At 37.3% G+C, this 57671-nt stretch carries 49 protein-coding genes (2 of these 49 cut by a window edge); 36 read left to right on the top strand and 13 right to left on the bottom strand.

Annotation, left to right across the window (positions count from 1 at the left end):
• Positions 1 to 1633, top strand: the 3' portion of a protein-coding gene (locus tag JOC48_RS10640; RefSeq protein ID WP_204499509.1) for a DEAD/DEAH box helicase. Its footprint begins 1523 nt before the window's first position; only the last 1633 of its 3156 coding nucleotides appear in the window; its start codon lies beyond the left edge, outside the window; the stop codon is at positions 1631 to 1633.
• Between the two features lie 29 nt (positions 1634 to 1662).
• Positions 1663 to 2436, top strand: a complete 774-nt coding sequence (locus JOC48_RS10635) for an APH(3') family aminoglycoside O-phosphotransferase (RefSeq protein WP_204499508.1) — start codon at positions 1663 to 1665, stop codon at positions 2434 to 2436.
• Positions 2437 to 2550: 114 nt separating this feature from the next.
• Here JOC48_RS10635 and JOC48_RS10630 read toward each other — a convergent pair whose 3' ends face one another.
• Positions 2551 to 3477, bottom strand: coding sequence for a DMT family transporter (locus JOC48_RS10630; protein ID WP_204499506.1), 927 nt, complete (start codon positions 3475 to 3477; stop codon positions 2551 to 2553).
• Positions 3478 to 3803: 326 nt separating this feature from the next.
• Between JOC48_RS10630 and JOC48_RS10625 the strand changes: the two genes are divergently transcribed.
• Both JOC48_RS10625 and JOC48_RS10620 read left to right on the top strand, forming a co-directional pair.
• Positions 3804 to 4373 (top strand): hypothetical protein, encoded by a 570-nt coding sequence (locus JOC48_RS10625; protein ID WP_204499505.1) that lies wholly within the window; start codon positions 3804 to 3806, stop codon positions 4371 to 4373.
• Positions 4374 to 4492: 119 nt separating this feature from the next.
• On the top strand, positions 4493 to 4789 hold the full coding sequence (locus JOC48_RS10620) for a hypothetical protein (RefSeq protein WP_204499503.1): 297 nt from the start codon (positions 4493 to 4495) through the stop codon (positions 4787 to 4789).
• A 155-nt stretch (positions 4790 to 4944) separates the two neighbouring features.
• Here the strand turns inward: JOC48_RS10620 and JOC48_RS10615 are convergent, their stop codons facing one another.
• A complete protein-coding gene (locus JOC48_RS10615; RefSeq protein WP_204499502.1) occupies positions 4945 to 5142 on the bottom strand; it encodes a hypothetical protein in 198 nt (65 codons plus the stop codon).
• Positions 5143 to 5434: 292 nt separating this feature from the next.
• Between JOC48_RS10615 and JOC48_RS10610 the strand changes: the two genes are divergently transcribed.
• A complete protein-coding gene (locus tag JOC48_RS10610) occupies positions 5435 to 5881 on the top strand; it encodes a hypothetical protein (RefSeq protein WP_204499501.1) in 447 nt (148 codons plus the stop codon).
• Between the two features lie 217 nt (positions 5882 to 6098).
• Here JOC48_RS10610 and JOC48_RS21265 read toward each other — a convergent pair whose 3' ends face one another.
• Positions 6099 to 6206, bottom strand: a complete 108-nt coding sequence (locus tag JOC48_RS21265) for a putative holin-like toxin (protein ID WP_239584302.1) — start codon at positions 6204 to 6206, stop codon at positions 6099 to 6101.
• Positions 6207 to 6565: 359 nt separating this feature from the next.
• Between JOC48_RS21265 and JOC48_RS10605 the strand changes: the two genes are divergently transcribed.
• The 6 genes from JOC48_RS10605 to JOC48_RS10580 all read left to right on the top strand — a co-directional run bounded on the left by JOC48_RS10605 (position 6566) and on the right by JOC48_RS10580 (position 14397).
• Complete coding sequence (locus tag JOC48_RS10605) at positions 6566 to 7762, top strand: MFS transporter (protein WP_239584301.1); 1197 nt, start codon at positions 6566 to 6568, stop codon at positions 7760 to 7762.
• Positions 7763 to 8021: 259 nt separating this feature from the next.
• Entirely contained in the window at positions 8022 to 9767 is a 1746-nt protein-coding gene (locus tag JOC48_RS10600) for a glycosyl hydrolase family 18 protein (RefSeq protein ID WP_204499500.1), read from the top strand.
• Between the two features lie 232 nt (positions 9768 to 9999).
• Positions 10000 to 11412: an FAD-binding oxidoreductase gene (locus tag JOC48_RS10595; protein ID WP_204499499.1), complete on the top strand. Its 1413-nt coding sequence runs from the start codon at positions 10000 to 10002 to the stop codon at positions 11410 to 11412.
• The gene (locus JOC48_RS10590) at positions 11405 to 12688 is read left to right on the top strand and encodes a (Fe-S)-binding protein (protein ID WP_204499496.1); all 1284 of its coding nucleotides are present in this window, start codon (positions 11405 to 11407) and stop codon (positions 12686 to 12688) included. The genes JOC48_RS10595 and JOC48_RS10590 overlap by 8 nt, the downstream gene beginning before the upstream one ends.
• Positions 12689 to 12829: 141 nt before the next feature.
• Complete coding sequence (locus tag JOC48_RS10585) at positions 12830 to 13291, top strand: SRPBCC family protein (protein WP_338024277.1); 462 nt, start codon at positions 12830 to 12832, stop codon at positions 13289 to 13291.
• A 143-nt stretch (positions 13292 to 13434) separates the two neighbouring features.
• Positions 13435 to 14397 (top strand): ROK family glucokinase, encoded by a 963-nt coding sequence (locus JOC48_RS10580; RefSeq protein ID WP_204499494.1) that lies wholly within the window; start codon positions 13435 to 13437, stop codon positions 14395 to 14397.
• Between the two features lie 392 nt (positions 14398 to 14789).
• On the opposite strand, the gene JOC48_RS10575 is transcribed toward JOC48_RS10580, so the two are convergent.
• Positions 14790 to 15089, bottom strand: a complete 300-nt coding sequence (locus JOC48_RS10575) for a hypothetical protein (RefSeq protein ID WP_204499490.1) — start codon at positions 15087 to 15089, stop codon at positions 14790 to 14792.
• A gap of 548 nt (positions 15090 to 15637) precedes the next feature.
• Between JOC48_RS10575 and JOC48_RS10570 the strand changes: the two genes are divergently transcribed.
• The 3 genes from JOC48_RS10570 (at position 15638) to JOC48_RS10560 (ending at position 21067) form a co-directional block, all read left to right on the top strand.
• On the top strand, positions 15638 to 16900 hold the full coding sequence (locus JOC48_RS10570; RefSeq protein WP_204499488.1) for a metallophosphoesterase family protein: 1263 nt from the start codon (positions 15638 to 15640) through the stop codon (positions 16898 to 16900).
• Positions 16901 to 16904: 4 nt separating this feature from the next.
• Positions 16905 to 20435: a YhaN family protein gene (locus JOC48_RS10565; RefSeq protein WP_204499486.1), complete on the top strand. Its 3531-nt coding sequence runs from the start codon at positions 16905 to 16907 to the stop codon at positions 20433 to 20435.
• A 305-nt stretch (positions 20436 to 20740) separates the two neighbouring features.
• Entirely contained in the window at positions 20741 to 21067 is a 327-nt protein-coding gene (locus tag JOC48_RS10560) for a hypothetical protein (RefSeq protein WP_204499483.1), read from the top strand.
• Positions 21068 to 21368: 301 nt separating this feature from the next.
• Here JOC48_RS10560 and JOC48_RS10555 read toward each other — a convergent pair whose 3' ends face one another.
• The gene (locus JOC48_RS10555; protein WP_204499480.1) at positions 21369 to 21731 is read right to left on the bottom strand and encodes a hypothetical protein; all 363 of its coding nucleotides are present in this window, start codon (positions 21729 to 21731) and stop codon (positions 21369 to 21371) included.
• Between the two features lie 291 nt (positions 21732 to 22022).
• On the opposite strand from JOC48_RS10555, the gene JOC48_RS10550 reads away from it, so the two are divergent.
• Positions 22023 to 23252 carry a multidrug effflux MFS transporter gene (locus JOC48_RS10550; protein ID WP_204499478.1) on the top strand — a complete coding sequence of 410 codons (1230 nt, stop codon included), beginning with the start codon at positions 22023 to 22025 and terminating at the stop codon, positions 23250 to 23252.
• Positions 23253 to 23356: 104 nt separating this feature from the next.
• Here the strand turns inward: JOC48_RS10550 and JOC48_RS10545 are convergent, their stop codons facing one another.
• Both JOC48_RS10545 and JOC48_RS10540 read right to left on the bottom strand, forming a co-directional pair.
• Positions 23357 to 23770: a hypothetical protein gene (locus tag JOC48_RS10545; protein ID WP_204499476.1), complete on the bottom strand. Its 414-nt coding sequence runs from the start codon at positions 23768 to 23770 to the stop codon at positions 23357 to 23359.
• A 287-nt stretch (positions 23771 to 24057) separates the two neighbouring features.
• Positions 24058 to 25293, bottom strand: coding sequence for an endo-1,4-beta-xylanase (locus JOC48_RS10540; RefSeq protein WP_204499474.1), 1236 nt, complete (start codon positions 25291 to 25293; stop codon positions 24058 to 24060).
• A gap of 438 nt (positions 25294 to 25731) precedes the next feature.
• Here JOC48_RS10540 and JOC48_RS10535 point away from each other — a divergent pair, with 438 nt between their 5' ends.
• Both JOC48_RS10535 and JOC48_RS10530 read left to right on the top strand, forming a co-directional pair.
• A complete protein-coding gene (locus tag JOC48_RS10535) occupies positions 25732 to 26658 on the top strand; it encodes a nucleoside hydrolase (protein WP_204499472.1) in 927 nt (308 codons plus the stop codon).
• A gap of 173 nt (positions 26659 to 26831) precedes the next feature.
• On the top strand, positions 26832 to 27935 hold the full coding sequence (locus tag JOC48_RS10530; protein WP_204499470.1) for a Gfo/Idh/MocA family protein: 1104 nt from the start codon (positions 26832 to 26834) through the stop codon (positions 27933 to 27935).
• Between the two features lie 227 nt (positions 27936 to 28162).
• Here the strand turns inward: JOC48_RS10530 and JOC48_RS10525 are convergent, their stop codons facing one another.
• Complete coding sequence (locus JOC48_RS10525) at positions 28163 to 28876, bottom strand: DUF2161 domain-containing phosphodiesterase (RefSeq protein ID WP_204499565.1); 714 nt, start codon at positions 28874 to 28876, stop codon at positions 28163 to 28165.
• Between the two features lie 196 nt (positions 28877 to 29072).
• On the opposite strand from JOC48_RS10525, the gene JOC48_RS10520 reads away from it, so the two are divergent.
• From JOC48_RS10520 to JOC48_RS21525, 9 genes are all read left to right on the top strand, one after another.
• Positions 29073 to 29174 carry a putative holin-like toxin gene (locus JOC48_RS10520; RefSeq protein WP_204499468.1) on the top strand — a complete coding sequence of 34 codons (102 nt, stop codon included), beginning with the start codon at positions 29073 to 29075 and terminating at the stop codon, positions 29172 to 29174.
• A gap of 470 nt (positions 29175 to 29644) precedes the next feature.
• Positions 29645 to 30913, top strand: coding sequence for an ammonium transporter (locus tag JOC48_RS10515; RefSeq protein ID WP_204499466.1), 1269 nt, complete (start codon positions 29645 to 29647; stop codon positions 30911 to 30913).
• A 349-nt stretch (positions 30914 to 31262) separates the two neighbouring features.
• Positions 31263 to 31508: a MerR family transcriptional regulator gene (locus JOC48_RS10510; protein ID WP_204499464.1), complete on the top strand. Its 246-nt coding sequence runs from the start codon at positions 31263 to 31265 to the stop codon at positions 31506 to 31508.
• A 156-nt stretch (positions 31509 to 31664) separates the two neighbouring features.
• Positions 31665 to 32783, top strand: a complete 1119-nt coding sequence (locus JOC48_RS10505) for a CdaR family transcriptional regulator (RefSeq protein ID WP_204499463.1) — start codon at positions 31665 to 31667, stop codon at positions 32781 to 32783.
• Between the two features lie 136 nt (positions 32784 to 32919).
• Positions 32920 to 34047, top strand: coding sequence for a glycerate kinase (locus JOC48_RS10500; RefSeq protein ID WP_204499462.1), 1128 nt, complete (start codon positions 32920 to 32922; stop codon positions 34045 to 34047).
• Between the two features lie 18 nt (positions 34048 to 34065).
• Complete coding sequence (locus JOC48_RS10495) at positions 34066 to 35421, top strand: GntP family permease (RefSeq protein ID WP_204499461.1); 1356 nt, start codon at positions 34066 to 34068, stop codon at positions 35419 to 35421.
• Between the two features lie 334 nt (positions 35422 to 35755).
• Entirely contained in the window at positions 35756 to 36616 is an 861-nt protein-coding gene (locus JOC48_RS10490; protein ID WP_204499460.1) for an ROK family protein, read from the top strand.
• A 536-nt stretch (positions 36617 to 37152) separates the two neighbouring features.
• Positions 37153 to 39012 carry a 5'-nucleotidase C-terminal domain-containing protein gene (locus JOC48_RS10485; RefSeq protein WP_338024276.1) on the top strand — a complete coding sequence of 620 codons (1860 nt, stop codon included), beginning with the start codon at positions 37153 to 37155 and terminating at the stop codon, positions 39010 to 39012.
• A gap of 245 nt (positions 39013 to 39257) precedes the next feature.
• Positions 39258 to 40556 (top strand): GDSL-type esterase/lipase family protein, encoded by a 1299-nt coding sequence (locus tag JOC48_RS21525; protein WP_204499458.1) that lies wholly within the window; start codon positions 39258 to 39260, stop codon positions 40554 to 40556.
• 181 nt (positions 40557 to 40737) lie between these two features.
• On the opposite strand, the gene JOC48_RS10475 is transcribed toward JOC48_RS21525, so the two are convergent.
• On the bottom strand, positions 40738 to 40944 hold the full coding sequence (locus tag JOC48_RS10475) for a hypothetical protein (protein WP_204499456.1): 207 nt from the start codon (positions 40942 to 40944) through the stop codon (positions 40738 to 40740).
• A 258-nt stretch (positions 40945 to 41202) separates the two neighbouring features.
• On the opposite strand from JOC48_RS10475, the gene JOC48_RS10470 reads away from it, so the two are divergent.
• From JOC48_RS10470 to putP, 4 genes are all read left to right on the top strand, one after another.
• The gene (locus JOC48_RS10470; RefSeq protein ID WP_204499454.1) at positions 41203 to 41514 is read left to right on the top strand and encodes a DUF1806 family protein; all 312 of its coding nucleotides are present in this window, start codon (positions 41203 to 41205) and stop codon (positions 41512 to 41514) included.
• A 26-nt stretch (positions 41515 to 41540) separates the two neighbouring features.
• The gene (locus tag JOC48_RS10465) at positions 41541 to 42248 is read left to right on the top strand and encodes a PIG-L family deacetylase (RefSeq protein WP_204499452.1); all 708 of its coding nucleotides are present in this window, start codon (positions 41541 to 41543) and stop codon (positions 42246 to 42248) included.
• Positions 42249 to 42310: 62 nt separating this feature from the next.
• Positions 42311 to 43165 (top strand): chemotaxis protein, encoded by an 855-nt coding sequence (locus JOC48_RS10460; protein WP_204499450.1) that lies wholly within the window; start codon positions 42311 to 42313, stop codon positions 43163 to 43165.
• Positions 43166 to 43386: 221 nt separating this feature from the next.
• A complete protein-coding gene (gene putP / locus JOC48_RS10455; RefSeq protein WP_204499448.1) occupies positions 43387 to 44847 on the top strand; it encodes a sodium/proline symporter PutP in 1461 nt (486 codons plus the stop codon).
• Between the two features lie 96 nt (positions 44848 to 44943).
• Here the strand turns inward: putP and JOC48_RS10450 are convergent, their stop codons facing one another.
• Positions 44944 to 45471 (bottom strand): DUF6944 family repetitive protein, encoded by a 528-nt coding sequence (locus JOC48_RS10450; RefSeq protein ID WP_204499446.1) that lies wholly within the window; start codon positions 45469 to 45471, stop codon positions 44944 to 44946.
• Positions 45472 to 45796: 325 nt separating this feature from the next.
• Between JOC48_RS10450 and JOC48_RS10445 the strand changes: the two genes are divergently transcribed.
• The 4 genes from JOC48_RS10445 (at position 45797) to JOC48_RS10430 (ending at position 51603) form a co-directional block, all read left to right on the top strand.
• A complete protein-coding gene (locus tag JOC48_RS10445) occupies positions 45797 to 46795 on the top strand; it encodes a sugar-binding protein (RefSeq protein WP_204499445.1) in 999 nt (332 codons plus the stop codon).
• A complete protein-coding gene (locus JOC48_RS10440) occupies positions 46792 to 48204 on the top strand; it encodes a sensor histidine kinase (RefSeq protein ID WP_204499444.1) in 1413 nt (470 codons plus the stop codon). Before JOC48_RS10445 ends, JOC48_RS10440 begins: the two co-directional genes overlap by 4 nt.
• Before the next feature lie 29 nt (positions 48205 to 48233).
• Positions 48234 to 49799 (top strand): response regulator, encoded by a 1566-nt coding sequence (locus tag JOC48_RS10435; RefSeq protein ID WP_204499443.1) that lies wholly within the window; start codon positions 48234 to 48236, stop codon positions 49797 to 49799.
• Positions 49800 to 50196: 397 nt separating this feature from the next.
• A complete protein-coding gene (locus JOC48_RS10430; protein ID WP_204499442.1) occupies positions 50197 to 51603 on the top strand; it encodes a sugar porter family MFS transporter in 1407 nt (468 codons plus the stop codon).
• Between the two features lie 36 nt (positions 51604 to 51639).
• Here JOC48_RS10430 and glnA read toward each other — a convergent pair whose 3' ends face one another.
• Together glnA and JOC48_RS10420 are read right to left on the bottom strand one after the other, a co-directional pair.
• Positions 51640 to 52947, bottom strand: a complete 1308-nt coding sequence (glnA, locus tag JOC48_RS10425) for a type I glutamate--ammonia ligase (RefSeq protein ID WP_204499441.1) — start codon at positions 52945 to 52947, stop codon at positions 51640 to 51642.
• Positions 52948 to 53330: 383 nt separating this feature from the next.
• Complete coding sequence (locus JOC48_RS10420; protein WP_204499440.1) at positions 53331 to 54965, bottom strand: P-loop NTPase family protein; 1635 nt, start codon at positions 54963 to 54965, stop codon at positions 53331 to 53333.
• A 429-nt stretch (positions 54966 to 55394) separates the two neighbouring features.
• Between JOC48_RS10420 and zupT the strand changes: the two genes are divergently transcribed.
• Positions 55395 to 56204, top strand: coding sequence for a zinc transporter ZupT (gene zupT / locus JOC48_RS10415; RefSeq protein ID WP_204499438.1), 810 nt, complete (start codon positions 55395 to 55397; stop codon positions 56202 to 56204).
• A gap of 231 nt (positions 56205 to 56435) precedes the next feature.
• Positions 56436 to 56693 (top strand): hypothetical protein, encoded by a 258-nt coding sequence (locus JOC48_RS10410; RefSeq protein ID WP_204499436.1) that lies wholly within the window; start codon positions 56436 to 56438, stop codon positions 56691 to 56693.
• A 146-nt stretch (positions 56694 to 56839) separates the two neighbouring features.
• Here the strand turns inward: JOC48_RS10410 and hpaB are convergent, their stop codons facing one another.
• Positions 56840 to 57671: the 3' portion of a 4-hydroxyphenylacetate 3-monooxygenase, oxygenase component gene (gene hpaB, locus JOC48_RS10405; RefSeq protein WP_204499434.1), read on the bottom strand. It continues 611 nt past the right edge of the window; only the last 832 of its 1443 coding nucleotides appear in the window; its start codon lies beyond the right edge, outside the window — the gene reads right to left on this strand; its stop codon occupies positions 56840 to 56842.

The following is a 57671-nucleotide window of genomic DNA, read 5'->3' as shown; positions in this document are numbered from 1 at the left end:
AAGTCCGTTCCAGTACTTTTGTGTGAGTGATACTGTGGATCTTTCCAGGCTAAAATGGAGAGGAAATGGATACGACATTCGTGAGCTTGAAAATGTTTATACCGCAGATCGACGCAGATCGCAACAAATTGTGAAAAGTATTTATGCGTATGTGACGGATATCGATGAGGTAAAAGGGCTCGGATTTTGTGCCGGGGTAGAGCATGCGAAGTATATGGCACATTATTTTAATCAAGTGGGAATTGCTTCGATTGCGTTGAATGGAGGTTCCGATCCTGAAACAAGAAAGTCAGCACAACATCAATTGTCGAATGGGGAAATTACCTTCATTTTTGTTGCGGACTTATACAATGAAGGGGTAGATATTGCAGATGTAAACACGATCCTGTTTTTACGGCCTACCGAAAGTTTGACTGTCTTTTTACAGCAGTTAGGAAGAGGGTTGCGTCTCGCAGATGGGAAAGAGTGCTTGACCGTTTTGGATTTCATTGGACAAGCACATAAGAATTATAGCTTTGAAGAAAAGTTCCGGGCCTTAATTGGCAGGACAAAGCACTCGGTTCGGCATTATGTCGAGGAAGGCTTTTCGAATTTGCCAAAAGGTAGTTTTATTCAACTGGAAAAGCAGGCAAAGGAATACGTTTTGCGAAATATAAAAGCAGCTACCAATTCCTATAAAAATTTAATGAATAAAATGAAATACTTCCAACAGGAAACAGGTCTTGAACTGAATCTTTCCAATTTTTTAAAGCATCACCACCTAACTGTTTATGATTTTTATGGAAAGTACGGAAAGTATTCTTTTCAGCGAATGAAGGTAGATGCAGGTCTGGCACCGGATTTTACATGTGAGAACGAGGAACTTATTGCTAAGAGACTACCAAAGCTGTTTCATCTGAATTCGAGAAAGCTTTTGAAATTTTTTATTGACTATATTAATCGTGAAGTGCTGATTGATAATGAAGAAAAGCGTTTAATGCGGAACATGCTGTATTATACCTTTTATCGGAGAGAACCGGAGAAAGAAGGGTTCAATTCTGTTGAAGAAGGATTAGAGCGGATTTTTGCAACCGAGCAAATGAAAACGGAAATCCTAGAGTTGTTGCACTTCAATTTTAATGCGATTAAAACATTAGAATTAGCACATGACTTTGATTTTGAAACGCCACTAACGGTGCATGCGACTTATTCAAGGGAGCAGATTATGGCAGCATTGGATTACTTTAATGAGGAAAAATGTCCTGCTTTCCGGGAAGGGGTTAAGCACTTTAAGGAAAAGAACCTTGATGTATTTTTTACGACATTAAATAAATCAGAAAAAGATTTTTCACCGTCTACGTTATATGAGGATTATGCGATTAACGACAGGCTATTCCACTGGCAAACACAGAGTACGATATCGGAATCGAGTCCAACTGCACAAAGATACATTAATCATCGTACCAATGGACATAAGATTGCGTTGTTTGTTAGGGAGTACAAGCAAGAGCATGGACATACCGCACCATTTACATTTTTAGGAACGTGTGAATATGTGCGCCACTATGTGGAAAAGTCAATCAGTTTTGTATGGAGATTGAACGAAGAAATGCCAGCGTGGTTGGTGCCTAAGGCGAATAAGAGTATTATGTGAGGGCAAGTCTTTGAAAGGTGATGAAATAATTGAAGGGTATCCCACAGACTTTAGCAAAATTTACAAATGGATACAAGTGGAAGCAAATAACGATTGGTCAATCAGATGCGATGACATTCTTATTGAGAGGCACTACTTATAATCAATATCTTAAAATACAACCAAATAATTCTGTAGAAAGTCTGTATAAAGAGAAAGAAAGGTTAGAGTGGTTGCAGGGGAAGGTATCTGTACCAGAGGTTCTTTATTATGACAAGGATGAAGTAAACGAATACTTATTAATTACGGAAATAAAAGGTATCAATGCTTCAGATAAATCCTATGAAACAAATTTACCTTTTACAATGAAGCTATTGGCAATAGGACTTAAAACATTACATAGTTTAAGTATTGAAGGTTGCCCTTTTAATCAAAAATTGGATGTTAAAATGGAAGAGGCAAAAAATAGGGTTGAAAATGGACTGGTTGATGAGGAGGACTTTGATAACGAAAGGAAAGACTTGAAAGCAAGGGAACTCTTTGAAGAACTTATTTCAAAAAAGCCAATAAATGAAGAACTGGTCTTTACTCATGGTGACTATTGTTTACCAAATATTATTATTGATAAGGATAAAGTTAGTGGTTTTATAGATTTGGGGAGAGCAGGAATTTCTGACAGATATCAAGATTTAGCTTTAGCAGTTAGGAGTATTACTTATAATTTTGGTAAGGAACATGTTCCGCTTTTTCTTAAAGCGTATGGTATTGAAAAATTAGATGAATCAAAAATTTTTTACTATCAACTTCTAGATGAGTTTTTTTAATTTAGTTAAAGTTGAGGAGTTATTGGTAGGCTCTTTCACCTTGGCTGAAAACCCATCAAAGAGGAAGTTTAAATATTTATTCAAATAAGAAAAAAGGTATCATGATCAATAGATCTAGATACCTTTTTTAATGACATTCTTTCCACCTGTCCATCCCTTAACTTTCCTTTGTCTGTGAAATACAGTTATAAAGGCGGAGGTTATTACGAATATAATTCCAATAACTTGTAAAAAGTTCAATACATCGCCAAAGATGAGTACACCAACTAAAACTGCGACGATTGGTTCCATTGCTCCTAAGATAGCCGCTTTACTAGATTCAATGTAGGCCAGGCCAAAAGTATATAATGTATAGGCAAGTATAGTTGAAATGACAGCAACTCCGGATATATTAAGCCAAACATCCAAGGATCCAAAAGCATCTGTTTTTTTCCATAATCCACTTGTAGGGAAAATGAATAAACTACCCATTATCAATGAATAGACAGTAATGGTTAGAAAACTGTAATGCCAACTAATAAATTTACCTATAATACTATAAAGTGCACAGAAAAAAGCAGATAGTAATCCCAAGAAAATACTAATTGCTGGAATGGAGATATTACCTAGTGGGATGAGTTTAATAGCGAGTGAACATCCGACAATGGTGAGGATTAGTGATACGATTTTTTTCCGAGTAATTCGTTCTTTAAAAACTATTTTTGATAGAATTGCTACAAAAACAGGGGATGTATAAAGTAAGACTACTGCAATAGATAGTGAGGTCTGCTCCATAACTGTGAAATAACACCAATTAAATATGACGATACTCACAACCCCTAAACCAATAAAATGTGGGATGTGCCTTATTTGAATGCTCAGGTGCTTTCGCGAAAACAAGCTCATCAAAATGATTAGTATAAGGCTTGAACTAGTTAGTCGAATGGTGACAATTTCCCATGCTGTAAAACCGTGTTCATACAAAGATTCTACAAATAGTCCCGTTAACCCCCAAAAGCTCGCACCTATTATAGTTATGAGGTATGCGATATAATTCTTCATACTTTCACCTTCTTCTCTCTCTATTTTTAAAGGCTTCCGTACAATGACTTACATCTGAAGTCATGTTAACATATTATATTATTTGAAATGAATCAAAGCATAAAAAGTATAACACAACAAATTATATACTCAACCCTTTATCATGAATAGTTTTATTGGAAAAAATGTTGGTGCCTAAGGCGAATAAGAGTATTATGTAGGGAAGGGAAGTGAGACGGTTCTCTTAATTCTAGATTTTGAAATAAATGTAAATTTAATTCATTAGCCCCATGAGGTATGCTATAATAATCTTGAATTAGTAGGAACTGTAGGGGATTTGGTTTATTTTGAATAAAAACAAACTTAAGAGCTTTTATTCTATTGATGATCAAAATTTTAGCATAGATAAAGATAATATTCTTGACTTAAACCTAAAAACATCTTATCTAGAACAAATTGTCGAAAATGGTAGTGCTTTTAACTCCGAAAATATAATAAAATACGGGGTAGATTTTAAACTAGACATGTTAGATACGTCGAAAATATTATTAAAGATTGATAAGTTAAAAGCAGGGTGCTTAGGTCCGGAAGATTTCAAGTCTAAAAAGCGGTTCGATGTAAGGAAGCATGCTTATGTTGATAAAAGTGATAGTGAGATAAGAAAAAGAGGTTTCTCTCCACAGCAATCAAAACTTCTGAATCAACTAGCAGAGATAATATTTTATGCAGATAAATTAGAAAAAGCGAAAATACATTTTAATAATCAATATAGCTCTATCCCTAGTTTAAGTTTTACAATAAGAGCTAAACTGGGTCAAAAAATTGGTAGGATTGCAGTGTCATTTAATGAAATCTATTCAGTTGATGGATGTAAGGAAGAAATAATGGTTGTGACAATTTTAAGTTTACGTAAATAATTTTAGGGTGTAATAATTGTAATATATGGGAATACATATAATATATATCATTATGCCCTTGAAGATTATATGAAGGATGTATAAAATAAAGTTATCTATAGATGAATGGAGGGGCGAATATGGGAGCTGCTGATGTAATGTCTCAAGCGGAACAAATACAAGATCTTAAAAAAAAGTACGGTCAAGTAAAAAGATGTGTTTGTTGTGGCAATTGGGCTATTCCAAGTGATGATACACTTTATGAAAAAATGGAAAATGGTGTAACTGTAGAATTACGTAATTTTCCAGTCTTTCAATGTTTAAATTGTGAAGATATTACTTTTAGTCCTGCTGATTATTCGCAACTACTTGAAAAGGCCTTAGAATATAATAAGGGTGTAAATGTTATTTCGTTCAATTGTAAATCTCAATTGTAAACTTTAAGAAAATATAATGGTAACCGCTGTTTGTATTTATGAAACCATAGGTATGAACAGCTTTTTTAGTGAATAAGGGTACGGATTAATGTCTTAACTTGTATTTAATGGAAAAGTGGATTGAGCAGGAAGTAGAAGGAATGCTCCTGTGCTCCTCAGATATAGAATAGATAGGTAGGCGTCAAAAGGTCCACATCTTCAATTTGTTTAAAGCGGTCATTCATTTGTTTTTCCAACCTCTCGATACGAGTAGTCACTTTGACATCCATTTCATCAAACTTAGAGTTTACTTGTTCTCCATGAAGTTTTAATGCATCTAGGATTTGGTTTAATTCTGACTTTTCCATTTTCATTTGTAGCGAACAATGGTAAGTATATGGAAGAGTATCAAAAATTGGAGCGTCCGAGATAATTGGATAGAATGCTTAGTGCCTGTGAACACTCGTAAAAAGAAATATGTGCGATCGAAAAATCACAACTAAGGGTTGCGACAGGTATTATTTGTTCACGGTGAATTTATTTTATATGGGATAAGCATAGGATTATAAACCATCCCCTCTTCCATTTAGTGCATTTATGCGTATTAATCCTACACAGTGTTATAATAATAATAATTCTCATAAATACTTATTATCGGAGGAACACATGCTTACATTTGAAGAAAAACTAGAGATAATTGAATCCATTCCAGAGTTACAACGAAAAGACGTGTCACTTGGTCGTGTTAATTTCCATTATGAAGATAGTATCCAGGATAAAACGACAGTTGTGTATCATCTCCATCCGAACGGTAACGGGTTTGTATACGCGGAATTGATCGAAAATAAAAACTTTTTAACTGACCATAAAGGCATGGTTAATATACGGGATTTCACAGAACAACAGCTTCGAAGCATTATTAAAGAGTCAATTGAGTCCTTGTCTGAATCTACGTTTGAAGAGATTTGGATTAATAATGAGAAACAAGAGCTAAGAGTTGTACATGATTTTGACTTATGGAACATCTATGCAGAAGACATATTGGATGGAACATTTCCTACATATAATGGAGCTGTCAATTATTTAGAGCAAGAAGGGTTTTCGCGCAAGTAATAGGTAAACTCCATGAACATTATCTCCAAACTATATTACATGTGTGTTGATTCTCTAACTCGTTTGACTGTAAATATAAAAATACTTATAATAAAATTAAAGAAAATCGAGTGGCTGCAACCACCCGGTAATGTAACTACAGACCGCATCTAGAGCGGTTGACCAAATTTAGTTGTTTATCAAAAGAAGTAACCGTCGTCCATTGGTCTTGGGGCGGTTACTTCTTTTTGTTTAGGTATACAACAACGGTAACAATAAGTGTAAAAGTAGTTAATAAAGTCAAGCAATATTGTGCCACTAGGCTTAGTGCTTCGTATGTCGTCATCCTTACCACCTCCCTTCTGAAAGGAAGATGGCCAACCGCCCACCATGCTATGTAGTTACTATTTTATTATACTATCTTTCGTTTACAAAAGGAACAAACGTTCTTTTTGTTCTGCAATTCATCTCGTCATTATGGACATGCCCTTAGCTAAAAACTAGCGTGACTCAACAGGTGGTGCCTGACAGTAAATCAAACTAGGGTGAATTACCAAGGATAGGGTACCAGGTACTATTTATGGACAACTGTCCACAGATAGTGCCTGGTACCTTTTCACATATTAACTATGTCTGTATTAAAGTATGGTAAAATTAGAGAGTCGAAATATTTTCTTAATAGCTTGTTGAAAAGGAGAGGATTTTTTGAGGCAGCAGCCAGTTGAGTCTTTATGGACCAAATCCTTTATTTTGTTAATCGTAGGAAACTTATTTATTTTTATGTCTTTTCAAATGCTCCTTCCATCATTGCCACCTTATTTAAAATCAATCGGAGCGTCTGGCTTTGAAGTTGGTTTGGTTACTGCCCTTTTTTCAATTGGCGCTGTTTTAAGCCGTCCTTATACAGGCTACATACTACAATTTAAGGCTAGAAAATCACTAGTATTAATTGGGGCGATAGGCTTATTGGTTATCACCATTATATATCCAATCTCCCAAATAATAATCTTGTTATTGCTGTTTCGCTTCGTTCATGGTCTTGCATGGGGGTGGTCTACCACGGTAAATGGTACCGCAGCAGTAGATGTAGTTCCTGATTCAAGATTAGGTGAAGGAATGGGGTATTATGGGCTGTCCATAACGGTCGGGATGCTGGTGGCTCCAAGCTTAGGAATCTATTTATTTCAGGAAACAAGCTTTACCAATTTAATCTATGTATCTGGTTTTTTAGGAGTTATTGCGATTATTTTGCTGTTTATTGTAAACTATCCCACGCCTGAAGCTGTCAAGAGTACTAGGAAAGAAGACTTGAAATTCTCTTATTTTGGCTCTTTAGTAGAAAAAAAGGGCTTGTATCCTGCCTTGATTACAGTCATGGCTAGCTTTAGCTATGGTTCAATTATTACGTTTATTGTTATATTTGGAGAGGAACGCGGTATTGAACATATTTTTTTATATTATCTTCTAAATGCAGCATTTGCTACTCTTGTACGACCGTTTGCTGGAAGGTGGTTTGATCGAAGAGGACCAAAGGAACTGGTCATTTTCTGTTCGGCTGCTACATTTGTAGGAATGTGGGTCCTTTCTTTTGCATACTCAAATATCGTTCTAGCCATTGCCGGTATATTATTTGGAATTGGGTTTGGGACATTAATACCTACACTGCAATCCTGGACACTTTCCATAACTCCGGATAATCGCCGTGGGGTTGCAAACGGGATGCTTTTCTCGTCCATAGACCTTGGGATTGGACTCGGTGGAGTTGTGTTTGGTTTTCTTGCTTTATTCTTTGAAATTGGTACATTATTTCAATTAGCAAGTTTCTTTCTTATCGTAGCCATTATATTGACACTTTTAGAAGGTAGAGTAAAAGGTGCTGCTAAAAGGCAATTTGTCTCATAGAGGTACCTATATGAAATCGTGACAGTCCATATAGATTATAAATTTAAGGGTGTCAGGCGCTACATAAAGGACATTATAGTGCCTAAATGTATGACCTCTTAACGATGTTCTGTACACCACTTTTAATCTCAAGTCGTCGAAATTAGTTCAATCTACGGGTAAAGTAATGCAAATAAAAGGACCCCGCTTTTTACCAATTCCATAAAAAACATTCCCAAATCGACAAAATTCTTATACCATTAGTTATGAGGTGAGAAAAATGTCGAGAGTCGAAACACATGTACGTCCTAATCGGAATAAAACTCCTTATATTGTTGCTATCATGGCATTACTTTTTATTGCTTCCTCCATAACCTTTTGGCTTATTTATCCATTTCCTTCAGATGAGAAAGTAGCTTATTTTGAAGGGGACTTTCCGCTGATTTATAACAACACTGTTTTATATAATGAGGTTGAACAGATCGAGGGAGAACCGTACCTTTCCTTTTCTTTTATAAAAGAAAACATAGATGAATATATTACCTATGATGAGCAAACATCATCTGTTATTATTACAAATTCACAAGAAGTCTATCAGATGCCAACAAATCATCTGAATTATTATATGAATAATGAGGAATTTCCACTTTCCTTTCCTGCAATAACCAATTCAAATGGTGACCTTTTTGTTTCGACTTCCTGGCTTACCGATATTTATCCAATCTCGTTTGAGTTTGTTAGTGAAACAAATACGACTTATCTCTATAAACACAATCAAAGCTATCAAACGGCTGTCGTTCATGTAAACGATGATATCGACAAACAACGCATGAGAACGGAGCCTTCATTGACTGCTGCCTACGTAAAGGAGTTAAGTTTTGAAGACCAAGTGACGATTGAAGAAGACAATGGTACGTGGTATAAAATACGATCAGCTGATGGAATTAGTGGTTATATAGCGAAGGATGCTATTAAGTTAAGTGGAATAACTACAATTAACACAAAAACGAAGCCAGATGAACAAACTTTTTATTCTAGTAACCTATCATGGCCAATTCATGTCACTTGGGATGCTATTTATAGTGCTGAAGACACTCCTAAAACAGTACAGGAACTTAAAGGGGTTCAAGTACTATCGCCAACGTGGTTTCACCTTAATGAAGGAAGTGGCGAGCTCAGGAACTATGGCTCGAAAGACTATGTAAAGGATGCCCATGAAAAAGGGTATGTCGTTTGGGGCCTTTTTTCTAATGATTTTGATAAGGACCTAACAAAAGAGGCTTTGGCTACCTATGAAAATAGGCAAACGATGATAAGACAATTACTCCATTACTCACAAATCTATGATTTAGATGGGATTAACCTAGATTTTGAGAATGTCTATGAGGAAGATGGCGTACTGCTAACCCAATTTGTCCGAGAGTTGACGCCTTTAGCACATGAAGCAGGCCTTGTCATTTCCTTAGACACAACGTTCATCTCCAATAGTCCAACCTGGTCAAAGTTTTATGATCGAGAAGCATTAGCAGAGACTGTTGATTATATGATGGTAATGGCCTACGATGAGCATTGGGGGTCGTCGCCAGTTGCTGGTAGTGTTGCAAGTCTTCCGTGGGTAGAGGAAAACCTCGAGCACTACTTAGAAGAAGTCCCACACGACAAAGTGTTACTTGGTGTTCCATTCTACACAAGACTTTGGGAAGAGGTACACCAGGAAGATGGGGCAGTCGAAGTCAGTTCAAAAGCCTTATCCATGGAGCAGGCGATTAATTGGATGAATGAACGCGGCCTTGAACCTCAACTTGATCCAGAGACAAAACAACACTATGTTGAGTATAAGGATCCAAATGAACCCATCGTATATAAAATGTGGTTAGAAAACGAACATTCACTAAAGCAAAGAGTTGAACTTGTTCATAAGTATGATTTAGCCGGTATTGCTAGCTGGAGTAAGTATTTTGCAAATGAATCAGCATGGACTACACTTCATGATGAATTAAACTATAAAAAAGTTGTAAAAAAGTAACCTTAAAGAGAATGCTAACCAGCATTCTCTTTTTCTGAAAAATGATTCATTGTGTTTCGTATAAGCTTGGTTTCGGGGACTAGTTGTAGATGTTATCCAATCACAAGTATTACCTGGCACCAATACTAGCAGGTAAAATCCCAAGTATTTTTTTGATTTGAATGGTGCACATAGTAGGGAGAAGGAGAAAAATCATTTCCTGTTGAAATAAATATTAAAAGGGGGCTTATTTATGGATACGGAAAAATTAGTAGACTTACTGAAAGAGGTTATAGTCGATCATGAATGTATCTTAACTGATAATGCCGACTTACATAGTTATTCTTACGATGCATCATTTGGAGTGCATGTACCCGATGTTGTTATTATGGCAAAGTCAACCATAGAAGTTTCAAATATTATTAAACTAGCAAATGAACATGAAATTCCCGTTTATCCACGTGGACAAGGAACTAGTTTAAGTGGTGGACCACTGCCAGTTAAAGGTGGAATCGTCCTTGATTTATCCAAATGGAAGGACAAGTTGGTGATTGATCCGGGGGACATGGTAGCAGTCGTTTCACCAGGCGTATTAACTGCTCAAATTAATAATGCTGCATTAGAACATGGATTAATCTATCCTCCAGATCCGAGTAGTTCCCATGTGTCAACGATTGGTGGAAATCTAGCAGAAAACTCCGGGGGGCCAAGAGGATTAAAATATGGAGTGACGAAAGATTACGTGATTGGGCTTGAAGTAGTTACCCCCGAAGGCGAAATCATTCGTACAGGTGGTCGAACGGTTAAAAACGTAACGGGCTATGATTTAACTAAATTAATTGTCGGGTCGGAAGGTACCTTAGGAGTCATCACAGAAGCAACACTTCGCTTGTTTCCAAAACCACAAGCAACCCAAACATTAATGGTTTTATTTGAAGATGTTGTTGTCGCCGGTAAAGCAATTACGAACATATTAAGTTCAGGAATTTTACCATCAAAAATGGAAATTATGGATCAGGCATCGATTATTGCTGTAGAAGATTATCAACCAATGGGACTTCCGACAGATGTTGATGCGCTCGTTTTAATTGAGCTCGATGGTCATCTTGCAGCGATAAAAGATGAATTGAAACAAGTCATTGAAGTGTGTAAATCAGTTGGATCTAGAGAAATTAATGTTGCTCAAACAAAACAAGAAGAAGCGGAGTTATGGAAAGCACGTAAGCTCGTTTCACCAGCCATTGTTCGAGTAAAACCAACGAAAATTTCTGAGGATGCAACGGTACCTCGAAGTCAAATTCCCGAAATGTTTAAGCGATTACAACAAATTAAAGCTAAATATCAAGTTGATTTAGTCGTGTTTGGACATGTGGGCGATGGAAATTTGCATCCAAATATTATTGCAGATAAGCGAGATCACGAAGAAATGAGAAGCGTAGAAAAAGCCGTTGAAGAAATATTTAGAGCAGCAATTGAATTAGGTGGTACATTGTCAGGAGAACACGGAATCGGGACACTAAAAGCGCCATTTATGGAAATGGAATTAGGCGAAGTTGGGCTTGAGATGATGAAACGGATTAAAAGGAGCTGGGATCCTAATAACATTTTGAACCCTGGCAAAATTTTTCCTGAGCCTGGTCAAAGGTTGGTGTTAACGGATGACTAACGCAAAGCTTGCTTACGAAGAAACATTTGATTGTGTTCAATGTGGCTATTGTTTACCTGCTTGTCCAACCTATGTAACGATGAAAACAGAAACACATTCACCTCGAGGGCGGATTAATTTGGTTAAAGTGGCAGCGGAAGGGAAACTCTCTCTTTCTGAGTTGGAAGATCCAATAAATATGTGTTTAGGCTGCCGGGCATGTGAAGTTGTCTGCCCAACGAATGTTCAGTATGGAAAAATATTAGAATCTGCTAAAGCGGTTTTACTAGAAGAAAAGAAAAAGGGAATGTCCAAGCGAGCAAGGTTATTTCAAGCTTTCTTTTTTGACACGATGCTTCCAAATAAAAAAATGTTAAAAGCAGCTGGTGTGGGTGTTGCTGCTTACCAAAAATCTGGTCTTGAAACGATTGCAAGGAAAACAAAATTACTTAACACTTTACCAGAAAAATTACAATCATTTGAAAAAGTCCTACCTGATGCGGAAGGATTATCGAAGAGGAAAAAAAGAAAAACATATTATCCAGCTAAAAACGAACCTGTTTTTAACATCGGTTTTTTTACAGGCTGTGTGATGGACACGATGTTTTCTTCGATTAATACCAAAAGCATCGAATTGCTTCAACAAGCAGGCTGTGATGTCACTGTAATTAAAGAACAAACTTGTTGCGGAGCTCTGCAAAATCATAGTGGTGAACTAGACAAAACAAGGGAACTAGCTAAAAGAAATATCAAAGCTTTTGAACAATATGATTTTGATTTTGTGGTCAATAGTATTGGTGGATGCGGAGCGATGCTTGTCGAATATGATCATCTTTTCCATGGTGATTCTGAATGGGAAGAGAGGGCAAGAAGGTTTTCTAAAAAGAATGTAGATATCAGCGTGATTTTAAACCAGTTGTCTTTGCCATATAAAAAAGCGGTAAATGAAGTAGTTACGTATCAGCCATCTTGTCATATGAGTAATGTTCAAAAAACAGTCAGAGAACCAGTAAATCTAATCAAGTCCATACCAGGAATCCATTTGGTAGAATTGCCCCAAAAAGATATGTGTTGTGGTTCTGCTGGAATTTATAATGTCATTCATTATGAAAAATCAATGGAAATATTAGATGAAAAAATGAAGTCTGTTAAAAAAATCACGCCAAAAGTTATTGTAACTACGAATCCAGGGTGTCATTTGCAAATGAAATTAGGTGTAGAGCGTGAGGGACTAACAAATGAAATTCGTGTTGTTCATTTAGTTGAGCTCTTAGCAGAAGCATGTGGTATGGGTTGATGAATTTATGCTTTGCCATGTTTTGATTAATCGAGTTGATGAAGGGCCGGGATTGATCGTTCAAAGGCAATGATTCTAGTATGGAACAAAGTAAGCTAAGCTTAGCTGTGTGCTATACTTTAGGAAAATGTCGTGAAGGAGGTGGTTAATTTGAGTATTCGTTTTGAAGTAAAAACAACTTTCCAGGTGACAAAACAAAAGGCATACACTGCTTTGCTTGATCTGGACTCAGCTAAGCATTGGATGCAAGGATTTGTCGGAATCGAGCGGTTGGAGGATGGGCCAATACGCGTGGGGAGTCAGTGGAAGGAAACAAGAAAGATGTTTGGAAAAGAGGCCACTGAGCATTTTGAAGTTGTTGAACTGGATGAACCAAATAAAATTGTGCTTTGTTGTGATGGAACAAAAGGAACAACTGGCAAAGGAGTCTATTTATTTACATACATCATTTCATCGTCAGGTGATCATTCTGAGATTACTTTAGACGGTGAAATAAAGGGACTTACTGGCTTGACTAAATTGTTTGGGAAAATGATGGCTGGAACTTTTAGAAAAGCATGTGAAAAAGATTTGGAAGCGCTAAAAGCTTATTTAGAGAAATGATAATATTTTATAGTTACTCTATAAGTGAAGTCTATCTGTAAGGTGTAGGATAATTTCGTTCATTTTAATCATTTAAATGTAGTAAAATAGTAATGATACATAAAAAGAGAAGTTCCCTCTACTAAGTAAAAGAAGGATGGTGTATGAGAATGAAAAAATTAATAGGTATTGATTTAGGTGGTACAACCACTAAATTTGCTTTTTTAAAGGAAAATGGTGAGGTCGAAGAAAAGTGGAGCATTCCAACGGATTCTCAACAGGAAGGTAAGAACATTGTTCCTAATATCATAGAATCTATCAATCAAAATCTTAGCAAAAAAGGTCTATCGTCAAGTGATTTCTTAGGAATTGGAATGGGGTCTCCTGGTTCCGTTGACATTGAAAAGGGGACTGTTATTGGAGCCTATAATTTGAATTGGAAAACCTTGCAGCCCGTGAAGGAGCAAATTGAAAAGGGGACCAATATTCCTTTTTACATTGATAATGATGCCAATGTTGCAGCTTTGGGAGAGCAGTGGAAAGGCGCTGGTGAGGGAAGTTCCAATGTTGTTTTTATTACACTAGGTACTGGTGTCGGTGGCGGTGTAGTCGCTGAAGGTAATCTAGTTCACGGTGTCGGTACGGCCGGAGAGATCGGCCATATAAATGTAAATCCTAATGGTTATCAATGCACATGCGGCAACATTGGCTGTTTAGAGACAGTCGCTAGTGCAACTGGTGTTGTACGCTTAGCTCAAGATTTTGCTAAAGAATTTGATAGGAATTCCGTGTTAAAAGGGTTAATAAATGAGGGGCAGGAAGTAACGGCAAAAACAGTATTCGATCAAGCGAAACAAGGTGATCCATTAGCTGAACAGGTGGTTAATAAATTCTATTTTTACTTAGGGCTTGCTTGCAGTAATATTGCTAATGTTTTAAGTCCAGATGCCATTGTTATTGGTGGCGGCGTATCCGCTGCAGGAGAGATGTTGGTTCACGGGGTAAAAGAATACTTTGAAAAATATGCCTTTCCACAGGTAAGAACAAGTACAAAGATAAAACTAGCTCAGCTTGGGAATGATGCAGGAGTAATAGGAGCAGGATCATTAGTTAAGATGAATATGTAATTAGATGATGCATTTTCAATTTAACTAAACAAAAAGAAGTAACCGCCTCAAGTTCAACGCAACATACAGACAATTGGGCCTGACACCTTTATTACGCAAACAATAAGACTGTTTTTTTAGGAGCAAGGTTCGTGAGCAAAAACGCCATTGAGATATTTTTCAATGGTGTTTTTTATATTGCAAATGAGTTCTTGTAAAGGATGGCAATAAGGGATAATTGGTGTAGGTTAGCGACGTCCAGCTCCAGTGCCCAGCGACTAGTGAGACTTCCCTCACCTCCGTACGATAAGTCAACATCGGTTCACTCCGTTTACCGTGTTTCCTTTATCTCCTACGGTTCAGTCCAAATGTTTTCGGTGGGACGAGTAACCGCAGTCCCAGTCCATACGTCGCTACCAGGGCGCTTGCGCTTTTGTTCTTAAGTAATCAACTGTTTTTTGTGTATCTGACAAATCAACTCTTAACCCAGAAAGTTTATCATCGACACGGTCAAAGCGCTTGTCTACTTGCTCGAAGCGGTCGTCAATTTGTTCAAAGTGCTTGTCTACTTTTTCAAAGCGGTCATTCATTTGTTTTTCCAACTTATCGATACGAGTATTTACTTTGATTTCCATTTCATCAAACTTAGAGCTTACTTGCTCACCATGAAGTTTTAGTGCATCTAGAATTTGATTTAACTCTGTCTTTTCCATTTTTCATCCCTCCCTTAAAACTTATTATAGATTGTCTGTGGATTTATTCAAGTCCTCAATATTGGATTTTTGGTCGGAAAAAAGTGCTGAAAATTAATTGAATAGCTAGTTAATATTAAATCGATGGCAAACTAAAACAAAGCTAAAATTTGATTATGTATTATCTACCATAGTTAAATATACTAGCTTTATCAGCAAATCTATTATATATTAACAGTATATGGAATTAACTGAAAATAGTAATAAAGTGACAGGTTTTTTGTTAGAATGAATTTAATTCATCACGATGAGCAGAAGGATAGCTTTTATCAAGCGACTTCTGCTTTTTTTAAAATAGATAAGAAAGATAAATTATTTACGCTTTGATGTCTAGCTCCAGCGCCTACCCCCTCGAGGTCTTAAGTCAATCCTCACTGTGGCAAAAGAGCGCCACTTTGAGGCTCGACTTAAGCTTGTCGGGGGTGACCAAGGCGCTTGCGCTTTTCTAAATAGTCAGTCACAGTTAACTATAGTAGATAATAGAGATAACTATATTAGGAGAGGGTTTTATGTCATTTACGTTTATCCATGCAGCTGATATTCATTTGGATAGTCCGTTAAAAGGGTTAGAGAAGTATGAAGGTGCCCCAGTGGAAGAGATTCGGAATGCAACACGTGAGGCATTACAAAACCTGGTGAATCTAGCAATTGAGAGGAATGTTTCTTTTTTAGTTATTGCTGGGGATTTGTATGACGGAGATTGGAAGGATTATTATACGGGGTTATTCTTTGTTAACCAAATGACCCGGTTGCAAAAAGAAGGGATTAAAGTATATCTGATTCGGGGAAATCATGATGCGCAAAGTTTAATTACTAAGGAATTGAAATTACCTGAAAACGTTATGGAATTCTCCGTAAACCAACCGACAACAACAGTAGATGAGGAATTAAAAGTTGCTGTCCATGGGCAAGGCTTTGTCTCAAGGTCAGTAACAGACAACCTTGCAAAGGAATATCCGCATAAGCTGGAAGGATATTTGAACATTGGCATTTTACACACGAGTGCAACTGGACGGGAAGGTCACGAGAATTATGCACCATGCTCTGTCGAGGATCTTGTTACAAAAGGATATGATTATTGGGCATTAGGACATATTCACCTGCGTGAAGTATTGCACGATCAAAACCCTGTTATCTTGTTCCCTGGCAATATTCAAGGAAGGCACATCGGTGAGACAGGGGATAAGGGCTGTACGATTGTACATGTGAAGGACGGTTACATCGATTCCTATGAACATCAATCATTGGATGTACTTCGGTGGGAGATTTGTACCGTTGATGCATCAACAGCTGAAACCATCGATGATGTGATCGAGGACGCCCGAATTCAGTTAGAACAAGCTAAGCAAAAAGCGGATGGCAGATTTTTAGCCGTACGTTTCCATATCACAGGCTCAAGTCCCGTTCACCAACAATTAATTGTTCATAAGGATCACTTGGTTAATAATTTTCGTTCGATGGCTTTAGAAATGGGCGAAGTATGGGTGGAAAAAGTTAAGGTCAAAACCACACGATTCGTTAATCTTGATGAATTACAAGAACAACATACGCCTGTAGCAACGATCCTGGAGTTTTTGGAAAATGTCATGGAGGACGAGGACGCATTGCAATTACTATTAGAGGAATTTAAGGACATACAGAATGCGTTACCTTATGAATTGAAACATGGCGAGGACGGTTTTCATTTTACAGACCCGCAAACGATGAAAAATAGATTAAAAGAAGTAGAGGATTTACTATTGCATCATATCCAAACAAAGGTAGGTGTGTAGCAGAATGAGGTTTGATTTTTTACACTTAGAGGCATTTGGACATTTTACCAATTATGAGTTGATGTTTGATGAAAACAAAAACTTTCATATTCTCTATGGACCAAATGAAGCAGGGAAAAGTACCATTCTACGCTCTGTTTCTAATCTTCTATATGGTTTTCCCCAACAAACAGCGGATTCTTTTCTCCATCATAATCAAAAATTACGGATTGGCGGTCAGTTAACAAACCAATATGGAGAAACCTTACCATTCGTTCGTCGGAAAGGACGGAAAAATACAGTATTAGATTTGGATGGTAATCCATTGGATGAAAAACAAGTACAAAAATTTTTAAGTGGGATGTCAGAGCAGCAGTTTATGAATATGTTTGCACTGGACCATGTTCGTTTGAGAGAGGGTGGAGAAAGTCTGCTGCAGAGCGATGGAAATGTCGGAGAAAGCTTATTTTCTGCTGCATCTGGGATTAGTGTACTTCGTCATGTGTTAGAAGAGCTGGAAAACGCCTCTCGCAGCCTTTATTTAAAAAGTGGCTCGAAACCAGCTATTAACCAAGCGATAAAAGAAGAAAAAGAACTGACGAAACAAATCGCTGAAAACCAGTTAAAAGTTAAAGAGTGGAAAGATTTGGAGCAAAAATACTTCAATGGTGAAAAGGAAATAGAAACGTTAAAAGAGCAGTTTAAAGTTTTAGGTACCGAAGAAGCGAAATATCGTCGGTTAAAACAAACATTGCCTAAAATTGCACTTCGTAAAGAAGCCATCGATAAACGGAAAGAACTGGAGCATGTCCCGGACCTGTCTGAACATGCGGAAGAAGGTAGAAAAGATAGCATCCAGCAGTTGGAATTAGCCGAAAGCAAGAAGAAAAATGCTACAGATAAACTCGAGGCGATTGACAGTGATCTAGAGAAGCTATCGATTCCTAATGGGCTTATCGATCAAGAGGCTAAGATAGAAGCGTTAAACCGGGAAGTAGAGGCTTATCGAAAGGATCAAAAACAGCTTCCTATTTTAGAAGGGGAACACCAAAACTTAGAGCAACAAGTTCTGACTGCTTTAAAAGAGGTGGATGCATCGAATGATTCCATCGATTACATCGATCAATATCGTATTTCTGTGGAGAAAAAGAAATCGATTCGGGAATTAAGTGATCAACATCCACTGTTGGAGCAAGAACAGAAAACAGTAGAAAAGGAAGTCGTCACACTTAAGAAAGATATCCAAAAGTATACGACTGCATTAGAAGCACTGGGTGAACCAGTTGATGTTGATGCGCTGGAACAGGCAATTAATCAAGTAAAAGAGGAAGGGAAAATTGAAGCACGCCTGAACGAAAAACAGGTACAAATCCGACAATGGAATCAAGATATAACAGAGGCGATTGGCCGGCTGCCTTTATGGAATGGTACAAGTGAAGAACTTACGCAATTACAAGTACCGAATTTAACAAATACCGTTAAAAAATATAGTAAAAATGAGCAAGAGCTTATCAATGAACGGAAACAACTCAAGGAGAAAATCGATGCGGAACACCAATCGATGGAAGCAAATGAAAAGCGAATGCGCGAACTTGAGTCCCTGGCAGATATCCCAACCGAAGAGCTTTTACACCAATTGCGACAGCATCGGGATGCAGGCTGGCTAATCATTCGTAACAAGTTAAATGATAAGCGTGTCGATGACCAAGAACTTTACGCTTTTGCCAAAGGACTTCCACTTGATTTAGCATTTGAAAAAAGTGTTCGAGAATCCGATGAAACAGCTGACATGATGCGGAGAGAAGCAGAAAAGCTAGGGGAGAAAAATAAGCTGATCTCTGACATTGAAGTGAGTAAAAACAATCTAGCAACACTAGAAACAGAATATGCGAACGTTGAAGAAGCACTCGTGAAGTGGAAAGAAGATTGGGAGAATGAATGGCGCCCGTCCAATATTCATCCTTTATCTCCAGAAGAAATGATGGAATGGCTGGAGAAATATGAGCAGATTCTAGCACTTATTTCGGATAAACAAAAAGTAGAAAAAGAAGTGCGTATGCTAGAGGTGAAAAAGGAAGAGCTAAAAGCCTTATTAAGCGCTGCATTATCTGAACATACCGTTCTTTCTGATGATGTCTCCCTTGCTGAGCTGGTTGATCAAGCAGAAACAATGAGAAAAAAATTAACTGATAAAGAGAGTCAACGAAGTCATTTTCAAACAACAATCGAAGGCTTAGAGGAGAAGCTGGAGCATGCAGTGGACCGTAAAAAAGAAGTAGTCGAGGATATGACAAAATGGGAAGAAAGATGGGAAAACGCATTGTGTGGTATCGCACTATCGGTTAAAACCTCCCCGACTGTCGTAAAGCAACTATTAGAGACGTATGACGCTTGTGTCCGTAGTTTTGATGAGATGAAGCAGGTTGAAAAAGAAATAAAAACAACAAAAGAGCGGATGGAACTATTTCATGAAAAGGTAAACGATCTAGATCATGCTCTATTTGAAACACCTGATGATATAGCAATGGATGTGGTTGTCACACAACTTTATCAAGCCTTGAACAAAGCGAAGCAAGATAAAGTAAAGCGAGACAATTTAAAGGAGCAAAGACAACAATACGAACAAGAAAAACAATCAGCCGAACAAGAAATGAAAGAAGCAGAAGAAAAACTAAATCAGCTAATGGAGCAAGCAGGGGCTGATACGCTAGAAGAACTAGAAAAGGTAGAGGCTGCTTTTAATCAAAAAAAGGCGTATACGGAAAAAATCATCCAGCTAGAAGAAGAGTTAGTAGAAGTAGGAAACGGACTTTCACTCGAACAATTATTGGATGAAGCAGGAGAAACGGATAATGACTTGATTGATCATCAATTAGAAGAGTTAGGCCGACATCGAAGTGAATTGGATAAAACCCGTTCTGAGCTTGAACAGGAGCATGGGGTAGTGAAAAAAGAATATAAAGAAAAGATTGAAGGGACAAGCTTTGCATCTGTGCAAGCAGCAGAAGCAAAACAAAGTGTATTAGCAAAAATTTCAGATTTGACCGATCAATATGTGAACCATAAGTTAGCTTCTTTGCTATTGAAAAAAGGCATTGAATATTATCGTGAACAAAATCAGAGTCCGATTATGAACCGAGCTAGTCAAATTTTTCAACGTCTGACCCTGCAATCATTTGACGGAATCACTGTTGATTTTGATGAAAAAGATCAACCTGTTATTATGGGAGTTCGTAATGGTGATGAAAAAGTTAAAGTTTCAGGAATGAGTGATGGGTCGACTGACCAGCTATACTTGGCGCTGCGCATAGCAAGCATCGAAAAGTATGTAAAAGATAATGAACCCATTCCTTTTATTGTAGACGACATCTTAGTCCACTTTGATGACGAAAGATCAAAGGAAACGTTAAGCGTATTACTAGAGCTGTCTAAACAGACGCAGGTCATCTTCTTTACACACCATTCTCGACTAATTGAGCTTATTAACGATGTGACAACAGATCATATGTTTCAGGAAATCGAAATCCAAACTGATCGGTCATCCGTACTGACATAAAGGAGTCTGTTTCATTGATGATATCTATACTAAGAGATTGATTGGTTCTCGTAATCGAGCACAAGGATATTAGTCAGTAAAATATCATAAGGGAAATGGATACAAATTAGTTATCTAATGGAACAAAATAGGAATAAACCCGAGGGCTTACCGCCATCGGGTTTTTTAGCGTTAGGTAGAGGGATTCGATAGCATGGTGTCAAACTACCCTTGAATCGACATCGAATGAAAAAAGTTTATTTTTAAACTGATTTTTATACACTAAATTTGTGTTATAATAAATCAAATAATAAGGAGGTGATATAATGAGTGAAGAACGTTTAGATCGTATCGAAGCGCATATGGAGCAGTTGATTCAGATGGTAGCAAAAAGTAATAAAATGGTGTTAGAAAATAATGAATTGGTGCTAGAAAATAACAAAGTGGTTCATGAAAACAACAGAATGGTTCATGAAAACACCAAAATGATAAAACAACTAACGGAGGAGGCAAAGCGTGATCGTGAAGTAAATGAAGCTAGACATAAAGAATTGCTGAAAGAAATAAGAAATAGTGCATATGATATTGATTACCTTCGCAATGAAGTATCAAAGCATGATATGGAAATCCACAAATTACGAACATCTCAATAATTCTTCGAAAGATAATAGTAGCTCTTGTAACAAATATATCTTTAAACTTTACATTTAAATTTATCCAAATTAGGAGGACCTCCATTTTCCCTTCTCAATTTATTAATCTTCTTATTTCCCGAATTGAACCGATAACGATCTGCTGTTGTTCATTAATTATAAGAGTGGACAGGCGTTACATATATGTCCATCGCAAGTGCCTGATACCTGTATTTTGCAAAATAAAAAAGCCTGTTCTTCACCGAGTATGGTTCGTGGGCAAAGAGAAGGCTCTAGTTATATGTGGAAACACAGCGAGAGGCTATTTTTGCTGTTCGGAAAGGATACGAAGCTTTTTCTCATGTTGAACCGACTTAGTGGATAAGTAGTCAACAGTTTCTTGGGTTTCTGATAAATCAACTCTTAACCCAGACATTTTACTTTCAACACGATCAAAGCGCGAGTCCATATGTTTAAAACGTTCTTCCATATCTTCAAAACGTTCTTCCATATCTTCAAAACGTTTATCCATATGTTCGAAGCGTTCATCCATATGTTCAAAGCGGTCATTCATTTGTTTTTCTAAGTTGTCTATACGTGTGCCTATTTTGTCAAACTTTGAGTTTACCTGCTCTCCGTGAAGTTTAAGTGCATCTAGGATTTGATTTAACCCTGTCTTTTCCATCTTTTATCCCTCCTCTTTAACTACATTATAAATTGTTTGAGCTTAGATTCAAGTTCTAAAAATTGGATTTTAGCCGGGAAAAAGTGCTTGAAATGAATAGAATAGGTAGCCTATATATAGTCTATGGCAAGCTTTAACAAGGCTAATATTTCATTTACCAAAATAATAAAATTGCATAATTAGTGAAAAATTTTCTCTAACGTTATACACTATTTAAGGTGGTAAGAGATTGAAAGTTTAATAACTAATAAGGTTTAATACAAAATTCTATGTAGAAAGGGTGTTAGAAAATTGGATACATTAACAAAGACTAAACGGTTACAGCTGGCTTTTCTATTGGGATCGCTTTCCATATTAGGTCCTTTCACAATAGATATGTATTTGCCTTCCTTTCCAACGATTGTAGAAGAATTTCATACAAATGCTTCCTTAGTACAAATTAGTTTAACCACTTGCTTGTTAGGACTAGGCTTGGGGCAGTTAATCATTGGGCCAATGAGTGATGTGCAAGGTCGCCGTAAACCATTGCTGATTTTTCTCGGCTTATATTTGCTATCTTCTTTAACATGTGCTGTAGCACCTAACATTTATGTTTTAATCGTTTCTCGTTTCATACAAGGCTTTGCAGCTGCAGGTGGACTTGTTATTTCAAGAGCGATCGTTCGAGATCTCTTTAGTGGAAGAGAACTAACGAAGTTTTTTGCTAACTTGATGTTGATCGGAAATCTCGGTCCAATTGTTGCACCGGTACTAGGCGGTGCTATTCTCTCTTTTGCAAATTGGCATGTGGTTTTCGTTGTCTTGGCGTGCGTAAGTTTGATTTTAACTCTGGCTGTTTCATTGAAGCTGGAAGAAACATTACCAACGGAAAAGCGTATACCAAGCAATTTTAAGCAAGTGGTCGGCAATTTTGGCTCCTTATTAAAGGACCGTGAATTTACAGGTTATGCTTTTGCACAAGGTTTTACGATTGCCGGAATTTTTGCTTATGTAGCCGGTATTCCTTTTGTTTATCAAAATATTTATGGAGTTTCGCCTCAAGTATTTAGTTTCTTATTTGGTGTAAATGGTTTTGGATTAATCATTGGTACTCAAATGGTTGGGCGAGTATCGGCTGTTTCGGAGAAAACTTTTTTGAAGATAGGTTTAACTATGTCTAATTCTGCTGCTATTTTATTGCTTATGGCTCTTCTTTTAAAAGCACCATTAGTATTTGTTGCCGTTCCTATTTTCTTTCTCGTAACTTCCATCAGTATTATTGCAACATCTTGTTTTTCATTGGCTATCGAAACAAAGGGACATATTGCAGGAAGTGCATCTGCATTACTAGGTGTATTGCCGTTTGTGCTCGGATCTTTCATTGCTCCTCTTGCGGGAATAGCAGGAGAAGATACAGCTATTCCGATGGGGATTGTTATCGCTTCAGCAAGCTTTTTAGCATTTTTATCCTATTTTGTATTAGTTCGAAAAGCTCCATTTAAAGTAGAGGCTACAAAACAAATGATCAATAATGATTTATAGTTAACATGAAATAAGACGAAGGGACTCCTTCGTCTTATTTACGTTTACAGGAAGAGAGATGGAACCTGTCCCCGTGTCGCACAATCGTTTTTCTATTCTAGTATCTATAAGCTTAATTCCTTAACGGTGATAGCTTGAGACAACCTATTCGTTTTACAATCCACGAACTCATCTTCTTTAACTAAATCGATTTTAATTGCAGCTTCTAGTTTTTCTATATCTGGTCGTTTTACTAGTAAGGTAAAGTCTTCTAAATTTAATTCTTCCAATTTTTGTACTGTCTTCTCTTCATCGTAATTAACGGAAGAGCGAATGGTGCGCTGTGCCTTATATTTCCCTCGTTTCACTTCACCTTTTTGTTCTTTTCCAATGCTTTCATCTAAGTAGTTATGAATTTGTTTTTTGATCTGATTCATTTCTTTCTCTAATTCTTTTTTCTGGATGTTTAAATCATAGTATTTCTTTAATATTTCCTCCGATAGTTCAAAGGATTTCTCCACCTCTAATTCATTTGTCATCATCATTCCCCCAGTCTATTATGATTAGTTCATTTATATGAAACTGAAGGGTATTTATGCTGGAACTTTACGTTATTTCCGCAGGTAGTAGAGGAGACATATATAAATGATTAAAAGGCGCCTTAGCTAAAAAGCGCCTTTTATAAGAGGTTTCTTTGATTTTTAGTGGGTCGCTAATATAAGTACATAAATCAACTACCAAAGGACTTTAAACAGATAAATATACAAGATCCGAAGACAGGTATTCTCAAATAGATCATGTCGTTACTACCGTTCGTTGCTATTAATTACACTACGATCTGAACTGTTTCTTCAGCCTCTTGATCTAATTGAAAGCTTACTTTCTTATCTCCACAAACAAGATCATAATCACCAAGGAATCCTTCAAATGAAAGGTTTCCGTTGTCATCTGTTTTACTTGTCACATTGGTATGCCAGTCATCTTTGATTAGTTTCTTTAATACTTCATAAGCTGGTTTAGGGGTATTATCTTTTCGGATAAATCCAGCAGGAGCACCTAGCCATGCACCATCATCACTGAAGGACCAGTTTGTAATGGCTTCTACCTGAGGATGTTTAAATAAAATAGAATACATTTCTTCGACTTCTTTTGCCTGACGTTCTTCAAATTCTGGTGTCGATGGCCATTCTGGAATCTGATAATCATTCAGGTCTTCAATGTCAGGTGGCATGATATGTCCGGATGTTAATGTGTTTTCTGTGAAGTGAATCGGAAGACCAAAATGTGAGAAGCGATCTAATACTTCCTCTAATTTCTCACGCCCCCAATATCCCTGATGCTGATGAGACTGAATGCCAATCGCATCAATTGGAACACCTGCATGTAAACATCCATCAATTAAGATTTCATAGTTAATCGATGTATTAAAGTCATTTAATAATAGTGTCGCGCCAGGATTGGATTCACGTGCTTTTGCAAACATTTCTTTAACAATACCAACACGACCAAGATCTTTACTAATTCTTGTAATCCCATTGTCATACTTATCAAAAATTGGCATGATCACAACTTCATTGAGTACATCCCACATATCGACTAATCCTTTGAAGTCGGATACTTCTCGTTCAATTCTAGCAAACTGTGTTTTCAGGATTTCTTCATTGCTCATATCGAGAAGCCATGGAGCAGTTACGGTGTGCCAGCAAAGAGGGTGTCCTTTCACTGCTACGTTTCTTTCCTTTAACCACTGTGCAGCAGCCTTTAATTCTTTCGTCTGAGGTTTTCCTTTTTCAGGCTCGAATCTTCCCCAATAGAATGGTAGTGTTCCAAAGTTAAATACATCTAAAAACTTTTCTAGTTTTTCTTCCAAAAAAGCAAGTTTGTCTGCTGGTACACTTTTGTTTGCTACGTCTACTACATCGAAAATGCCGCTGCCAAATAGAAACTTATGGTTTGTCTGGTTAAGGGACACTTCCTTTCCTGCAACAGGATTTCCTGAAACATCCACTAATTTGATTGTCTTGCTCGCCATACGGTGTTCCAATCCATTTGTCTTTCCCATTAAATTCCCTCCATTTTATAACTGTTACGCGCAGTTTTATTAAAGAAAACGCTTTCTTGTTTTCTTATCTAAATTTTACCAAACTTCATTCATTCGGTAAACTAAGTATTGTGCCTTATGGTAAGTTTTTATGGGACAGAGGGACAAGTCCGGTGTATATCACTTTCTTTGTAAGTAAGACACAATTTGATGTGAAACCATTGAATCAATGATATAACTTATGTTCACAAACCCAGGCTACTCACCTATAACTTTAGAAAACTAGTGCTTATTCGTAGTTCATTATGTATTAACCACCTTCTATCATTTTATCAACTACATCAGAAATATAATGAAGCTAAAAAACATCATAATTAATTTTTTGGTTCTAATTTAAAATCTTCTTAATATAAGGTATGTAAACGATTACTTATAGTAAAATAAAAGGAGAGTATAAGAATGAATTTTCCTAAAATGAAAGATGAAGCGACGCTAAAAAAGTTAACGCCACCTACTTCAAAAGTTCGTATGGTTCTTGATACAGATACGTTTAATGAAGTTGATGACCAATTTGCAATAGTGTATGCGCTTCAATCACAAGATCAATTAGATGTGGAGGCAATCTATGCTGCACCTTTTCATAATAGTAAGTCATCTGGACCTGAAGACGGGATGGAAAAAAGTTATGACGAAATATTAAGAATCTTACAGCGAATAAATGTATCTTCTGAAAACTTTGTATATAAGGGATCTAGAGGTTATTTGCAAAGTTCAGAACATCCATATCACAGTGAAGCAGCATTAGATTTAGTTAATCGGGCTATGACTGCAACAGAGGATTCTCCATTGTATGTTGTTGCAATAGGGGCAATTACCAACATTGCTTCAGCTATTTTAATTGAGCCGAAAATCGTTGGAAAAATTGTTGTTGTATGGCTAGGTGGAAATGCTTTGCACTGGCCTGATACAAAGGAATTCAATTTAAAGCAGGATGTTTTGTCCGCGCAAGTAGTATTTAATTCTGGTGTTCCATTGGTTCAAATACCTTGTATGGGAGTAACTTCTCATCTGCATACAACACTTTCAGAGGTAGAGAATTTTGTAGCAGGTAAAGGTGCTATTGGAGATTTCTTGGCTAAGAGATTTAAAGATTATCATGATGATCATTTTGCCTATTCGAAGGTCATTTGGGATATTTCTGCTATTGCATACCTTATTCATAATGATAAAGCTGTGCCAACGCAGTTGGTTCATAGTCCCATTTTAACGGATCAAGTAACCTGGAGCTTTGATTCCTCAAGACATTTTATGAGATATGCTCATCATGTGAATCGTGATGTTATTTTTAAGGATTTATTTATGAAGCTGGCAAAGAGTCAGGCTTAGAATGGAGGTGAAATTCTAATTTTTTTGTGAAGACAAATAGCCTGTACAGCAATACTATTACTTTAAAGCAGCCTTCAAAGTTAGTTCAAAGTCCTTTATACAAAAATTATGTAAGCGTTTTAATGTTGGTGATGAATGATACTAAGAGTAAATGAAAAGTAAGGAGTGGATTTATGACGGCAAGAAAATTAAAGGTTGGTGTCATTGGTTTAGGGGAAGTAGCGCAGATTATCCACTTACCTATTTTAGAGTCGCTATCTCATCGATATCAAATTTCAGCTTTATGTGACATTTCACAACAGCTATTAGATACGATGGGTGAAAAATATAGGGTTACAAATTTATATAATGATTCTAAACAACTAACTAGACAGGAGGATTTAGACGTAGTATTTGTTTTAAATAGTGATGAATACCATACTGAATCTGTAATATCTGCTATAGAAAACCAAAAACATGTATTAGTTGAAAAACCAATGTGTCTTACTCAATCAGATGCAGATGCGATTATTAATGCTCGAGACAAGTATGGCGTTCAAGTCATGGTTGGCTATATGAGAAGGTTTGCTCCAGCCTTTACAGCAGCAATAAAAGAAGTCCAAGATTTGTCCCGAATTAACTATGCCAAAATTCGGGATATTATTGGACAAAATAGCTTGTTCATTGAACAAAGTAGCAACGTGTATCGATTTAATGATATTCCACAGGAAGTAATCAATGAGAAGGAAGATCGAGCAAAAAGTATGGTAGCAGAAGCAATTGGGGAGGGTGCCACCAAGGAATTAGCTTCAGCTTATCGTTTACTTTGTGGGTTAAGCAGCCATGATCTATCAGCGATGAGAGAAATAATTGGAGTTCCAAATAGAGTAGCTTCTGCATCTCAGTGGAATGGTGGACGATTTATCAATGCCGTTTTTCAGTACGATAATTTTTATGCAAGTTTTGAAACGGGAGTTGACAATATTATTAGATTTGATGCTCACATTGAAGTGTTTGGTCAAAATAAACAAATAAAAGTTCAATACGATAACCCTTATATTCGTCATTTACCTACAAACTTGATAATTAAGGAGACAATTGATGGAAACTATCAAGAAAAGGTAATACGTCCAACATTTAAAGATCCATATACCCATGAACTAGAATACTTATATGATGTAGTAACAAAAGGAATGATTCCTAAAACAACTCCGGAAGATTATAAAGAGGATTTAAATCTGTTTCGTAAAATTATTGATGTATTAAAAGAACCAAAAGTTACTTCACCCATTTCTTAATTGCATGGGACATGGGGACAGGTTCCGTGTCCCTCTGTTTCATGCAGCTAATGGTAGCAAACCAACCATAACCTTGTAGGGATAGATAAGGACCATGTTAGTTTCGTGAGTGTATGGGAAAATATAGGGAAATGAGATTTGAAAAAGCAAGCTATTCAAGTAAATTCTTATACGATAAATATGCCTCTATCGGTTTATAGCCCTAAAAAAATAAAAAGGATAATCCGTTATTTCTGGTAATACTCGACAAGATCAGGATATTCTTTCATCGCTAGCTTGCCTTTTTCACTGAGAGCATAGACACCTCTTTTTACTCGAACAAACCACCCATAATAGTTTTTGCTTAAGATCGATTGCGTTTTGTTCCCTGTTCCCATTTGTTTTAATTCCTTTGGTGATAATTCACCTGCTTGATCAAGATAACAAGCAATCTGGATACAATTCTCTCGGTAAGCGGTCATAATTTTCTTTCTGCTGGAACCTCCAATATTATAATCGGCACTTCGTCCATGGATTTCTTTTAAAATTGCTTGTCGAAGGTACTTGCTTTTTCCCATACTTATTGGGCGATGAAAAGGTGTTGGCTCAATGGCAATTTCTACTCTTTTGCGATTTCCTGAAAATGAAACGAGGATAAGGCCTAGCTCTAATCTATTTACTAAATGGCATATATCTCTCCATTTTCTTGAGCGAGGTTTGTAATTTTTGGGTTTTGGTACGGCAATGTACACATGGTCCGATAATTTTTGCCTTTTTGTGGCTTGGATAAGCAGGTCCACACTTAAGTTCAACTTTAATTCAACGAGAATCAAAATATCATCTTTAACAACTGCTATATCACAATCTTTAACCTCACCATAGACCTCATACCCCTTACGTACAAAATATTTTTGGATAGGTTGATATAAATCTGCCTCTTTACGTTTATCTGTTTCTTTCATTGCTAGCACCGTCCAGTAAAAGAGTTACTAGCATTCATTCTATCATAATGGTATGGGACGGGGGTGGAACAGGTCCAGTGTTCCTCTGATCAAAATCGTATATAGAACATACATTCCCTTTATTGCGCATTTATGATACAATCTAGTAAGATAATGTTCTTTAGGAGAGGTCGGCTAACCCCGTCGAAAGGGGGTGATGCCTCTGAGCATGTACGAGAGTTTCGTTGTATTATTTAGCTTCGGAACCTTTATCGTTGCTTTGCTCGCTTTGATCGTATCTCTGATCAATAAAAAATAGACCTCCCTATTTACCCAACAAGTGACTAGGTGAGGTCTATCCGTATAAAGGATAGCCGATCCCTCTGGGGGAACCGCTTATCTACAGGCCACAGTTCCCAGCTGTGGTCTGTTTTTATTATATGACTATATAGTTAAATTATACCATAGTACTTGCAATATACAAATAGACAGGAGCGAGAAGGAATTTAAAAAAGGAGTAATACCGAATTAGCCACGATTTAATCTTCAAATATAGTTATAGACTCACTACGCTTAAGCAAAATAAACACGTACTCTCTATTCAAAGAAAAAAATTAAATCCTCTTTTATGCCCGAGCTTATTTAGATGGTATCGGATACAAAAAGTCAAAGTGAATAATTACCTTGTAAGATAATCTTACAATTTTATTGTGTGAAAAATGCAATGCTGTTAGATTAGTAATTAACAAGAGATGTTAACTCTTTTAACACGGAAGGGGAGAAGTTTTAATGGAATTAGCACTAATGGATAATTTGTGGGTGATAATGGGTACAATTTTAGTTTTTCTCATGTTGGGAGGATTTATTTTACTAGAAGCTGGTTCGACTAGAATGAAAAATGCTGGTCACATTGCTGGTAAAACAATCTTCACAGCTGGTATTGGATCTTTAGTTTTCTGGGCAATTGGATGGGGATTTATTTATGGTGAAGGAAATGGATTCATTGGATTAACTGATTTCTTTTATGGTGATGCATCATTCGCTGGAGAAGGATTATCTCCTGCTGTAGACTTTATCTTTCAAATGATGTTTGCTTTAGTTGCTATGACAATTGCGTTTGGAGGATTTGCGGAGCGTGCGAAATTATCTGCTTATGTTATTTTTGCAATTTTATTCTCTGCAGTAATTTACCCAGTAGTAGCACATTGGATCTGGGGTGCAGGTTGGTTAGCTGACCACGGAAAGCAAGACTTTGCTGGTTCCACCGTTGTACACTTAACTGGTGCGATGGCTGCATTAGCGGCAACCATTATCTTGAAGCCTCGTATTGGAAAATATAACAAAGATGGTTCATCTAATGATCTTGCAGGTCATAACCAAGTTTTTACTGCGTTAGGTGTTCTACTTCTTTGGGTAGGTTGGTTTGGTTTTAACGGAGCTAGTACGTTTGGAGTTGCTGATGCATTCTTTGGATTTGTTATTTTAAATACACAGTTAGCTGCAGGTGCGGGTGCTGTTGCTGCGATGTTTGTTGCATGGGCATTAACTGGAAAAGCAGATGTTCCTACCACATTGAATGGTGCATTAGCTGGTCTAGTAGCAATAACAGCTCCGGCAGGTTTTGTGGAACCGTGGGCTGCGGTAGTAATCGGTTTGATTGGTGGTATCATTGTCGTATATAGTATGAAACTGTTTGATAAAGCGAAAATTGATGATCCAATCTTTGCGTTATCTGTTCACGGTACAGTGGGTGTTTGGGGTACAATTGCTAACGGATTCTTTGCAGTACCTGCGTTCTCAACAGATATTGGCTGGGGTCAAGCCGGACTGTTCTATGGCGGTGGCTTCACGCAGTTAGGTGTTCAAATCTTAGGTGTTGTTGCTAGTGGTCTTTATGCTTTCGTAGCCGCATTTATTATTTTAAAAGTTATGGATAAAGTGATGGGTGGAATCCGTGTAACGGAAGAAGAAGAAATTGTTGGTCTTGACTTAAGTGAACACGGTGGATATGGATACCCGGAAAATATTCCTCACCCTAATGATAAGAAAGGTGCGTAAAAAGAAAGCTGCTGATTAAAATAAGGGAATTGTTGATGATTGAAAATTCGCTGGTGTTGATAACAGGTGAATGATCACAGTTCTACTCAATCGTCACCAATGAAATGAGCTTCACGATAAAGTTATAAAAATAGAAGAATTGGCAAGGAAGAAAATGCAAAGTGAGTTGGGGGAATACTCGGCTCCTTTGCTTTCTTTTTAATTGATAGTCCAGGCTGATTATCCATTTGGAATGGTCAAAGGTGAATAATCCCATTCACGGACAAATCATCTCGTTCAAAGAGTGGATATTTCCGGGGATGCTTTACTAATAGTGGATAGATAGGAGCAGCGAAGAGGAGGAGGGGGCTTGAGTAAAGATATTCCTAATGATGTAGCAACTTTTCCAATCAGTGTAGTAAAGGAATTGACTAAGTTATCTGGCCGACAAATTCGTTATTATGAGAAACAGGAACTTGTTAAGCCTGCAAGAAATGAGGGTAATCGAAGGGTTTTTTCGCTTAACGATATTAACAGGTTAAGAGAGATAAAAGCGTTAATAGACAAGGGGATTAACATCGCGGGAATAAAAGCGATGCTAAAGGATTTAGACTAAACTCGTTCTGGTATTTGCTAGTTTTTTATAGGGTGTAATAGACACAAAGGTGCACGATTCATTTGGGAAGGTGAATCTTGCACCTTTGTTCTTTTTGTGATTTAGTATGGTGGGACAAGGAACCTGTCCCTCTGTCCAGAACAGGAGTGAAATAATATGAGAATATCAGCAGATTTGGCTTTGCCTATCATCGAAAAGTTAAAGAATGACGTTAATTTTGATATCAATATTATGAATGATAAAGGTGTCATTGTAGCTAGTACAGATTCAAACCGTCTCCAACAGGTTCATGAGGGTGCATTTCATGTTATTAACAATCAATCACCGTTAGTTATTTACCCAAAGGAACGTGGAAAATACAGTGGTTCTAGAGAAGGGGTTAATCTACCTATAGAATTTCTTGGTGAGATTATAGGTGTTGTAGGTGTTACGGGTCACCCGGATGAACTTTCGCAATTTGTTCATGTAATTAAAGTAACAGTAGAGGTGTTGGTTCAACAGGTACATTTTAATAATCAACTTCACTACCAAAAAACTTTAATGGAAAATTGGGTACTTGATTTAGTACATCCACATTACTTTGATGAAAAAAGGACAGATGCTTATGCTCGACATTATTTAAATATTAATTCATCCGAACAAGTACAAATTTTAGTCGTTTCATTTAATAAGCCAACTATGGAACGAAAGGGTGTATATGAACGACAGGCAATCCAGGAAGATATCTATAAGAGAATTAAATCATTAATACCATCCGTGCTTTTTCATGCTTTTTTTGAAGATAGCTACTGTGTCATTGGTATTCAATGTAAAGAAATCCTTCCCGTCGCAGAGCACATTTTAAAAGACCTGGATAAAAATTATAAGGATTTAAAAATCGGAATAGGTGAGAAATATCATGGTGTAAAGGGATATCGGAAGTCCTTTTTCGAAGCGATGGATAGTATTGGTATAATGGATAAATTTCAATGCACAAAACGGATTGCTCATATACACGAATGGGGAATCATTCGTTTGGTAAAACAAATTCCAGAAGAAAAAAGGCAGGTGTTCTTAGATCATTATTACTTCGATTTAAATGATGAACTTATTGAAACTTTACACGTATTGTTTGAATGTCAGATTAATATGAAAGAAACGGCATCTAAGCTTCATATTCACCGAAATACATTAATCTATAGGTTAGAAAGTATTCAAAATCAAATAGGGTTGGATCCTCGTAAATTTGATGATGCTATGACGCTTAGAATAATTTTGATAATCAAACAATTGTAGAATTCATTTTATAATTGTGCATTTGCACAATTATTTTAAGTATTATGAGAAAAATGTCGGACTTTTGCATGTTGTAATCGTTTACCTTAATTAGGTAGTATGAAAGAAAATCAAAATATATGAAAAGGTGTTAAACATGAATATTGTAATAGCTCCAGATTCTTTTAAGGGAAGTTTAAGTGCACTTAATGCAGGAACTATGATGAGGAAAGCCTTTGAGGATGAATGGGATGGATTCAACATTCGGGTCATTCCCATGGCAGATGGGGGAGAAGGGACACTAGATACACTAGTTTATTCAACAAATGGGAAACAAATAGAAGTAGAAGCTACAGGTCCTTTAGGTGAAAAAATTAAAACAGTGTATGGTATGCTTGGGGACATGAATACTGCTGTGATTGAAATGGCAAATATAGCTGGACTACCAATGGTACCCAAAGATAAGTTAAATCCACTGAATACAACGTCTTATGGCATAGGGGAAGTCATTTTGGACGCAGCCGATAAAGGGTGTCGTAGATTTATCGTAGGTCTTGGAGGAAGTGCTACCAACGATGGTGGATTAGGTATGCTACAAGCATTAGGCGTTACCTTCCTTGATGAAAATAATGAAGTTATAGAGCCTTATGGACATTCTGTTGGTAAGGTTAGGAAAGTAGATTTCAGCACGATGAAGTCAATCATTAAGGATTGTTATTTTCAAATCGCATCGGATGTTGATAATCCCCTTTGTGGCCCAAAAGGAGCTTCCTATATATTTGGCCCGCAAAAAGGGGCTGATAAACAAATGGTTGAAGAACTTGATCAGGCATTAAAAAGTTATGGGGAAGTCATTGAACAAACATTAAACAAAAATGTTTTGAATCTCGGTGGAGCTGGAGCAGCAGGAGGGCTTGGGTTCGCTTTCTTACTTTTAAATAGTAAGCTTGAGTCAGGTGCTAAACTGGTAGCTGAATTTTCAAATTTGGCCGAAGCTATTCATAAAGCTGATTGGGTTTTGACTGGTGAAGGACAAAGTGATTACCAAACCTTATATGGTAAAGTCCCTTCCTATGTTGCAAAAGTAGCAAAACAGTATAACGTTAATACTTCACTTGTTTCGGGTAGCCTTGGCAAAGGGTTTGAAAAGTTATATGAGGATTTTATTAGTTGTCATTCTATTACTAAGGGTCCAATGAGACTTGAAGAATGTATGATACGAGCAGGCGAACTTTTATATTCTGAAACAAAAAATATAGCTCGTTTACTTCGAGCAAAAATATAAAGAAGGAGATTGGGGAATATGTCAGGATTATGGTTAATGTTAGTTATTGTATTAGGAGTTGGATTTATTGTCTTTGCTACAGCAAAGTTAAAGCTACATCCATTTTTATCTCTATTATTTGCAGCTTTTTTAGTAGGACTTTTAGCTGGGTTACCACTTAACGAGATTGTTGAAGCGGTAAATGGTGGATTCGGCGGTTTAATGGGATACATTGGGATTGTCATTGTAGCCGGTACAATTATTGGTACTATTTTAGAAAAATCCGGTGCAGCACTTCGAATGGCAGAAGTTGTTTTACGTTTAGTTGGAGAGAAACGACCACAGTTAGCAATGTCATTAATTGGTGCAATTGTCAGTATTCCTGTATTTTGTGATTCTGGATATGTTATTTTATCTAGTTTAAAGAAAGCGCTTGCTAAGCGTGCCAAAGTAGCTCTAGCGTCGATGGCAGTTGCATTAGCTACAGGTTTATATGCAACACACACACTAGTACCACCTACACCAGGCCCAATCGCAGCAGCTGGTAACATTGGAGCTAGTGATTATCTTGGAACCATTATTTTAATCGGTATCATTGTAGCGATACCAACAATAATTGCTGGATATTTATGGGCAGTGAAAGTAGCTAGTAAAATTGAGATTGAAGGTGAAGGGGATAACGATTTAGACTATGATGAAATAGTAAAATCCTTTGGTGAGTTACCATCATCATTTAAATCCTTTGCTCCAATTGTTTTACCGATAGTCTTAATTGGGATAGGTTCAGTTGTTAATTTTTTCCAATGGACAGGCGGATTTGCTGAAATTCTATTATTCTTAGGTTCTCCAGTTGTTGCCTTATTAGTTGGGGTCTTAGTATCATTTGCATTAATGCCTAAATTTAACGAAGAAACGTTAAATGGGTGGGTAGGTCAAGGAATTAAGGATGCCGCTACTATTCTATTGATTACTGGTGCTGGTGGCGCGTTTGGTTCTGTAATAAAAGCTACGCCTGTAGCGGAGATCATTCAAGGAATTGCTGATGGTGGTTTATTACAAGGCGCTCTTTTATTGTTAATCCCATTTATTGTAGCTGCATTGTTAAAGTCAGCGCAAGGATCTTCAACAGCAGCATTGGTTATCACATCATCATTAATTGCTCCATTACTGCCACAAATGGGAATCGAAGGAGCTATTCCACTAGCGCTTGTTGTTATGGCTATTGGTGCAGGAGCAATGACAGTATCACATGTTAATGACAGTTATTTCTGGGTAGTCACTCAATTCAGTGGAATGAAAGTAACAGATGCTTACAAAGCACAGACAGCAGCAACATTAGTTCAAGGACTAACAGCATTAGTAGTTTCATTGATTCTTTGGATAATATTAGTATAAGACTAAGAATATGGAGGGTAATCCCCTTCATATGTTGTTTAGAATCTATAATATTTATTTTAAACTGGTTATTAATAATAGAATTGGTGAAAAAGAGGGCCTCTCTTTTCGGGCTGTCGAGACTTTCTCGACAGCCTGATTTTTTGCTCTGGTTTAATGGCTGTTTTCGTATACTTTTGTTCCTAACGCTACCGCAGTTGAAATACACTTCACTTTCCATGGGGGTCTGACCCCTTTGTTTCTGTGTTAGTATTTCTTTTAAGGAAGATTTTAAGTAAACTACTATTAGAATGATAGTGATAAGTGTACAATAGTGTTATTTAGGAGGGGAACTATGTATTACGGAGCAATTGAAGCTGGTGGCACAAAATTTGTTTGTGCAGTAAGTAATGATAAGTTTGAAATTGTAGAAAGAGTTAGTATTCCAACCACAATCCCAGAGGAAACGATGGAGGAAGTATATAAGTTTTTTGATGCTTATAGCTTAACGTCGATTGGGATTGGATCATTTGGTCCGATTGATGTGAACAAAGATTCTGATACTTATGGTTTTGTTACAACAACACCAAAAAAGGGCTGGAATTACTTTGATTTTTTGGGGAGTATTAAAGAACGTTATCAAGTTCCAGTTGCATGGACAACAGACGTAAACGCAGCAGCTTTTGGTGAGTATAAAAAAGGGAGTGCGCAAGGTAGCAATAGTTGTCTTTATTTAACAGTAGGAACCGGTATTGGCGGTGGAGCTGTTGTAGATGGAAATATACTTGAGGGTTTTGGTCATCCGGAAATGGGACATTTACTCATTCGTAAACACCCGGAGGACAATTATAAAGGTGCTTGTCCATATCATGAAGGCTGTTTAGAAGGTCTAGCTTCTGGTCCAGCTATTGAAGGTAGATATAACAAAAAAGGTCACGAGCTAGCAAGTGAGGACAAAGTTTGGGAAATTCAAGCCTATTACTTGGCACAAGCATTGGTAGATTACACGTTAATTCTAAGGTCTGAGAAAATCATCTTGGGCGGTGGTGTGATGAAACAAAAACAGTTATTCCCACTAATTCGTGAGGCATTTAGTAAACAAATGAATAACTACGTGGAAACACCAGAGCTAAGTCAATATATTGTTGATCCAGGATTAGGAGATGATGCTGGTATTACAGGCTGTTTACTATTGGCAGGAGAAGCTGCTTTATAGTGGCTTCGGACAGACACAATGTCCTGGGACAGGAACCATGTCCCGGGAATATATTCATTAGCCAAACCTGGACGATTTTCCCCAGTATTAAATGTTACATCATCAAGTGCTAGTGGTGGCTGTTCCATCCAATATGATCAATCATAATATTTGCGCCATTCTATATATATCATCATTTCAAATCTCCTCATTACATTTGAATTCCATAAAATGAATGAACTATCTAAATATATCTGCACACCTCTCTATGTAAATTTACGTATTTAGATTGCCTAATAATATAGGTTTTATATGTACTGTATATATCATTAAACTGCCCCTATGGGAGGTTCCTAGTCCCAAAAACCCTCCCTGGACAAATAATCATGATTTTTAAACACGAGACAGGTTCATTTAAGGCTGTCTCTTAACGCCTACTCAATTTTTAGTAATGTTATCCTTTTTACCCAAATTTTATCATTTATTTACAATTTATTTACAAATAAATGCTAGAATAAAAGAGTAAAAAAATGATAGAAAAGGTTGGGGGAAAAGTCGTGAGAAAAATACGAGTAAGTTTTAATCTATTATTTTCATTTGCATTATTATTTGGTTTGTTTTCACCATCACATGTACTAGCGGAGGAAACGAACGAAGCCAACATTAAGGTACAACTTCTAAGTGTAAATGACTTGCACGGAAGAATCGACAATGAGGCAGAGTATGAAGATCAAGACGGGGACGGAGAAGAGGAATTAACGGGTCCAATGAACTATTTGGCAGCATACTTAAAGCAGTATGAAGCACAGAATGAAAATACATTAATTGTTCATTCTGGAGATATGATTGGTGGAAGTCCACTCGTTTCGGCCCTGTTCCAAGATGAGCCAACAGTAGAAATTATGGAGGAAATTGGCTTTGATGTAGGTACAGTAGGAAACCATGAGTTTGACGAAGGTATAGACGAAATGCTTCGTATGGTCAACGGTGGAGAGCATCCAGAAGGTACACCGGGATACGATGGCATGGATTTTCCTGTCGTGGCTGCTAACGTTCAATACAAAGATTCAAAAGAATTAATGCTAGATCCTTATTTTGTACAGGAAATTGCTGGACAAAAAATTGGTTTTATTGGTGTGGCAACTACTGAAACACCAAATATGATTGTTCAAACAGGAAATGAAAATCTGGAAATTACGGATGAAACGGAAGCGATCAATCAATATGTTCCAGAATTGAAGGAGCAGGGAGTAAAATCAATTATCGTTTTAGCACATAACCCTGGTTATCAAGAAGGTGATGTTATTACAGGCGATGCAGCAGATATTGCCAATGGTGTTGATGATGAAGTGGATGTCATTATTGCTGCGCATAATCACGTAAAGCTTAACGGTTATGTTGATGACAAGCTAATTGTACAAGCTTACGAATATGGTGAAGCTTTTGGTGCAATTGATTTAGAGATTGATCCCGCAACAGGTGATATTGTTAAAAAATCAGCCGAAATTGTAATTGCAGATAAGGAAGAAATTGAAGCCGATGAAAATGTATCAGCTATCCTTGATACATATGAAGCAAAAGTAGCGGAATTGAAGTCAGAAGTGGTTGGAGAAGCAGCTATTGACCTTGAAGGTGGATATGGAATCCGTGGTGAAGTTGGAGATAATGCGTTAGGAAACCTTATTGCGGATGGTATGAAAGAAGCGATGAATGCTGATTTTGCATTCATGAATGGTGGGGGAATTCGTGATGATATCTCAGCGGGTGACATCACGTTTGGTGACTTATTTGATGTACAACCATTTGGAAATACGCTGATAAAAGCAGAATTTACTGGTACTCAAATTGAAGAGATTTTGAATCTTCAAATCAGTGAGCAGTATGGCCCAGATTACAGTGTGTCTGGTTTGAAATATACTTGGCAAGGTGAAACACAAGAAGTAGTCAATATTCTTCTGCCAGATGGTTCAAAAATGAAGAAAAATGAAACCTATACATTAGTAGTGAACAACTATATGTACTACGATAATGACCAAATGATTAACGAATACGGCCAAAATCAAGAACAAGGTCCTAATGACTTGGATGCTACTGTAGATTTTGTGAAATCCTTTGATGAGCCTATTAAATACGAGGCTGAAGGACGTATTTCTCAAGTAGAGGCTCCATCTGAAGGTAACAATGGTAAGGATGACCAAGCAAATAAATCGGAGGAAAAGAAAGAAGAAGCTAAAGAAAACAAAGAGGAAAAAGGTAAGGCAGCAACTTATGTAGTGAAATCAGGTGATACATTATGGGCAATTGCTCTATCAGCCTATGGAAATGGTGCGGAGTGGAATAAAATATTTGATGCAAATAAAGATGTCATTTCAAATCCAAATCAAATCTTCATTGGACAAAAAATTATACTTCCTTAATTGTAAAAAGAAGTGTATGTAAATGCTGAGGACATTAGAAAACTTCGACATTCGTCTTGTCTTATAACGAGTGTCGGAGTTTTTTATATGGGGATGGGACGAGGGACCTGGTCTTCCATCTCGACTTTTGTAGAAAATACCAGAATAGTGTCTGGTAATTGAGTTGTTTTAGCTATGGTTTTATAAGAGGATTAAGTGCTAAACTTGGTTTGTCTAATAAACAAACTATTAGGGAGGAATGAAATGTGGTAAAAAGAGGATTAACGTTATTTTTAGTTATCCCTTTGCTAATTGGAATTATTTTCAGTTCCAGTGATGCTTTGACTGGATTATCTATTGTTCAAGCAAAAGATAATAGTAACTCTGGTCAATGGATTGGGGCTTGGTCTGCAAGTCCGATGGCACCACACGATGGAGGTATTTCAAATGAAGGATTTGATAGCCAAACCATTCGCATGATTGTACATCCAAATGCATCAGGCAAGCAAATAAGCCTGCGATTTTCAAACACATTTGGAACTGAACCACTAACATTTCATAAAGTAACTGTTGCGGACACTGAAGAAGGCGCTAAAATGAAACCGGATACAAACAAAACGTTAACTTTTGATCAAGAACAATCCGTAACAATACCACCTGGAGAAGAAATTCATAGTGACCCAATCCCGTATCAGGTGACAGATGGAGAAGATTTAACGGTAAGCGTGAATGTTTCATCTGAAACTGGACCAGCTACCTGGCACTGGTTCTCTTATCAAACCACGTATATTTCGAAGGAAGGTGATTATACAGAATCCAATGACGAAGAAGCATTTTCTGAAACAGTAAACTCATGGTTTTGGCTATCAGGCGTTGATGTAAAAACAGAGTCCAATAAGAAGTCGCGTGTCATTGTAGCGCTTGGGGATTCAATTACAGATGGGTACATGTCTACTGTAAACGCTAATCACCGATGGACTGACTTTTTAAATGAGCGACTTGATGAGGAAATAAGTAACCAAACTTTTTCCGTGTTGAATCAGGGGATAACTGGGAATAGAATTTTAGCAGATTCACCGATATTTGGTGAAAAAGCGTTATCTAGGTTGGATAGAGATGTATTTTCTCAGACTGGGGTAACCGATGTTATTTTATATGAAGGAATTAATGATGTTGGTCATCAGCCACATGTTTTCGATGCGGATAAAATAATCTTTGGCATGAAAGAAATCGCAAGCAAGGCTCATGACCGTGGATTAAGAATCTATGCTGCAACATTGACTCCATTTAATGCTTTTACCGACGACTCAAATTATTACACGGATGAGGGAGAAGCGACGCGACAAGAAGTTAATAAATGGATACGAAACAATGATGTATTTGATGGATTTTTTGATTTTGACAAAGCGATTGTGGATCCTTCTAGTCCGGATAAGATTCTTCCGGAATATGATAGCGGGGATCATTTACACCCGAATGATCGTGGTTTAGAAAAACTAGCTGATTCTATTGACCTTTCTATGTTTGAAAAGCCATTAAATCGTGGAAAAGCTTTCGTAAATTAAAAGAAAAAGATGCGAGGCAAATCGAACACTTTGGCTTCGCACCTTTTTCGTATGAAATGTTTCAGCGCTGGTTGTTGCGGTTGACATCGATTAAAGTTATGCGGAGACAGGCAAAAAGCACCACAAAAAGACGCTTTTGTGGTGCCTGTACTCTTACTTATGTCTGGTACTATTTTATGTATTAAGCACTAATTGTTGATTGCTTGGATGCAACTTGTTGACAAACACTAGGCTTTTCGATAAGAATACCTCTTCGATTAATAACAGAGATGATTAAACCTAATTCGTAATACATCGTTTTCGTGTTTTCACCTTTTTTAATTTTCTTATTAACTTCTTTATAAAATTCCATTAACATATCATTAGGTAACTTTTCGTAAAAATTCATTATTTTCACCTTCTAACCTAAATTATTATCTTGATTCTTATTATAAAACAAAATGTAAGCGATTACAATAGTTTAAAACCAAATAAATAAAAATTATTCTGGGAAGCAGGGATGGGACGCAGGGACAGGTCCCTTGTCCCATAAACGTAATGCGGGACAAGGGACCTGTCCCTGCGTCCCGCTTGTTGGAAGGGGTTACATGCGAGTATAATAAATGGATAGAGAAATTGTACGTCTCGAATGGAGGAGGGGTGAACTTTGGAAAATATTTCCTCGGAATTGTTGTTGAAAAAACTTCAACATTGGGTTGGGACGAACATATATATCCACATGGAGATAAATCCAGGTGGTTATTTTCGGAACGGCAAAGCTTGTTTAGAGCGCGTGCATGTAAAAGGTGAACAAGCCTTTCGTGTCTTTTTGGAACTGGACCAACAGGAGTCAATCATTCATGTCGATCATTTGACTCATATGCACATTGCTGATGACCTGGTGGTAGTCACCGGTTACGATGAACACGATCGGCTCGCTCGTACATTGGAAATAAGTTCTCAGCCGTTTCCAATTTAATTTTTAGAGTAGAAGGGATGCTTCGAATGGCAACGATTATGGCAGTATTTGCACACCCAGATGATGAAACCTTTATTTGTGGCGGTACGATGGCAAAACACGGACATGAAGGTCACCGTGTTGTGTTGGTTTGTGCAACAAAAGGGGAAATGGGGCGACGGATGGGGGTTCCGCCGATTGCAACACGTGAAGACATTCCTACTATCCGTGAACAGGAACTAAACAATGCATGTAAAGTGCTACAGATTAAGGAGTTAAGGTTCTTAGGGTACCGTGACAAATTATTAGAAATTCAACCTTCGGAAACGTTAACACAGGCTGTGTTCGAACAAATGATTGAAATAAAACCAGATGCGGTTGTAACGTTTCATGAAACGCTCGGCGGACACCCTGATCACTGTGCAATTGGACTCGCAACAACCCAAGCGTTTCAAATGTATCAAAAGTGTGGAGTTTCACCGTCGAAGGCTAACTTATTTTATGTATCTGGCAGTAATGCCGCAAAAAATCCACGCCAATATGGCCTTTTACCTCAACAAATGACCAAGGTTCATGTGAAAGAATATCTTTACTACAAGCTACTAGCATTTCGCGCACATAAAACTCAATCAGAAATGGACGACTGGGTATGGATGCGGGATGGAAAAAGCTTGAAAAAGTTTTCGGAGTACGAATATTTTATTAATGCCCATCCACCGTATCATGGTGAGATGGAGTCATTGGACCAATATTAAAGAAATTAACTAAATAAGTGGGACACGGGACCTGTCCCTGTGTCCCTAAAAGGGGGAGGGCGATGTTTAAAAAGCTAGCTGTAGCAATTGTTCATGGGATGGGGAATCAAAAGGAAGGTTTTGCTGAGAAATATATTGATGTGATTCGAAGTAAATTTTCCGAAAAAATAGATCATCTAGTTGAATCCCCTTCCGCATACCTTATTATTCAACCAATCCAGTGGGCAACAGTTTTTGCAGATAGAGAGGAAAGTTTATTTAGCAAAACAGTTAGTGCCAACCATTTACATTATCAAAAACTCCGAAAATTCCTCATTCACTATTTAGGAGATGCTATTGCTTATCAGCCTGTGGGAGAAGGGAAGCATAATTATGAAAGAGTACATGAAAAAATAGGCGAAGGCCTTAACATTCTCTCAACAAAAGCTGGAAATAATGCTCCATTATGTGTCATTTCACATAGTTTAGGTTCTGTTATTGCAAGTAACTATTTTTACGATTTACAACACAAACAAAAGGATGTCATTTGCGTTGTTAACAAAGCATCGCCATTAGAAAAGGGAGATACCTTAACCTTATTTTATACAATGGGAACGACACTGCCGCTATGGAGTTTACGTTATCACAACTTTGATCGCCCTATCCATATTCCGTCTAGTAAACTTCAATATTACTATCCTGGTTTGAAGGGGGAATGGATTAATTTTTATAACAAAGATGATGTCTTAGGCTTTCCATTAAAAGATTTAAATGAAAATTATTATAAATCTGTGAGTGAAGACAAAGCCGTTAATGTCGGCGGATTATTAACGAGTTGGAATCCTTTAAGTCACTCAGGATATTTTAAGGATCAGGATGTCATGGAACCAATTGTTGATGGATTGGTTCGCACCTGGAGACAAATTAATCATGTGTAGGTACGCGGGGACAGGCTTGGATTAACTCCAGCCTGTCCCCGTTTTTCTCGAATATAAAGAAAGTTGATGGGGACTACTATATCTACATAACCAAATGAGGTGGTGTTTTTATGGTACAGGAAACTTTGACTTCAGCAACTTGGGGTTGGTTATTAATTCCAATGTTATCTGTTGTCGTACTATCGCTAATTACTTTCTTTACAGGAAGAGGGGAATAGAGGATGAATATTGCTACTCTAGTTACGTTTATTGTCTATTTAGTAGGGATGCTAGTAATTGGAATTATTGCTTATCGTTTAACGAAAAATCTCTCTGATTATGTGTTAGGTGGACGAAATTTAGGTGGAAGTGTTGCGGCTTTAAGTGCGGGAGCTTCCGATATGAGCAGCTGGCTTTTGCTTGGTTTACCTGGAGCCTTGTACGCAGGTGGGATGAATCAAATTTGGATTGCGATTGGTTTAGCTGTGGGGGCTTATTTGAATTGGCAGTTTGTTGCTAAACGGTTAAGAACTTATACAGAAGTTGCCAAAGACTCGATTACCATTCCAGATTTTCTAGAAAACCGTTTTCATGACAAGTCAAGAATACTACGTGTGATATCGGCTTTTGTTATCTTGATTTTCTATACCTTTTATACATCAGCAGGGCTTGTTGGAGGTGCTATTTTATTTGAGCAATCCTTTGGTTTCAGCTACCAAGCTTCGTTATGGATTGGTGCAATCGTAATTATTTCCTATACGTTTTTAGGTGGATTTTTGGCAGTGAGTTGGACGGACTTTTTTCAGGGGATATTAATGTTTTTAGCGTTAATTATCGTACCGATTATTGCAATCAATGTGGTAGGTGGCTGGAATGAAGTTGTTAATAGTGTCGGGAACATTGATTCGAGTTACCTTGATGTGTTTGCCGATACAACAACAATAGGAATTGTTTCATTGTTAGCGTGGGGTTTAGGTTACTTTGGACAACCTCATATTATAACGAGATTTATGGCTGTGAAATCGGCAAATGAAATACCGAAAGCTAGGTTTGTTGGGATGTCATGGATGGTATTTGCTTTATATGGTGCGATTTTTACAGGGTTTGCAGGTATTGCTTATTATGCAGATGCTCCATTAGAAAATCCAGAAACCGTGTTTATCGCGTTCACCCAAGAGCTCTTTAATCCATGGATAGCAGGGATTTTTTTAGCTGCCATTTTATCAGCAATTATGAGTACGATTGATTCTCAATTACTTGTTTCCTCAAGTGCTGTTGCCGAGGATTTTTACAAAGGGATTATTAGAAAAAATGCAACTCAAAATGAATTAGTCTGGGTTGGACGTATAGCAGTGATTACGATTGCAATTATTGCTATTATCATTGCTCAAGATCCTGAGAGTAGAGTCTTGGATTTAGTCGGATATGCTTGGGCGGGTTTTGGTTCTGCTTTCGGCCCGGTAATCATTTTGAGCTTATTTTGGAAAGGTACAACGAGAAGAGGGGCAATTGCCGGAATCGTGGTTGGTGCTTTGACGGTAATTGGTTGGACGCAATTTGAAGGGGGAATTTTTGATTTATATGAAATAGTACCAGGTTTCATTTTATGTGCTGTTGCCGTCATTGTCATCAGTCTTATTTTTGGCTCTCCAAAAAATCCGTCCAATGTTGTCAGAGAAGAATTTGACGAAGCTACAGAATAATGGGACGAAGGGACAGGTCCCTTGTCCCGCGTTACGGGTTACAGGACGAGGAGGGATAGACAGGGGCCTGTCCCCATGTCCTTTCTGAAGTCTCTGCTAATTCTGACCGATAGCAGAAAGAACAGCTCCGATTGCTTGAATCCAGCTGCCAACTGTATTCATTACTTGACCATCTCCTCCTTTTTGTTCAATCCCTCCTGCAATGGATTGCATCGAATTTCCGATTACTTGTAGAAGATTTCCATAAGTTGAATATATTTCTTCCATGGAAGGTTTTTCCTCCCAATTTTGAGTAGAAAAAGCTATTCCTCCACCAACTGCTTGAAATAAATCTCCCTTTATTTCTAATTCCTGAGCTGTCTTATCATTAAAATTGATTATATATTGAGTGACAATGGTCGTATTACCAATAGCTTGTATTTGATTTCCAATTTTATTTAGCGTAAAAGGTTTTATACTATCGGCCATTAATGCGTTTCCGCTTCCCTGGAGCACATTTCCTATCAAGTCTAAATCATTTAGTAATTTGGCAGGGATTTTAAAAGGTGTACTGCCAATAGCAGAAATGATAGTTCCGATCGCTTGAATCCATGATCCGAGTACTGCTTTTTGATCATTGTTCATAATATGTTCTCCCTTATTTAAAAGTGCTTTTTACATTGTACTCGAATGATTTATCGATTGTTATGGCGTTGTTATAAAATAGGTGTTAGCTAGTTAGGAATCCGGGGTATCCCGGGTATCATTTTCATAAGAAGAAATGGATGAGGCGGGCTCAGCAGTCGGATGGGAAAAATTGGCCTACATAGGATGAGAGAATCGAACACTGTCCCACGTTATAATGGAGAAAGTAAAAGTAGGATGATAAAGTGGAAAAAAATGGGAAAAGGGGTCTGACCCCTTTTCCTTGACCCCTTTTCCTTGACCCCTTTTCCTCAGGAGGTGCAGCATGAGGCGTATTTCTTTTGTTTATGTTGTTTTAGTGGTTTGTTTTATTGTGGCTGTGTGTTTTTCATTTTATTTTTATAAACAAGCAAATGCTTATGATAGAAAATTGGATGCAGCTGTTTCTTCTTTACCAAATCCTACCTATCATTTTTCTTTAATAGGTGAGGAGATGAATCATGAATATTGGCGCTTAGTCGGGGACGGAGCGAAGGAAGTAGAACAGAAGCATGACGTTTTTGTTCAATATGAAGGTCCTAGTCGATCCAATCCGGAGGAACAATTGAAGCTTCTAGATATGGCAATCAAATCAAAGGTAGATGGGATTATCGTTCAAGCGCTTGATGAAAACTTTACGCCAATGATCGATAAAGCTGTTGAAGCTGGGATTCCAGTGATCACAATTGATACGGATTCCCCAGAAAGTTCTCGTGCAGCATATATCGGTACAGACAACTACTTGGCAGGGCAGTTGGCAGGGAAAGCATTGGTGGAAGATACAAATGGACAAGCTACGGTTGGAATCATTACCGGCAGTTTTAACAATGCCCACCATGAACTTCGGGTAGAAGGCTTTAGGGATGTGGTCGAGCAGGAGGATGGAATTGAAATCGTAGCGGTGGAAGAGTCCAATATCACAAGGGTAGAAGCAGAAGAAAAGGCTTATAACATACTGACAGGTCATGAGGACATTACAGCTTTTTATGGAACGAGCTCCTATGATGCAAGTGGCATTGTTGCTGCGGCAAAATCTTTAAATCGGCAAGAGAATCTCTATGTAATCGGGTTTGATGTGTTAGATGAAAACATCGAATTACTCGAAAAAGGAGACATCGATGTGCTCGTTGAACAACATCCTTTTGAAATGGGACAGCAAAGTATTGAAATCATGTTGGACTTGATTAAAGGAAAGTCTGTTCAAGATGTCTATCATACCGATGCCTCCATTATCCGTAAAGAAAATTTAGACATGTGGAACAATGCAAAGGGTGAAGCACCATGATTAAAATTCGAACAAAGCTACTCCTTTATTTTGCTGCTGTTCTTTTATTAATTGTGGTTATGTTTTTTGTCCGTGAACAAAGTGACCAAAAGGTAAAGGAGCTATATGACGAAAGCTCTGATCATTTACTACTATTAAATGAAATTACGAAAATAACGAGCGAAACCTATCAATCTTTACAAATTTACGTTCATGAGCCAATCGAGGAAAACCTAGCATTATATCAGGAAGATAAGCAACATCTCCTCGAATTACAACAGGAATTTTCTGATTGGGAAAAAGAAGGTATTCCGAAGAAGAATTTTCTCCATATGATAACTAGTTTTCTAGAATTAACCGATAAAACAGTGGAAGGTGTAGAAACGGAAGATATTCAGCAATACTCTAAATTCCTCAATGAAGCAGGTAAAACATCGGGTTATATTCATGAAAAAACTCTCGATTTAATTAATAATGAGCTTTCTAATTATCAAGCGTTATTTACGCTTGAAAATGCTAAAATCCAAAACACGAAAAATATGGGGACATCCATTTTTGTTTCTATCATTATCCTAAGTATTTTATTTGCACTTTGGTTTTCGAATGGGATTACGAAAACGATCGGTCGTTTAACACGAGCTGCACAAGAAATAGCAGCAGGACATTATGCTGGTGAAGATGTAATTGTTTCTAGAAAAGACGAGCTTTGGTTTTTAACAAAGACATTTAATGAAATGAAAAGGAATATCATGCAATCGGTTCAGGATATAGAAGAAAAGGCAAGGCTTGCTCAACTACTAAAGGAAATGGAATTAAAGAGCTTGCAAAATCAAATTAATCCTCACTTTCTTTTTAATACGCTTAATACGATTTCAAAAACATCGCTGATTGAGGGAGCAGACCGAACAAATGATTTAATTGCTTCCGTTTCAGCATTGCTTCGTTATAATATTGGTAACCTGGATCGGCAGACCGTGTTAAAAGATGAAGTCGATATTGTGAAAGAGTACTTTTTTATTCAAAAAACACGATTTGGTGGACGGGTTGAATTTTATCAAGATATTGATCCTGCGTGTTTGTCCACTCCAATCCCTTGTTTAACACTCCAACCGATCATTGAGAATGCGTTTGTGCATGGGATTGAATCGATGGCTTCGGGTGCAAAAATCGAATTAAACATCTACCGAGAAAATCAGAGGGTTTGTATTGATGTGAAGGACAATGGCGTAGGGATGGATCAGCAAACGATCGATAAACTGCTGAATGCAAGTGATGAGGAAGAGGTATCTGTATCCAAAAAAAGCTCGGGGCATTCGACCGGCATTGGGATGAGCAATGTGATTAATCGACTCCAAATTTTTGACAAAGAGAGTAAGGTTAGCATTTCTTCAGAGCTTGGAAAGGGTACAACCGTATCGATTCGTTTATGACAACAAGGACTTGGAAAGGGGGAGGAATCGTGATTAACATCATGCTAGTAGATGATGAGCCAATTGAAAGAGAAGGGCTCGGTCTTATTCTTCGTAAAAAGCGTTCGAATGTTGAAATCGTAGCGGAGGCTGAAAATGGGAAGCAGGCAGTTGAGCTAGCTTTAAAGTATGAGCCAGATTTGATTTTTATGGATATTAAAATGCCTGAGTTTGATGGTATTGTTGCTGTTAATAAAATACTCGATGAACTGCCAAACACCAAATGTATAATGGTTTCAGCTTATGATACATTTGAGTATGCCCGTGAAGCAATGAAATTCGGGATCAAAGAATATTTGTTGAAGCCAAATAAAATTTCCGAAGTGTTAGAGGCTTACGACCGAATGGTGGATGAAATAGAAAGCGAGAGAAAGAAAGATATGGAAAGGATAGAAAAGGATAACCGTTTGGAAAGAGTCAGTTCGATGGTAGAAATGGAATTTATCGTTTCCTTAATGATGGATTATGTTCACGATTTTAGTGCAGAAGATTGGCATGAGTGGTTGAACTTTGACGTTAAACAAGGCTTTGTTGCCGTTTTCTCGTTTGAATCAAAACGCATGCAGCCGGACCGAGCGGAAAAAAGTGAATGGTATCGGGTACTGAAACAGGCTTTACAAGCGCAACATGACCACTGTCTTGTCGGTCCATTAACTGGTTTTCAAATTCCTGCCTTTATATTAGTTGAAAATGAACCGATTGATAACGAGATGCGAGAGGCTTTTGCTCGGTCCATGATCCATAAGGTTCAAAATCAATTAAAAGGTTGTCGTCTATTTGCTGGAGTTGGAACGGTTGTATCAGATTTAAAGCATTTTTCTCATTCGTATGAGGAAGCCATTTACGCCTTGGAATTAGTTCATAACCATTCAAGTGCAGCCTATATGGCATACAACCACCAATTAAAGGAAAAGAGGAAGGAGCTTATTCCGTTTGAAATTGAAAAAGAACTGGTGGAAGCGGTCAAAAAGGGAGACCAGCAAAAAGGATTGCAAAGGTTTAATGCTTATTATCAACTAATTAGTAAGGCTTCGGATTATAAAGTAGCGGTTATTAAAAAAGCAATGGAGAATTTATTAGTCATATTAACGAGGACGATGAGAGAGCTTGGATTAGAGGATGATTTTCCATTAAGTTTTGAAGGATTGGAGACATCAATGCAAATAAAGGAGGCAACTAAAAAACAATTGTCTCAAATGACAGAGCGATTATGGGAGTGGCGGACAAACGGTGTCGAAGGGTTGTTAAACCAAGCAAAGGATTATATCGATAGCAATTACTATAAACAAATCTCGTTGGAAGAAGTAGCAGATAAGGTCGGTCTTAGTTCTTATTATTTAAGTAAGTTATTTAAAGAACGTTACCAGGTTACTTTTATTGATTACTTGACGAATACAAGATTGCAGAAAGCAAAAGAACTTTTATTAGATGGTACGATTCCATTGAAAGAAATTGCATTGAATATTGGCTATAAAGATCCGAACTATTTTAGTCGTGTTTTTAAAAAGGATACAGGGTTCAGTCCAAGTGAATATCGAGGGAAATATCAATCGTAACAAGTAACAGCGATCCTTTGGGTCGTTGTTTTTTTATACTGTTGGATAGGCAAATGAACTTGATAGTGTGGATCCCCGTACATAACCAAGGACCATAAACCGTGCAAAAACGAAGGTCAAACCGAAAAACGTGCCTCCTTAGTAGTTTTTCTCGGGCCCATGTCCGTTTTTTGCAAGAAAGTCTAGACTTTTACAAAAATGTGAAGATGAATGCACCAAAAAGAAAACGATTTACTGATAAATTGAAGACAAGATAACTAATTGAAAGCATTAATGAAAACGAAATCATTGGTGAAGTTGGGGGGGCAGAATTAGAATGACACCGTCGTTTATGCTTGTTGACAAATTAAGCGTTTCTAATTGATGAAAATAAAAAAGGTTATAGAGGGGGATCATCATGGTTGAGAAACATTCATTTTGGTATGTCATTTTGATAGCAGTTTCAGCCGGTATGGCGGGTTTATTATATGGGTTTGATACAGCAGTAATATCTGGAGCGATCGGTTATTTGCAAGAATTATATGATTTAAGTCCAGCGATGGAAGGTTGGGTTATTTCATGTGTAATGATTGGCGGTGTTCTGGGTGTTGCTATGTCAGGATTTTTAAGTGATAAGTATGGGCGAAAAAATATTATGATGTTAGCAGCTATATTCTTTATTTTGTCTGCCCTAGGTTCAGCTTTTGCTACAGGTGTAACGATGCTTGTATTGGCAAGAATTCTTGGTGGATTTGGAATTGGTTTTGCCTCAGCATTATCGGTTACGTATATTAGTGAATGTGCACCGCCTGCCATTCGCGGAAGGTTAGGTTCACTCTATCAGTTATTTACTATTATTGGAATCTGTCTTACTTTTTATATCAATTATGGCGTCGCTAACAGTGGAACCTATGAATGGGGGCTTCAAGAAGGCTGGCGTTGGATGTTGGGTTATGGAACATTCCCAGGTATTATCTTTTTAATTCTATTATTCTTTATACCGGAAAGTCCGAGGTTCTTAATTAAAAATGGAAAAGAAAATGAAGCTTTTCAAATATTAAAGCGTATTAACGGGGAAAAAGTAGCTAAAAAGGAAGCAAAAGAAATCAAAACGTCCATTGAGGTGGAACAGAGTTCTTCTGCTAAGCAGTTGCTCAAGCCGGGCCTTCGAATGGCACTGGGTGTTGGTATTTTTCTTGCCTTGTTTAATCAAGTGATTGGTATGAACGCGGTCACCTATTATGGACCTGATATTTTCCGTAGTGTAGGTTTTGAAAATAACACGGAGTTCTTAGCTACAAGTATTATTGGTAGTGTACAGGTTGTGTTTACCATCGTAGCAATCCTTTTAATCGATCGTCTGGGAAGAAAGAAATTGATGGCGATTGGTTCAAGCTTCATGGCAGTATTTATGGTCTTGATTGGAAGCGTATTCCACTTTGAACCTGCAAATAGCGGCCCATTACTTCTTATCTTTATTGCAGGGTTTACAGCAGCATTTTGTGTATCGATGGGACCAATCCCTTGGGTCATGATTCCTGAAATTTTCCCAAATCATCTACGAGGAAAAGCTGTAGGGATTGCCACAATCTTTCTGTGGGGAGCAAACTGGGCGATTGGTCAGTTTACACCAATTCTAATTAATAATATGGGAGGCGCATTCACGTTTTGGATGTTCGCGATTATCAATGCAATTTGCTTCACCTTTGTAATGACAATCGTACCAGAAACGAAAAACAAATCACTTGAAGAAATCGCACAAATTTGGAAACCAAAAAAGAAACAAAAAGAATTTACAGAGCAAATACCAAGTTTTCGAGGTTAACCTAGAAATGGAACAGGGGTCTGACCCCCTGTTCCATTATTTATTCATGTATTTTTTTCGTTCCCATTCGGTAACTTGTAAAGAATAATTGAACCACTCATCTTCTTTTTCTTCAATAAATTTTTCGAATGCATATTCTCCTAGAGCATTTGAGATAACTGTATCTTCCTTCAAATTATCCACTGCTTCTTTCAAACTTGTCGGTAAAGTTGGCACATCAGTAGCAATTACTTCATATAAATTACGTGTTTCTGCTGGACCAAGCTTTAACTGGTTTTTGATTCCGTCTAGTCCTGCATGAAGAAGCGCAGCAATCGCTAAATAAGGATTTGCAGTTGGATCAGGGTTTCTTACTTCAAATCGTGTGCCTGCTCCTCTTGTTGCTGGTACACGTATCATACAGCTTCGGTTCGAATGTGACCAAGCAACATTCACTGGTGCTTCATAGCCCGGAACAAGACGTTTATAAGAATTCACTGTCGGGTTCGTTATTGCTGTTAGGGCTTTCGCATGTTTTAGGACACCTGCCATAAAATGTCGAGCTATATCAGATAGGTTGTCTTCGTCACTTTCATCATAGAATGCATTCTCATCCCCCTCAAAAAGGGACATATGAACATGCATTCCTGATCCGTTCTGACCAAATAAGGGTTTTGGCATAAACGTGGCATGCATGTCATAATTGGCAGCGATATTTCGGACAACGTATTTAAACGTTTGAATTTTGTCAGCCGTGTCTAACCCATTATCAAAACGCCAGTTAATCTCATGTTGTCCATTCGCTACTTCTTTATGAGATGCTTCCATAATAAAACCAATGTTTTGTAATGTTTTTGCGATCGTACGACGGCATTTTTCCCCTCTATCCAATGGAGAAACATCAAAATAGCCAGCCCTATCATTTAACTCATTCGTGTGGTATCCACTTTCATCATGCCGAAACAAGAAAAATTCAGGCTCTGGGCCAAGATTTACGGTATATCCCATGTCATTTGCTTCTTGTAGTGCACGTTTTAAAATGGAACGAGGGTCTCCTTCGAATGGTTCTCCATCAGGTCTGTAGATATCACAAATAAAACGAGCGACTTTTTCTCCACCTTCAAGCGCGGCAGGAACAATAATAAACGTGTTTAAGTCAGGGTGTAGGTTCATATCACTTGCCTCAATCGAGGTGAACCCAACAATTGAGGAACTGTCAAACATGATTTCATTATTTAATATTGCATCAATTTCGTTTGCTGGAATCTCAACATTTTTGGTATCACCTAACATATCCGTGAATTCTAAACGAATAAATTCAACATTTTCTTCTTCAATCTGATTAATAATATCTAGTTTATTCATTGGTAAAAAATCCTCCAATTTCTAATCGATTCAAAAAATTTTTCTTTAGGAATCCATTAAAATTTTTTCTTATAGTATGTGTTCAAAAAGTCGGTAAATATAGAAAAGGCAGGTCGAGACGGCGAAGTTTCTGTGGGCCTTACCTGAGTGTTGGCTTTCCCTACATGAGGGACTGGAAGAACAAGCCAACGAAGGGTGCGCCGCTTATCATTCGATGACTTTTTAAACATTCTTTAATATTAATCTGTTACATAAAATTAATTTCATTCTTATTAATTAAGAAATTTACGATTGTTTGAATTTTTTACCTGTTCCAAGCAAAAAGAGGCTGACCCTTTGCTTTTAGGACAGCCTCTTTTAAGTGTTTTTCCGCATTCCGTTTATTATTCTTTTACAATTTCACCAAATCCATGCTCATTCAGCAATTCAACTACCTCATCGGATAAGTTTATGTCTTCATTTACTAAATAATTAGCTTTCGATTCAATAAGCATTTCTAGTGTGCTTGTTCGGGTTTTATCAATTCCTTTCCATAACCCCAATGAATGCAGCAAGTCGGTCAAAGTCAGCAGGGTATAATCCTCGCCTTGAAAGCTATAGTCAGGATTAATCTGGTACCATGTATCACCATCATCAGTTAGCCATTGACTACCGAGCTCATCGATACCATTTTGTACGTAGGTGGCAGCGGTAAGATATTTTTCTTCGCCGGTATCGTTATACGTTTCTAACAATAAATTCATACCACCTAATACGTGATTTAAGGAGCTATGCGTGACGCTCACATCCTGATGATAGGTAAAGTAATCACTAATCAAACCTGCATTAGGACCTATTTTAACTACTTGTTCAGCTTCAATTTGGTCGACTAAAAAATCTGCATAGTTAGTCATAGCTTGCTTTAATTCAGGAATATCTAAAACATTTCCTGTTTCTTCAAGGAATAATGCGACACCCTCATTATGTCGCGTGTCGATATAGGGTGCCTCGATGCCATAAACACGGTTGAGCCAGTTGTTCGTATATTCTGTTTCCCAAAAATCTTTATCCCCTTTAAAGATGTCCAGATTAGCGATGGAGTTTAGTAATAGGTTATAAAAATACCGTTCCTGGGTATCTTTATAGCGGCTTAATGGTTCATCTTCTCTGACAATTAATAAATTTCTGCCATATTGGAGTTCCGATTCTGGAATCGGTACTGCAGTTCTGACTACTTTTTTGTATGGTCCTCTGGCAGTATACCAGTTGTTATTTTTATATCGTTTTCCATTGTAAAGTCTAATCCATTGTTCATAGGAAGCTTTAGAATCAAATAAAGTTTCATTGGAAAACATCAGCCAATGATCAATAATATCATCGCCAATGGACTCCATATCCATTTTAAGTGTAAGCTCATCTTCTTTGACATCGATATCTACATTTTGATTTTCCGATATGAGCTCTCTTAATACGCTTTCCCGATTATCTTCATAGCTTTCAGATATTTCTCTGGAATGATATTGTTTACCAACCATAAGATTTGAATGGAATTCTTTATCTTTATAAGTCGTTAGTAAACCAAGTGGAGTGGTGGTCAAATCCATTTTGATATCATCACTAACCCTGGGCCCAGTCCTGTATTGATCAAATGCCTGCAAGGAGTAATAGCCTGTATCTGCGACAGGAATGGAAAGCGATAGTTCCACGGATTCTTCACTAGGGTTTTCTAATGTTGTAAAAATAAAATAATCATCATTGTCCAAAATTCTTTTTGTTACTTTAAGATAGGAAAGTGGTTCTGTGTCAATCTCATATGTATATATTAAGTCTTGAATGCGGTCATAATAAGTTTTTTTGGTCGTATCTATTCGTTCCAATCCATGCGTTGTTTTCTCTTGGATGCTCATTTTTAATGTCTCGTCATGAGGGGGAAGCTCTGCACGGAATATTTTGCTTTCATTTTGTTGGCAACCGCTTAAAATTAAAGTTAATGAAACCATTAGACCCATTATAACAACAATCATAATGTTCTTTTGCAATGTTTGTTCTCCTTTTTCGATATATTTCTTCTTGAAAGGTAACACGTTAATTCAGATTAAACAACTTCGGTATGCATACGACTAGGCAGTCTTTATTCTTTTAGTCTGATGGTTATCAGGAGCTACTATTCATGTCATAACTGTTTAATTGGTTTAAATTTTTAGGAGATAACTTTGATAAACGTTCGTTTAACAACTAATGGATATCATCACTGACAAGCGCTTGTTTTTATTGACTTTCAAGTTTCTGTGGGTGTATTATCTTTACCATAGTAAACTTTTTTATATTAATGCATATAATTATTTGTGTTGGATATATATCACTTATAGTGCGTGTTTATCCACTTATACCTTATGATCACAGGGAGTGGTCAGTGATATCCATATTGTTGGTTCAGTTTTTATTCAACACAAGGGGGAGCTTCTTAAATGACGGAAAACCTTCTGTTAGCATTTAGTTTAACGTTAATGGCTGGTCTTGCAACTGGTATAGGCAGCGTGCTGGCGTTTTTTACCTCAACCACAAATACAAAGTTTTTATCCCTATCGCTAGGTTTTTCAGCAGGTGTCATGATCTATGTATCTATGATTGAAATTTTTGTGAAAGCTCAAGATGCGCTAGTTTCTGCAATGGGGGATGAAATAGGAAACTGGTTGACTGTAGCTGGATTTTTTGCTGGAATGCTATTAATTGCGTTAATCGATAAGTTCATACCGAAGCAAGGTAACCCTCATGAACTAAAAAAAGTTGAGGAAATGAATAAAAATAATAAGGTAGTCCAAGATCCTAACTTATTGAAAATGGGGACCTTTACTGCACTGGCAATAGCTATTCATAACTTTCCAGAGGGGATAGCAACTTTTACATCTGCTATACAAGACCCAACATTAGGGATAGCCATTGCGGTGGCGATAGCTATTCACAATATTCCTGAAGGTATTGCTGTATCAGTTCCTGTTTACTTTGCAACAGGTGACAAGAAAAAGGCCTTTAAGCTTTCTTTTCTTTCTGGTTTGTCTGAACCAGTCGGAGCGGTTTTAGCTTATTTTGTATTAATGCCTTTTTTAAATGATGTTATGTTTGGTGTGATTTTCGCTGGTGTTGCAGGAATTATGGTATTCATTTCCCTTGATGAATTACTACCAGCCGCCAAAAAATATGAGGAGGCCCATACCTCCATATATGGATTAATTGCTGGCATGGCTGTAATGGCATTGAGTTTGTTACTTTTCATTTAATACGTAATTACTATTAGAAAATATAAATTAGGCAATCACCATAATTTTAAGAAATCGGTGATTGCTTTTTATTTTGTTTTAAAATGAACGCAGATATAAACTGTCCTCCCACCGAAGACAAATGTCCACGAACGGGGTCAGACCCCTTTTAAAAAGATAGTGTTATTTCTTAGTAAATCTGTCAATACTATTCATGAAATAAATTTTTAATGTTTGTTAGGATGATGAATAGTGGACAAGAAAGTGGCGTTTCCCGTTGAGAAAGTTAAGTTGTTAAGTAAGGAAGAGCGTGCGCTGCTTGATGAATATAAAAGAAAGGAAAAGGAAGCAAATACTGCAGCACACAAGATGTATTATACTGGCCGAATTCATGCTGTCTATGACTTAGCAGACTTAATTTATAAAGAAAGATTGACAAGTGCAATGATGGAAGAAACGATTCAAGCATTAATTGGTAATAAATCATTAAATAAGCTTGAAAATTATTAATGGAAAAAAGGATGGCATACCGTTTGGTGAGATGTCGCGTCTCCTTCAAATGAAAACGCTCGGGCGTTTGACCAGAGCGTTTTCTGTATGAGTAAAATTTCATAGTGTTTGCGGACATTCAGTACGTTAATTGCTCCTATAACTGCTCATCCTTTTGACTTTAAAAATTTGTGAATCAGATTGATATACTCGGTTTTGTCATATGAATGATATAGTTCACTAGTTAATCGGATAGGGTGGCCAAAGAAAAACCTTTCATACTGTGTTTGTCGTGTTCCGAACGCACTCATCGTTAAATCCCACGCGAGCCTAAATAGTTGAACTCGTTCCTTCCCATCTTTCGTAGCACTTTGCAAATATTTTGTTAAATCTCCTCTGATTTCAGAGTTGAAGTCTTTCTCTGTTGGGATGGAAATCATCCCACTAGAACCAAGAATTTGAATGATTTCTGTTAATTTAGAATAGACGGTAGGATAGGTACAACTGGCGACCTGTAATGGTGCTAATTCCGGTCTCATTAATCCAAATTCATCTATAGATGCGTTCCATTCTGCTTTTGTTAAAAGTGCCTCCATTGTCTCTAATGCAACAATAATCTCCGTTACTTTTTCCTGTATATGCTGGTATTCACTTATGTTAATCGTGTCGACGATTGATTGTGCAACCCCTAATAGAAACTTTGTTTTAACAACTTGCCGACATACCACTTGATGAAGGGTAAAAGGTAGAAAGGCACTTTGGTTTTTGAAGCTATTGGCGACCTCGAGATTATCATAAAAAAATACTCTTTCCCAAGGAACAACCACATCATCAAATACAACAATTGTATCTATTTCTTCAAATCGTGAGCTTAACGGGTAATTAAAGGAAGATTCGCCGTTAACAAAGGATTCTCTTGTTATAAATTTTAATCCGTTAATATCGCTAGGGACAGAAAATGCAAATGCATTGGCTTTGCTAGTGATGCCACCTGGTGAA

Origin of the sequence: Aquibacillus albus, assembly GCF_016908325.1 — a bacterium.
Lineage (GTDB): Bacteria > Bacillota > Bacilli > Bacillales > Amphibacillaceae > Aquibacillus_A > Aquibacillus_A albus.
This window is presented reverse-complemented; position numbering and strand designations above follow the sequence as displayed.

Bases quoted from the DNA above. Each gene is read 5' to 3' on its own strand.
- JOC48_RS10630 (WP_204499506.1), bottom strand. From the start codon at position 3,477: ATGAAGAATTATATCGCATACCTCATAACTATAATAGGTGCGAGCTTT.
- JOC48_RS10620 (WP_204499503.1), top strand. From the start codon at position 4,493: ATGGGAGCTGCTGATGTAATGTCTCAAGCGGAACAAATACAAGATCTT.
- JOC48_RS10615 (WP_204499502.1), bottom strand. From the start codon at position 5,142: ATGAAAATGGAAAAGTCAGAATTAAACCAAATCCTAGATGCATTAAAA.
- JOC48_RS10610 (WP_204499501.1), top strand. From the start codon at position 5,435: ATGCTTACATTTGAAGAAAAACTAGAGATAATTGAATCCATTCCAGAG.
- JOC48_RS21265 (WP_239584302.1), bottom strand. From the start codon at position 6,206: ATGACGACATACGAAGCACTAAGCCTAGTGGCACAATATTGCTTGACT.
- JOC48_RS10600 (WP_204499500.1), top strand. From the start codon at position 8,022: ATGTCGAGAGTCGAAACACATGTACGTCCTAATCGGAATAAAACTCCT.
- JOC48_RS10595 (WP_204499499.1), top strand. From the start codon at position 10,000: ATGGATACGGAAAAATTAGTAGACTTACTGAAAGAGGTTATAGTCGAT.
- JOC48_RS10590 (WP_204499496.1), top strand. From the start codon at position 11,405: ATGACTAACGCAAAGCTTGCTTACGAAGAAACATTTGATTGTGTTCAA.
- JOC48_RS10580 (WP_204499494.1), top strand. From the start codon at position 13,435: ATGAGAATGAAAAAATTAATAGGTATTGATTTAGGTGGTACAACCACT.
- JOC48_RS10575 (WP_204499490.1), bottom strand. From the start codon at position 15,089: ATGGAAAAGACAGAGTTAAATCAAATTCTAGATGCACTAAAACTTCAT.
- JOC48_RS10570 (WP_204499488.1), top strand. From the start codon at position 15,638: ATGTCATTTACGTTTATCCATGCAGCTGATATTCATTTGGATAGTCCG.
- JOC48_RS10565 (WP_204499486.1), top strand. From the start codon at position 16,905: ATGAGGTTTGATTTTTTACACTTAGAGGCATTTGGACATTTTACCAAT.
- JOC48_RS10560 (WP_204499483.1), top strand. From the start codon at position 20,741: ATGAGTGAAGAACGTTTAGATCGTATCGAAGCGCATATGGAGCAGTTG.
- JOC48_RS10555 (WP_204499480.1), bottom strand. From the start codon at position 21,731: ATGGAAAAGACAGGGTTAAATCAAATCCTAGATGCACTTAAACTTCAC.
- JOC48_RS10545 (WP_204499476.1), bottom strand. From the start codon at position 23,770: ATGACAAATGAATTAGAGGTGGAGAAATCCTTTGAACTATCGGAGGAA.
- JOC48_RS10540 (WP_204499474.1), bottom strand. From the start codon at position 25,293: ATGGGAAAGACAAATGGATTGGAACACCGTATGGCGAGCAAGACAATC.
- JOC48_RS10535 (WP_204499472.1), top strand. From the start codon at position 25,732: ATGAATTTTCCTAAAATGAAAGATGAAGCGACGCTAAAAAAGTTAACG.
- JOC48_RS10530 (WP_204499470.1), top strand. From the start codon at position 26,832: ATGACGGCAAGAAAATTAAAGGTTGGTGTCATTGGTTTAGGGGAAGTA.
- JOC48_RS10525 (WP_204499565.1), bottom strand. From the start codon at position 28,876: ATGAAAGAAACAGATAAACGTAAAGAGGCAGATTTATATCAACCTATC.
- JOC48_RS10520 (WP_204499468.1), top strand. From the start codon at position 29,073: ATGCCTCTGAGCATGTACGAGAGTTTCGTTGTATTATTTAGCTTCGGA.
- JOC48_RS10515 (WP_204499466.1), top strand. From the start codon at position 29,645: ATGGAATTAGCACTAATGGATAATTTGTGGGTGATAATGGGTACAATT.
- JOC48_RS10505 (WP_204499463.1), top strand. From the start codon at position 31,665: ATGAGAATATCAGCAGATTTGGCTTTGCCTATCATCGAAAAGTTAAAG.
- JOC48_RS10500 (WP_204499462.1), top strand. From the start codon at position 32,920: ATGAATATTGTAATAGCTCCAGATTCTTTTAAGGGAAGTTTAAGTGCA.
- JOC48_RS10495 (WP_204499461.1), top strand. From the start codon at position 34,066: ATGTCAGGATTATGGTTAATGTTAGTTATTGTATTAGGAGTTGGATTT.
- JOC48_RS10490 (WP_204499460.1), top strand. From the start codon at position 35,756: ATGTATTACGGAGCAATTGAAGCTGGTGGCACAAAATTTGTTTGTGCA.
- JOC48_RS10475 (WP_204499456.1), bottom strand. From the start codon at position 40,944: ATGAATTTTTACGAAAAGTTACCTAATGATATGTTAATGGAATTTTAT.
- JOC48_RS10465 (WP_204499452.1), top strand. From the start codon at position 41,541: ATGGCAACGATTATGGCAGTATTTGCACACCCAGATGATGAAACCTTT.
- JOC48_RS10460 (WP_204499450.1), top strand. From the start codon at position 42,311: ATGTTTAAAAAGCTAGCTGTAGCAATTGTTCATGGGATGGGGAATCAA.
- putP (WP_204499448.1), top strand. From the start codon at position 43,387: ATGAATATTGCTACTCTAGTTACGTTTATTGTCTATTTAGTAGGGATG.
- JOC48_RS10450 (WP_204499446.1), bottom strand. From the start codon at position 45,471: ATGAACAATGATCAAAAAGCAGTACTCGGATCATGGATTCAAGCGATC.
- JOC48_RS10445 (WP_204499445.1), top strand. From the start codon at position 45,797: ATGAGGCGTATTTCTTTTGTTTATGTTGTTTTAGTGGTTTGTTTTATT.
- JOC48_RS10440 (WP_204499444.1), top strand. From the start codon at position 46,792: ATGATTAAAATTCGAACAAAGCTACTCCTTTATTTTGCTGCTGTTCTT.
- JOC48_RS10430 (WP_204499442.1), top strand. From the start codon at position 50,197: ATGGTTGAGAAACATTCATTTTGGTATGTCATTTTGATAGCAGTTTCA.
- glnA (WP_204499441.1), bottom strand. From the start codon at position 52,947: ATGAATAAACTAGATATTATTAATCAGATTGAAGAAGAAAATGTTGAA.
- zupT (WP_204499438.1), top strand. From the start codon at position 55,395: ATGACGGAAAACCTTCTGTTAGCATTTAGTTTAACGTTAATGGCTGGT.